This is a genomic window from Sphingobacterium multivorum (assembly GCF_039511225.1).
In the GTDB taxonomy this organism is placed as follows: domain Bacteria; phylum Bacteroidota; class Bacteroidia; order Sphingobacteriales; family Sphingobacteriaceae; genus Sphingobacterium.
This window is the reverse complement of the sequence record NZ_CP154261.1, coordinates 3,284,835-3,342,505: the sequence shown is the minus strand read 5'-3', so window position 1 is coordinate 3,342,505 and position 57,671 is coordinate 3,284,835. Positions and strand designations below refer to the sequence as shown.

At 39.6% G+C, this 57,671-nt stretch carries 47 protein-coding genes and 1 tRNA gene (2 of these 48 cut by a window edge); 18 read left to right on the top strand and 30 right to left on the bottom strand.

What is annotated here, in order from left to right; translation table 11 throughout:
• Positions 1-1,001, top strand: partial view of an RsmB/NOP family class I SAM-dependent RNA methyltransferase gene (locus AAH582_RS13945; protein ID WP_343318091.1) — the 3' portion only. Its footprint begins 175 nt before the window's first position; 1,001 of the gene's 1,176 nt are visible here — the last part of the coding sequence; the start codon falls outside the window, past its left edge; its stop codon occupies positions 999-1,001.
• 77 nt (positions 1,002-1,078) lie between these two features.
• On the opposite strand, the gene AAH582_RS13940 is transcribed toward AAH582_RS13945, so the two are convergent.
• The gene (locus tag AAH582_RS13940) at positions 1,079-1,552 is read right to left on the bottom strand and encodes a universal stress protein (protein WP_046672897.1); all 474 of its coding nucleotides are present in this window, start codon (positions 1,550-1,552) and stop codon (positions 1,079-1,081) included.
• Positions 1,553-1,625: 73 nt separating this feature from the next.
• On the opposite strand from AAH582_RS13940, the gene AAH582_RS13935 reads away from it, so the two are divergent.
• Complete coding sequence (locus tag AAH582_RS13935; RefSeq protein WP_343318089.1) at positions 1,626-2,399, top strand: C40 family peptidase; 774 nt, start codon at positions 1,626-1,628, stop codon at positions 2,397-2,399.
• Positions 2,400-2,467: 68 nt separating this feature from the next.
• Here AAH582_RS13935 and AAH582_RS13930 read toward each other — a convergent pair whose 3' ends face one another.
• From AAH582_RS13930 to AAH582_RS13905, 6 genes are all read right to left on the bottom strand, one after another.
• The gene (locus tag AAH582_RS13930; protein WP_115049011.1) at positions 2,468-3,055 is read right to left on the bottom strand and encodes an outer membrane beta-barrel protein; all 588 of its coding nucleotides are present in this window, start codon (positions 3,053-3,055) and stop codon (positions 2,468-2,470) included.
• 314 nt (positions 3,056-3,369) lie between these two features.
• Positions 3,370-4,524 (bottom strand): molecular chaperone DnaJ, encoded by a 1,155-nt coding sequence (dnaJ, locus tag AAH582_RS13925; RefSeq protein ID WP_046672894.1) that lies wholly within the window; start codon positions 4,522-4,524, stop codon positions 3,370-3,372.
• Positions 4,525-4,534: 10 nt separating this feature from the next.
• Positions 4,535-5,083 (bottom strand): nucleotide exchange factor GrpE, encoded by a 549-nt coding sequence (locus AAH582_RS13920; RefSeq protein WP_343318088.1) that lies wholly within the window; start codon positions 5,081-5,083, stop codon positions 4,535-4,537.
• Positions 5,084-5,234: 151 nt separating this feature from the next.
• A complete protein-coding gene (locus AAH582_RS13915) occupies positions 5,235-5,915 on the bottom strand; it encodes a cell division ATP-binding protein FtsE (RefSeq protein WP_046672892.1) in 681 nt (226 codons plus the stop codon).
• A 5-nt stretch (positions 5,916-5,920) separates the two neighbouring features.
• Positions 5,921-6,124: a hypothetical protein gene (locus tag AAH582_RS13910; protein WP_046672891.1), complete on the bottom strand. Its 204-nt coding sequence runs from the start codon at positions 6,122-6,124 to the stop codon at positions 5,921-5,923.
• 55 nt (positions 6,125-6,179) lie between these two features.
• Positions 6,180-7,193, bottom strand: a complete 1,014-nt coding sequence (locus AAH582_RS13905) for an acyl-CoA reductase (RefSeq protein WP_046672890.1) — start codon at positions 7,191-7,193, stop codon at positions 6,180-6,182.
• 156 nt (positions 7,194-7,349) lie between these two features.
• On the opposite strand from AAH582_RS13905, the gene AAH582_RS13900 reads away from it, so the two are divergent.
• Positions 7,350-7,700 carry a 4Fe-4S dicluster domain-containing protein gene (locus AAH582_RS13900; protein WP_046672889.1) on the top strand — a complete coding sequence of 117 codons (351 nt, stop codon included), beginning with the start codon at positions 7,350-7,352 and terminating at the stop codon, positions 7,698-7,700.
• Between the two features lie 186 nt (positions 7,701-7,886).
• Positions 7,887-9,323 carry a dicarboxylate/amino acid:cation symporter gene (locus AAH582_RS13895; protein ID WP_046672888.1) on the top strand — a complete coding sequence of 479 codons (1,437 nt, stop codon included), beginning with the start codon at positions 7,887-7,889 and terminating at the stop codon, positions 9,321-9,323.
• Positions 9,324-9,484: 161 nt separating this feature from the next.
• Here AAH582_RS13895 and AAH582_RS13890 read toward each other — a convergent pair whose 3' ends face one another.
• The 9 genes from AAH582_RS13890 to AAH582_RS13850 all read right to left on the bottom strand — a co-directional run bounded on the left by AAH582_RS13890 (position 9,485) and on the right by AAH582_RS13850 (position 19,287).
• The gene (locus tag AAH582_RS13890) at positions 9,485-9,904 is read right to left on the bottom strand and encodes a YchJ family protein (RefSeq protein WP_343318082.1); all 420 of its coding nucleotides are present in this window, start codon (positions 9,902-9,904) and stop codon (positions 9,485-9,487) included.
• Positions 9,882-10,694 (bottom strand): methionine ABC transporter substrate-binding lipoprotein MetQ, encoded by an 813-nt coding sequence (gene metQ, locus AAH582_RS13885; RefSeq protein WP_046672886.1) that lies wholly within the window; start codon positions 10,692-10,694, stop codon positions 9,882-9,884. Before metQ ends, AAH582_RS13890 begins: the two co-directional genes overlap by 23 nt.
• A gap of 15 nt (positions 10,695-10,709) precedes the next feature.
• Positions 10,710-11,363 carry a methionine ABC transporter permease MetI gene (metI, locus tag AAH582_RS13880; RefSeq protein ID WP_046672885.1) on the bottom strand — a complete coding sequence of 218 codons (654 nt, stop codon included), beginning with the start codon at positions 11,361-11,363 and terminating at the stop codon, positions 10,710-10,712.
• The gene (locus AAH582_RS13875; RefSeq protein WP_343318078.1) at positions 11,356-12,375 is read right to left on the bottom strand and encodes a methionine ABC transporter ATP-binding protein; all 1,020 of its coding nucleotides are present in this window, start codon (positions 12,373-12,375) and stop codon (positions 11,356-11,358) included. The genes metI and AAH582_RS13875 overlap by 8 nt, the downstream gene beginning before the upstream one ends.
• 149 nt (positions 12,376-12,524) lie before the next feature.
• On the bottom strand, positions 12,525-13,385 hold the full coding sequence (locus AAH582_RS13870) for a fumarylacetoacetate hydrolase family protein (protein ID WP_204991113.1): 861 nt from the start codon (positions 13,383-13,385) through the stop codon (positions 12,525-12,527).
• Between the two features lie 58 nt (positions 13,386-13,443).
• Positions 13,444-14,376, bottom strand: a complete 933-nt coding sequence (locus AAH582_RS13865) for a TIGR01777 family oxidoreductase (RefSeq protein WP_343318075.1) — start codon at positions 14,374-14,376, stop codon at positions 13,444-13,446.
• A gap of 176 nt (positions 14,377-14,552) precedes the next feature.
• Complete coding sequence (locus AAH582_RS13860; protein WP_343318073.1) at positions 14,553-15,389, bottom strand: DUF3347 domain-containing protein; 837 nt, start codon at positions 15,387-15,389, stop codon at positions 14,553-14,555.
• A 599-nt stretch (positions 15,390-15,988) separates the two neighbouring features.
• Positions 15,989-18,367 carry a hypothetical protein gene (locus AAH582_RS13855; RefSeq protein WP_343318072.1) on the bottom strand — a complete coding sequence of 793 codons (2,379 nt, stop codon included), beginning with the start codon at positions 18,365-18,367 and terminating at the stop codon, positions 15,989-15,991.
• 47 nt (positions 18,368-18,414) lie between these two features.
• Positions 18,415-19,287: an SH3 domain-containing protein gene (locus AAH582_RS13850; protein WP_343318069.1), complete on the bottom strand. Its 873-nt coding sequence runs from the start codon at positions 19,285-19,287 to the stop codon at positions 18,415-18,417.
• 485 nt (positions 19,288-19,772) lie between these two features.
• On the opposite strand from AAH582_RS13850, the gene AAH582_RS13845 reads away from it, so the two are divergent.
• Positions 19,773-20,642 (top strand): helix-turn-helix domain-containing protein, encoded by an 870-nt coding sequence (locus AAH582_RS13845; RefSeq protein WP_343318067.1) that lies wholly within the window; start codon positions 19,773-19,775, stop codon positions 20,640-20,642.
• Positions 20,643-20,691: 49 nt separating this feature from the next.
• Here the strand turns inward: AAH582_RS13845 and AAH582_RS13840 are convergent, their stop codons facing one another.
• The 3 genes from AAH582_RS13840 to AAH582_RS13830 all read right to left on the bottom strand — a co-directional run bounded on the left by AAH582_RS13840 (position 20,692) and on the right by AAH582_RS13830 (position 24,459).
• On the bottom strand, positions 20,692-21,579 hold the full coding sequence (locus AAH582_RS13840) for an MBL fold metallo-hydrolase (RefSeq protein WP_343318066.1): 888 nt from the start codon (positions 21,577-21,579) through the stop codon (positions 20,692-20,694).
• A 548-nt stretch (positions 21,580-22,127) separates the two neighbouring features.
• A tRNA-Ser gene (locus AAH582_RS13835) sits at positions 22,128-22,214 on the bottom strand.
• Between the two features lie 127 nt (positions 22,215-22,341).
• Complete coding sequence (locus tag AAH582_RS13830) at positions 22,342-24,459, bottom strand: HD family phosphohydrolase (RefSeq protein ID WP_046672874.1); 2,118 nt, start codon at positions 24,457-24,459, stop codon at positions 22,342-22,344.
• A 151-nt stretch (positions 24,460-24,610) separates the two neighbouring features.
• Between AAH582_RS13830 and rpe the strand changes: the two genes are divergently transcribed.
• The 4 genes from rpe (at position 24,611) to AAH582_RS13810 (ending at position 31,769) form a co-directional block, all read left to right on the top strand.
• Positions 24,611-25,291 carry a ribulose-phosphate 3-epimerase gene (gene rpe / locus AAH582_RS13825; RefSeq protein ID WP_046672873.1) on the top strand — a complete coding sequence of 227 codons (681 nt, stop codon included), beginning with the start codon at positions 24,611-24,613 and terminating at the stop codon, positions 25,289-25,291.
• Between the two features lie 358 nt (positions 25,292-25,649).
• Positions 25,650-28,412, top strand: a complete 2,763-nt coding sequence (locus tag AAH582_RS13820; protein ID WP_343318062.1) for a bifunctional aconitate hydratase 2/2-methylisocitrate dehydratase — start codon at positions 25,650-25,652, stop codon at positions 28,410-28,412.
• A gap of 49 nt (positions 28,413-28,461) precedes the next feature.
• On the top strand, positions 28,462-30,726 hold the full coding sequence (locus AAH582_RS13815; RefSeq protein WP_046672871.1) for an aconitate hydratase: 2,265 nt from the start codon (positions 28,462-28,464) through the stop codon (positions 30,724-30,726).
• A gap of 170 nt (positions 30,727-30,896) precedes the next feature.
• Entirely contained in the window at positions 30,897-31,769 is an 873-nt protein-coding gene (locus tag AAH582_RS13810) for a hypothetical protein (RefSeq protein WP_046672928.1), read from the top strand.
• Positions 31,770-31,859: 90 nt separating this feature from the next.
• Here AAH582_RS13810 and AAH582_RS13805 read toward each other — a convergent pair whose 3' ends face one another.
• Positions 31,860-32,696 (bottom strand): MBL fold metallo-hydrolase, encoded by an 837-nt coding sequence (locus tag AAH582_RS13805; RefSeq protein ID WP_046672870.1) that lies wholly within the window; start codon positions 32,694-32,696, stop codon positions 31,860-31,862.
• A gap of 281 nt (positions 32,697-32,977) precedes the next feature.
• Here AAH582_RS13805 and pckA point away from each other — a divergent pair, with 281 nt between their 5' ends.
• On the top strand, positions 32,978-34,597 hold the full coding sequence (gene pckA, locus AAH582_RS13800) for a phosphoenolpyruvate carboxykinase (ATP) (RefSeq protein ID WP_343318056.1): 1,620 nt from the start codon (positions 32,978-32,980) through the stop codon (positions 34,595-34,597).
• Between the two features lie 84 nt (positions 34,598-34,681).
• Here the strand turns inward: pckA and ppk2 are convergent, their stop codons facing one another.
• The 3 genes from ppk2 to AAH582_RS13785 form a co-directional block, all read right to left on the bottom strand.
• Complete coding sequence (gene ppk2, locus AAH582_RS13795; RefSeq protein ID WP_046672869.1) at positions 34,682-35,491, bottom strand: polyphosphate kinase 2; 810 nt, start codon at positions 35,489-35,491, stop codon at positions 34,682-34,684.
• Positions 35,492-36,365: 874 nt separating this feature from the next.
• Entirely contained in the window at positions 36,366-39,908 is a 3,543-nt protein-coding gene (gene smc, locus AAH582_RS13790; protein ID WP_343318054.1) for a chromosome segregation protein SMC, read from the bottom strand.
• Positions 39,909-39,977: 69 nt separating this feature from the next.
• The gene (locus AAH582_RS13785; RefSeq protein ID WP_046672866.1) at positions 39,978-40,682 is read right to left on the bottom strand and encodes a DsbA family oxidoreductase; all 705 of its coding nucleotides are present in this window, start codon (positions 40,680-40,682) and stop codon (positions 39,978-39,980) included.
• 110 nt (positions 40,683-40,792) lie between these two features.
• On the opposite strand from AAH582_RS13785, the gene AAH582_RS13780 reads away from it, so the two are divergent.
• Positions 40,793-41,608, top strand: a complete 816-nt coding sequence (locus AAH582_RS13780; protein ID WP_343318053.1) for a patatin-like phospholipase family protein — start codon at positions 40,793-40,795, stop codon at positions 41,606-41,608.
• A gap of 108 nt (positions 41,609-41,716) precedes the next feature.
• On the opposite strand, the gene AAH582_RS13775 is transcribed toward AAH582_RS13780, so the two are convergent.
• The gene (locus tag AAH582_RS13775; protein ID WP_046672864.1) at positions 41,717-42,631 is read right to left on the bottom strand and encodes a glycerophosphodiester phosphodiesterase family protein; all 915 of its coding nucleotides are present in this window, start codon (positions 42,629-42,631) and stop codon (positions 41,717-41,719) included.
• 378 nt (positions 42,632-43,009) lie between these two features.
• Between AAH582_RS13775 and topA the strand changes: the two genes are divergently transcribed.
• The 3 genes from topA to cmk are packed head-to-tail and all read left to right on the top strand — an operon-like array spanning position 43,010 to position 46,520.
• Positions 43,010-45,409, top strand: coding sequence for a type I DNA topoisomerase (topA, locus tag AAH582_RS13770; protein ID WP_046672863.1), 2,400 nt, complete (start codon positions 43,010-43,012; stop codon positions 45,407-45,409).
• Positions 45,410-45,411: 2 nt separating this feature from the next.
• The gene (locus AAH582_RS13765; RefSeq protein ID WP_046672862.1) at positions 45,412-45,825 is read left to right on the top strand and encodes a hypothetical protein; all 414 of its coding nucleotides are present in this window, start codon (positions 45,412-45,414) and stop codon (positions 45,823-45,825) included.
• The gene (gene cmk / locus AAH582_RS13760; RefSeq protein WP_046672861.1) at positions 45,825-46,520 is read left to right on the top strand and encodes a (d)CMP kinase; all 696 of its coding nucleotides are present in this window, start codon (positions 45,825-45,827) and stop codon (positions 46,518-46,520) included. Before AAH582_RS13765 ends, cmk begins: the two co-directional genes overlap by 1 nt.
• A gap of 52 nt (positions 46,521-46,572) precedes the next feature.
• Here cmk and AAH582_RS13755 read toward each other — a convergent pair whose 3' ends face one another.
• The 4 genes from AAH582_RS13755 to AAH582_RS13740 all read right to left on the bottom strand — a co-directional run bounded on the left by AAH582_RS13755 (position 46,573) and on the right by AAH582_RS13740 (position 49,764).
• Complete coding sequence (locus AAH582_RS13755; protein WP_046672860.1) at positions 46,573-46,866, bottom strand: hypothetical protein; 294 nt, start codon at positions 46,864-46,866, stop codon at positions 46,573-46,575.
• A 162-nt stretch (positions 46,867-47,028) separates the two neighbouring features.
• A complete protein-coding gene (locus tag AAH582_RS13750) occupies positions 47,029-48,228 on the bottom strand; it encodes a pyridoxal phosphate-dependent aminotransferase (RefSeq protein WP_343318048.1) in 1,200 nt (399 codons plus the stop codon).
• Between the two features lie 97 nt (positions 48,229-48,325).
• Positions 48,326-48,700, bottom strand: coding sequence for a DUF1573 domain-containing protein (locus AAH582_RS13745; protein WP_046672858.1), 375 nt, complete (start codon positions 48,698-48,700; stop codon positions 48,326-48,328).
• A gap of 98 nt (positions 48,701-48,798) precedes the next feature.
• Positions 48,799-49,764: a KpsF/GutQ family sugar-phosphate isomerase gene (locus AAH582_RS13740; protein WP_286843671.1), complete on the bottom strand. Its 966-nt coding sequence runs from the start codon at positions 49,762-49,764 to the stop codon at positions 48,799-48,801.
• A gap of 101 nt (positions 49,765-49,865) precedes the next feature.
• On the opposite strand from AAH582_RS13740, the gene recQ reads away from it, so the two are divergent.
• The 3 genes from recQ to AAH582_RS13725 all read left to right on the top strand — a co-directional run bounded on the left by recQ (position 49,866) and on the right by AAH582_RS13725 (position 54,065).
• Positions 49,866-52,055 carry a DNA helicase RecQ gene (gene recQ, locus AAH582_RS13735; protein WP_046672856.1) on the top strand — a complete coding sequence of 730 codons (2,190 nt, stop codon included), beginning with the start codon at positions 49,866-49,868 and terminating at the stop codon, positions 52,053-52,055.
• Between the two features lie 15 nt (positions 52,056-52,070).
• A complete protein-coding gene (gene kdsA / locus AAH582_RS13730) occupies positions 52,071-52,886 on the top strand; it encodes a 3-deoxy-8-phosphooctulonate synthase (RefSeq protein ID WP_046672855.1) in 816 nt (271 codons plus the stop codon).
• An 84-nt stretch (positions 52,887-52,970) separates the two neighbouring features.
• The gene (locus AAH582_RS13725) at positions 52,971-54,065 is read left to right on the top strand and encodes an SGNH/GDSL hydrolase family protein (RefSeq protein WP_343318044.1); all 1,095 of its coding nucleotides are present in this window, start codon (positions 52,971-52,973) and stop codon (positions 54,063-54,065) included.
• 140 nt (positions 54,066-54,205) lie between these two features.
• On the opposite strand, the gene AAH582_RS13720 is transcribed toward AAH582_RS13725, so the two are convergent.
• Both AAH582_RS13720 and AAH582_RS13715 read right to left on the bottom strand, forming a co-directional pair.
• On the bottom strand, positions 54,206-55,504 hold the full coding sequence (locus AAH582_RS13720) for a DEAD/DEAH box helicase (protein WP_343318042.1): 1,299 nt from the start codon (positions 55,502-55,504) through the stop codon (positions 54,206-54,208).
• Positions 55,505-55,557: 53 nt separating this feature from the next.
• On the bottom strand, positions 55,558-55,887 hold the full coding sequence (locus AAH582_RS13715; protein WP_343318041.1) for a DMT family transporter: 330 nt from the start codon (positions 55,885-55,887) through the stop codon (positions 55,558-55,560).
• A gap of 151 nt (positions 55,888-56,038) precedes the next feature.
• Here AAH582_RS13715 and AAH582_RS13710 point away from each other — a divergent pair, with 151 nt between their 5' ends.
• Positions 56,039-57,671, top strand: partial view of a tetratricopeptide repeat-containing sensor histidine kinase gene (locus AAH582_RS13710; RefSeq protein WP_343318039.1) — the 5' portion only. The gene runs 614 nt beyond the window's last position; only the first 1,633 of its 2,247 coding nucleotides appear in the window; its start codon is at positions 56,039-56,041; its stop codon lies off the right edge, out of view.

Here is a 57,671-nt window from a genome sequence, read left to right as displayed (position 1 = left end):
TTCGTCTGGGAACGGCAGCTTCACAGCTGTCACAACAGCGTAGATTGGTACTTGCAGAATTTCTATGTGAACAAGAAAGCCCTTTGGTAGCTCTTCTTGAGCCTTCGTATAGCGATAAGATCCAGCAACCACTGAAAGACAAAATTGCATTTCTGGAGTCAGAAGGTGTTTTTAAGCGGGAAGACCTCTTTCCATTTGCGGATCATATTTCTGATGAGATCGACATGGTACAATTTTTAGAGAGCCAGTTGATACAGCCTTATTTATATATTCGGGTGAAACGCGGAAAGACAAAAGTCGTGTGTGCTATTTTGGATAACAATCAGATTCCTTATTCCATGATTGGCGATCAGACTATTGCCTTGAATAATGGAACATCCTTGCAGCGATTTGATACGCTGGATGGAATGATAGAAGTGCAGGATCTTTCTTCACAGCGCACGTTGGATTATATGGATCCAGCTGACAAGGAATCCTGGTGGGATGCGTGCGCAGCTTCAGGTGGAAAATCTCTCTTATTGATGGACGCTTGTCCGACTGTCAATCTTTTGGTATCCGATGTTCGTATGAGTATTCTCCGAAATCTCGATGAACGTTTTGACCGTGCTGGAATTAAGCATTACCGAAAAAAAATACTCGATCTTACTAAGGATACCTTTGCGCTTCTTGGGAGCGAAAGATTTGATGGGGTGTTATTGGATGCGCCTTGTACAGGATCGGGGACTTGGGGGCGTACACCAGAAATGATTAGACAGTTTCGGGCTGCTAAGATTGGCGAATTCAATGCACTACAAAAAAATATTGCAAGTAATGTAGTAGGACATGTTAAAGTGGGCAAGCCTTTGATTTATATAACCTGCTCCATTTTTAAAGCGGAAAATGAAGATGTTGTCAATTACATTGTGGATAATTTTGGTTTTGAAATCGAACGCATGGACTATTTGAAAGGTTATGAAGAGAAAGCGGATAGTATGTTTGTGGCGCGATTGATTAAAAGGTAATTTTCAGAAGCAATAAAAGCAAAAGGCTATTTTTTCATTGGAAAAAATAGCCTTTTATATTTAGGGATCAATTAATATCAGTCACATTTACTGGGAATAACGAGCACAGGGCAAGTTGATTTGCGAATGACTGACTCGGATACGGAACCAGAAATGAAATGGTCAAAGCCAGTCCGTCCATTGGTCCCCATAATAATAAGATCGGCGGACCACTCATGGGATGCCGCCAGAATTTCTTCTTTAATGGATCCAATTCGATTAAAAAGATAAACTTCGCCTGCACCTGTAAACTCGCGGCTTATTTTCTCAAGGTATTTTTGTGCATTATCCTGTTCCATTTCCGATACTTCCGGAACAATGATAGGTTGCTGACCTAATAGTGGATCCGCGCCAAAGTTGGCCGGAGAAGTAGGGGGAACAACAGTGACAAGCGCTATAGAGGCTCCAAATACTGCGGCCATTTCTTTGGCATATAGTATCGCCTTCTCTGAGCATGGTTCGTCGTCGACAGCGACGAGTATCCTTTTGAATTTTGAGTTTGTATTGTCCATTTCTACTATAATTAATTTATCTTCGTCATATAATATATAATCACATTTTTGACGATTTTGTTTTGTTTAGCACATGAAATATGGTATTTGTACACTAGCTCTCGTTCCGTTACGTTCAGAACAGGCACACCGCAGTGAAATGGTTTCTCAGGTATTGTTTGGGGAACTTTTTGAGATCCTTGATGAACAGGCCGATTGGACATCAATACGTCTATTGAAAACCGACTATTTGGGTTGGATTCAAAACGGACAGTTTAAGGAACTAAACGACTTGGATAGGCAACATTATCTGAGTGGAAAACCTACTATCGTTGGACGGGAGGGGGGAGTTCTTTTTACCGATACGACACAATTTCAGCTCTGTCATGGTACCAAGCTTTATCTAAATACAGAGAATACCGTCAATTTATCGCCATTGACATTAACCTATCAAGGCAGTATCAATACCTTTACCAGAGAGCAATTTGAAACCGAGGTGGTGCGATTGGCCTTAAGCTATCAGGACGTTCCTTATCTATGGGGTGGACGTTCACAATGGGGAATTGATTGCTCCGGTTTCTCCCAATTGATTTATAGTTGCTTTGACCTTCCCTTACCTCGCGACGCTTACCAGCAGGCGGAGATGGGGCAGACAGTGGATTTTGTTTCGGAAATACGGGTAGGGGATTTGGCTTTTTTCGATAACGCCGAAGGAAGGATTACCCATGTAGGGATTATGCTGGATCGCGATACGATTATCCACGCTTCAGCGAAAGTGCGTGTCGATCGGATGGATACGGAAGGTATTTTTAATGCTGAACAGAACCGTTACACACACAAACTCCGGATTGTTAAACGGTATTATTGATAACAATTGACAGAAAAAAAAAGGCTATAAGTAATTATAGCCTTTCCTATTGTTAAATTCCGTACTGACTAGAAATGGAATTGTACACCTAAAGTTGGCGCTAATGAATTTGCGTCTAAACCAAATGTATTTGTTGCTCTATCAGCTGTTTTGTTATTGTTATAATTATAGTATAAACCTCTAACTTTTAATTCGATACCGACTTTGCTTGTTGGGAAATATGCCAAACCTGGAGCCAATTCGACACCGTAGTTCTCAAATTTTGATTCTGCTTTTACGTTATTGGTTTCAACGGTAGTTTTTCCCCAAGACATTGGTACGGATAGTTGTGCAAAAAATCTTAATGGACCATTAGCAGAGTATTTTCTAACGAATGGAGAAACTTGGAACGCGTCTCTTTTTGTGCTTAAGTCCATAACACTTTCATCTTTACTCCAGTTGTAACCGATACCTGTACCAATTGCCAAGTTGTCGCTTACAAAGTAACCAACTGTTGGGTTGATTGAGAATGAGTTATTTTTGAAGTCTGTGTCTTTAACTTTAGAAGTTTGGAAGCCAACTTGACCACCAACCATAATTTTTCCTTGTTCAGTTTGAGCTTGTGCTGCTATTGTTAAACCTGCAATGGCAGTCAATGTTAGTAAAACTTTTTTCATGTCTTTTTTATTTAAAATAGTTTGTTCTAATAAGCCAGTAAATACTTCCTGACTTTTTAAATTTGTTAGTCAAATATCGAAATCTTATTTTAATTTTTTGTCACTAGATTGTCTAGATGTTTTGCCATTATGGTAATTGATAGTGGTTCAATGAATTAAAATTTAGTGTATTTTTATTTTTATCGTTTCTATTTAACGATAATGATATTGTCCTGACTTTTTGTTTTTAATTGTCAATTTCAAGTAAGAAGATAAAAAAAAGCCATTTGTCAACAGCGGACAAATGGCTTTTTTTTGTATTTGAAAGACCGATTTTAATCGAAATATTCTTTGATTCGCTCGAAGAATGATTTTTCACTTTTACCTGGTTGAGGTTTAAAGTTTGGTGATTCTTTCAGTTTGTTCAATAATTCTTTTTCTTCGTTAGACACAGCTTTTGGTGTCCAGATATTAACGTATACAAGTTGGTCCCCTTTGTGATAAGAGTTGACTTCGGGAATACCTTTTCCTTTTAACCGTAAAATTTTACCGCCTTGTGTACCGGGCTCAATTTTGATCTTCGCTTTTCCATCTATTGTAGGAACTTCCACGCTAGTACCTAAGGTCGCATCTACGAAATTAATGTATAGATCATAGATTACATTTAGTCCGTCGCGTTTTAGACTTTCGTGTGGTACTTCTTCGATCAGGATAATTAAATCTCCTGGGACGCCGCCACGCGGAGCAGCATTTCCTTTTCCACTCATGGAAAGTTGCATGCCTTCACTTACACCCGCAGGAATATTGATCGCAATTGTTTCCTCACCGCGTTCGAGTCCTTCACCTCTACAAGTTGTACATTTTGCTGTGATTTCAACACCTTCACCATTACACGTAGGGCAAGTGCTTGTTGTTTGCATTTGTCCTAAGATGGTATTTGTTACTCTTCGAACTGATCCTGATCCGCCACAGGTTTTACAGGTATGGAACGAAGATTTATCTTTAGCACCAGATCCGTCACAAGAATGACAGACCACTTGTTTGTTGACCTTTACCTTTTTCTCGACGCCTTTGGCAATTTCTTCGAGTGTTAATTTAACTTTTATGCGTAAGTTGCTTCCACGAGCTACCCGACGGCCGCCACGTTGGCCACCGCCACCGCCAAAGAAACTTTCAAATGGATGTCCTCCACCAAAGATATCACCAAATTGGCTGAATATGTCTTCCATATTCATACCGCCGCCACCGCCAAAACCACCACTCGCTGAATTACCGGCATGGCCAAATTGGTCATAACGTTGACGTTTTTGTGGATTGCTCAAGATATCGTATGCCTCAGCAGCTTCCTTAAACTGTTCTTCAGCTTCATGATCACCAGGATTTTTATCCGGATGGTATTTTATCGCTAATTTGCGATATGCTGATTTAATCTCCTTCTCGTCCGCTGATCGCGAGACACCAAGTATATCGTAATAATCTCTTTTTGACATCGTCTTAATATTATTGACCTATAACTACCTTTGCGTGACGGATCACTTTGTCACCTAAGTAGTACCCCTTTTCGATCACGTCCACTACTTTATTCTTTAATTCTGCTGTGGGTGCAGGAATTGCTGTGATAGCTTCTTGTAATTCAGGATCGAAGGCTTGGCCTGTAGCTTCCATTTCCTTTAACCCCAATTGTGACAATGTTTGTCTGAATTTGTTGTTAACAATATCCATTCCTGTTTTTACAGATTCAACATCTGTCGCTGTTTCCATGGCTGTTAACGCTCTGTCAAAATCATCTAGTGTAGGTAATAGCTTACTGATGACATCTTTTCCTGCTGATTGAATCAATTCAACACGTTCTTTGCTTGTACGTTTTCTATAATTGTCAAATTCAGCAGAAAGACGAATGTATTTATCCTTTGCCTCTGCCAATTCTGCAGCCAATTTCTCTTCAGTAGACAGTTCTTCTGCTATATTATCAGCAGGCTGTTCCTGTTCAGAAGAATTTGTTTCTACTGGATCTTGACCTTCATCGTAATAATTATCTTGCTCATTCATATCTTCAATGCTAAAATTAGATTCAAAAATTTACTCTATGCTTCGTTTGTCAAAGTTTTTGCCAAACAATAAAATTCCGACAGCTTGTCAGATTTTATTAAAAAAGCCTAACAATTTGTCGGAATCTCATTTTTATATGTCAGTTTTCTGTCTAGATGCTGACATTGTCCTGCAATACGCCATCGGCAGTTTTGATGATGCGGGATGGCATATTACGGATAATGGTATAATCGTGTGTTGCCATTAAAATAGCCGTTCCCGAATTGGCAATGTCACGCAATAATAAAACGATCTCTTCTGATGTCGCAGGATCTAAGTTACCGGTAGGCTCATCTGCCAAAATAATTTCGGGATTATTTAGTAAAGCGCGGGCAATTACAATACGCTGTTGCTCACCACCGGAAAGCTCATGTGGCATTTTCTTAAGTTTGGAACGAAGCCCAACTTTTTCCAATACATCCAATATCCGGCTATCGATCATTTTCTTATCTTTCCAGCCTGTTGCTTTCAGTGCAAATTCGAGGTTTTTCTCGATGCTTCTATCGGATAAAAGATGAAAGTCCTGGAATACAATACCCAATTTTCTACGCAGGTAAGGAACATCATTTTCGTGCAGCTTTTTAAGATCAAAGCCCGCAATCATACCTTCACCATTGCCGATGTATAAATCGCCGTAAATGATTTTTAGTAAACTACTTTTTCCACTGCCGGACTGGCCGATAAGATATATAAACTCTCCTTTGCCAATGTTTAAATTGACATTGGACAATACCAAATGTTTTTGTTGGAAGATATCAACGTTTTTTAATGTAATGACTTTATTTTCAATCATGGAAGCTAAAATTCTAATTTTTTAATTTGCCCAAAAGGCATTTCTCTAACCAGTTGCATGATATATTCTGCCTTTTCTCCCAATCCAATCTTATCAAGCGACTTATCTGGGCGGTCGACTCTAAAATATGCCAGCAAGGTGAAGGCATCATCTCTTAATTGAACATAATCAGGGATTTTGGCGACACCTTTTACTTTAATGATATACATGATTTCAAAGTTAGTATTTTTAATGCAATTTATTTACTATGAATTTAAAGGAAGCTTATTGGTTTGCGAATAAAAAATCCAATGTATTCACGCCGTCAGCAAAATCATCCAAAGCAGGGCATTGGCTTTCTCCAAAACGAAATACTGGCGAGGGCACACTTAAAGCTATTTCTGATACAACACATTGGATATTTTCTTGCGCTAATTGGAGTTTATTTTCAACTTCAGCCAGTGTTTCGTATGTTTCATAATAAACTACAGCAAGGGGAGAAGCTGTGCGCTCATCTTCCTTTAGCAATAAAAATCCATTATCAAAATGCTTGTCGCCGTTGATCAGATAGATGGATTTGTTGTAGTCGTAATTGTTATTATATTTAAAATGTTCGGTCACGTTGTTAAACGCAGCAATACCTTCGAAGAAGTGTGCTATCGGATAATCTTTTGGAATGAATAACTTTGATACAGAGCGACAGCCTAACCCAAAATAATCAAAGATGTCATGTCCCAGTGATTCAAGCTGGTCAGGAGATTCTTGGCCACCGATGATGGCAACACTATTTCTATTGCGACGAATAATATGTGGTTTGGTTCCAAAATAATAGTCAAAATAACGCGAGCTATTGTTGGAGCCTGTTGCAATAACCAGATCGAAATCTTTTAGTTTGTCAACAATTTCAAAGGCATCGGTAAAGGACGGTTCAATTTGTTTAAGGAGACGGAGCACATAGCTGGTCAATCCTGCGTCGTCCGATGAGACTTTGATTTTGGCTCTAAAGCCACTGATCAGTACCGATAGCATATCATGGAAGCCAACCAAGGGGATATTGCCGGCCAGAATTAATCCTACAATTTTCGTTGAATTTAGATCTGGATAAGGAGCCAACCAGTGATTCAGCTTTTCTATTGTCAAATTGGCAGCAATGGCTTGAATGGCACGTTCAACATTTTGAGGCGTATACCAGGGGTTTTTATGTTGGGCGAATTGAATGATTTGAATCAAATCATCAGGTCGCTCTTGCAGCCGCTCGCCTAATTTTACAAATGCATTTATTCGTTGTTGCTTTGTCAAAATATTAAAATTTTAAAAGATGAATACACAAATTTGTATTATATTTGTGCTGTTAACATTAATCAACGTGAATCAACTAGCCTTATTGTTCAATCAGACTTTGTTTCATATTGATAATGCAAAAATAGTTTATTTATCATAATTGTGAGGTTATAAATGGCGATTAAAATTACAGACGAATGCATTAACTGTGGTGCTTGCGAACCGGAATGCCCAAATAATGCAATATACGATGCTGGTGTAACTTGGAAATTCTCAGATGGGACGGCTTTGGATGGGGTTATTGATTTTGGCGATGGTGTTACACTAGATGCCAACGAGTCTCAAGAAGCGATCTCTAATGAAGTCTATTATATTGTTTCAGATAAATGTACAGAATGTGTAGGTTTCCACGATGAGCCTCAATGTGCAGCGGTTTGCCCTGTAGATTGTTGTGTGGATGACGAAGATGTACGTGAATCAAACGATGAGCTATTAGCGAAAAAAGCTTGGTTACACGCGGAATAAATTTAGTGTTCCGTTAAAATATAAGGCAGGATAAGAAATTTTCCTGCCTTTTTTGTGCCTTTTTTGTGCCTTTCTATTTTGGCGAAATCGATATTTTGTTGCGAATCTTGGCTATTTGGAATAATAATATTTGCAAAAGCATAGTATTTTTTTATTTTTGTTCTTTTGACCATTAAAATCTTTTAAATGTTAAAAACCAAAATAGGGTTGATAACCCTAATCACAGTTACATTAGCTTGTATCATTGCTGTATTATACGAATTTGATGTTGTAGGCTTTTCGCATGAATTTCTAATGGCTGTCCGTTGGATAGTTGCTACCGTTTTGGTTGTAAATGCGCTCTTTAAGAAAAATTTGACCACTTGGATTTTGACCTGTATGATTATGGGGATATTTGTCGGGTTGGATTTTCCAAATCTAGCGATTTCCCTGCAACCTTTGAGTAAAGGTTTTATCAAGTTAGTCAAGACGATTGTGGGACCGATTCTCTTTGCTACGCTTGTATATGGAATTGCAGGGCATTCTGATTTGAAACAGGTGGGACGTATGGCATGGAAATCGATGCTTTATTTCTTTTGTGCAACGACATGTGCTATTTTTATTGGTTTAGGTGCTATAAACCTGACTCGGGCAGGAGTGGGTGTTGATGTTGCACATATGCCACATGAAGAGCTCCCTGCGCCGAAGGAAAGTATGGATGAGCATATCCTCAAAACACTTCCGGACCATGTGCATCCTGTATACAAGTTCACTTCTTTTATACGCGACTTGTTTCCTGAAAATATTGTCAAATCTGTAGCGGATAACCAAGTTTTACAGATTGTTGTATTTTCAATTTTGTTCGGGATTGGATTGGCAATGGTCGATGAGAAAAAGCGTAAACCCTTGGTTGATTTTACCGAAAGTATGTCTGAAACGATGTTTAAGTTTACGAACATGATTATGTACTTTGCGCCTATCGGCGTTGGTGCTGCCATGGCTTACACTGTGGGGCATCTCGGTGTCGATATCCTTAAGAATCTTTTCATGCTTTTAGCGACACTGTATTTTGCATTGATCTGCTTTTTATGTCTCGTATTGCTTCCTGTAGCCCTGTATCTAAAGATACCTGTAAAACGTTTTATAAATGCGATTAAGGAACCCGTTTCCATTGCATTTGCTACTACAAGTTCAGATGCTGCATTACCGAAGGCAATGAGCGCAATGGAGAAATTTGGTGTGCCACGTAAGATTGTTTCGTTTGTCATTCCGACAGGATATAGTTTTAACTTGGATGGCACTTCACTCTATTTATCATTGGCTGCGATCTTTGTCGCTCAGGCGGCTGGTATCCATTTGTCGTTTGGACATCAATTAATGATTGCATTTACATTGATGATCACCTCCAAAGGTGTTGCTGCTGTCCCAAGGGCTTCATTGATTATTTTGATTGCGACGGCGGATCAGTTTGGTTTACCAACATTTGTCATTGCAGCCATTTTAGGTATCGATGAACTCATGGATATGGCGCGTACCTCTGTCAATGTAATCGGAAATTGTTTGGCAACCGTTGTTGTTGCTAAATGGGAGGGTGAGTTTGATGAAGAAGCTCCTTATCGGGAAGATACTGAAGAAGCAATCTAATAGATAACTGACGAATATTCGTTGCAGAAAAGCAGTCTTGACATCCCCGTTGAGACTGCTTTTTTATGAGCAAAAATAAGGACTTAGTTGAAACCACATTTTATTTCATAGAAGAGAACTTTTATAGAACGAAAAGCTGCTTGCAAGCAAACTGTTTTATATCAGCGCCCGTCAACGTAGTACCATAAGTCACCTTGTTTTTTGAAGGTAGACTTTTCATGGTGAATATGAACTTCCATCTGTGGATCCAGATAATGTGCTTCAAACTCGACCGTGTGGAGTGTAGATTTCAGGACCGTGAGTTGCATCCATTTATTTTCCCGCGCCCATTGCCCAATAGCCTGTTTATTTTGGAACCGTCGTGTTGAGGGGTGAAATGTATCGTATAGGAAATCGATCTGTTGTGTCACAAAAGCACTATAACGTGCGCGCATCAATGCCTCTGCTGTGGTTGCTTTGGCATGGAAACGATGAATTTGTTGGCAGCATTCCCCATAGGTATTGCCAGAGCCACAGGGGCATAATTGATCTGATGCTATCACTTGTATTTTAAAAATTTTACCAGCCCTTAATGGCGCCATTCTTGAAGACTTTTTTTGCGGTAGCTTCCACTTCAGGCGACTGATACGCTTGAATAAACTGCTGCACCTTTTCATCGTTTTTGTTATCTGAGCGGGCAACAATTAGATTAACGTATGGTGATTCTTTGTCTTCTGTGAATAAGCCTTGTTTTTCGGGATCCAACCCCGCCTGAGCGGCGAAACTATTGTTGATGATGGCAATTGTAACCTGAGGATCATCCAGAACGCGAGGCAACTGTGGTGCCTCCATCTCTATGATTTTGACCTGCTTAGGGTTGCTTACTATATCTGTTACTTTAGGTTGGATACCTACATTTTCTTTTAAGCCGATAATGCCCTCGCGTTGCAGAAGTAAAAGTGAGCGGCCACCATTGGTAGGATCATTGGGGATGGCAATACTGGCGCCAGGCTGTAACTCGGTGATGGTTTTTATTTTTTTGGAATAGGCAACGATCGGAAATACAAATGTGTTTCCGACGATGGTTAACTTTGTAAAACCGCGTTGTTTGGATTGTTCCTGTAAATAAGGCTGATGCTGAAATACATTTACATCGATATCTCCTTGGTTTAGGGCTTCATTGGGCACAACATAATCGTTGAAAGCTACCAACTCCACATCAAGATTGAACTTTTCTTTTGCAACTTTCTTAGCCGTTTCCGCAAGCTCCTTTTCTGGTCCGGATACCACACCGACTTTAAGGATATTCTCTTTCTTTTCGCTGTTGTTGCATGCCACAATCGATACGAGACTGAAGGCTAAGATTGCAAATGCATAGTTCAATTTTTTCATATGATATAATTTATGTTAACGATGGTTTACTTTTTTTGAAATGTAATCTCCTGTATACTGTAACAGGAATACGATTAAAATTAATAAAATTAGAACAGAATTCATGATAAAAGTATCATATCCGACATAACCATACTGATAACCAATCTGTCCAAGTCCACCGGCACCTACAGCGCCACCCATCGCGGAGTATCCAACAAGTGTGATCAACGTAATTGTTGCATTGTTTACCAGCGAGGGGAGAGCCTCAGGAAGTAAAACTTTGAAAATTACCTGTTGGGCATTTGCTCCCATTGCTCTTGAGGCCTCAATCAGGCCATTTGGAATTTCTAGAAGACTATTTTCCACAAGTCTTGCAATAAAAGGAGCTGCACCTATACTCAAGGGAACCAATGCTGCGGCCATACCAATAGATGTTCCGACAAGGTTGCGTGTAAACGGAATCATCCATACGATAAGTATAATAAAGGGGATAGACCTAAACACATTCACCAGCAATGAAACAAGTTGGTGCATGGCTTTGTTTTCGAGCAGTTGATGTTTGCGGGTCAAGAACAGGTAAATCCCGAGTGGAAGACCCAGCACAAAACCAAAGAAACCTGATAAGAACGTCATGGTTAGGGTTTCTAAAGTACCCGATAGCAGAAGATTAAATACCTGATCAGACATAGCCTAAGATTTTAGTTTGTGAATGCTTTTCTTTTAAGAAAGATAGACTATGCATAACATTTTCTTTTTCACCCGATAGTTCGGCTAATATAACACCAAATTTCATTTCGCCAATATAATCTATTTGAGCGGTAATGATATTTGTCTTGACTTGAAATTGTTGTTCCAAATGTTGTATAAATGGGATGGATTCTTCATTTGAAGTTAGATAGATTTCTACGAGCGGGTTTCCAGCGCTTTTCAAGCGTTCCTGAAAACTTAGTGGAATTTCAACTTCAAGTGAAGACTGAATAAAGTTTTTGGTTGTTGTTTCCTGAGGATTGGCGAATATTGATTCTACCGGACCAGTTTCAATCAATTTTCCGTGGTCTAATACGGCAACCTGATCGCAAACACTTTTTATTACATCCATCTCGTGCGTAATCAATAATATCGTAAGGTCAAGCTGCTTATTGATTTTTTTTAGCAGTTTGAGGATAGATTTTGTGGTTGCTGGGTCTAAGGCACTCGTAGCCTCATCGCAAAGTAGAATGTAAGGATCATTGGCTAATGCACGCGCGATGGCAACGCGTTGTTTTTGGCCTCCGGAAAGATTTGCAGGGTACACGTCGGCTTTGTCTTCCAACCCAACCAAACGTAATAGCTCCAACACCTTTCCGCTGATAAATTCTTTCGATTTGCCCTCAAGTTCGAGCGGGAAGGATATGTTTCCATAAACTGTTCGTGATGACAGCAAGTTGAAGTGTTGGAAAATCATACCAATTTTCCGTCTTTTTAACATAAGATCACTGGCAGGCAGCGACATCAAGTCGTTATTTTCTATAATTACCTGACCACTGTCTGGCCTTTCCAAAAGGTTGACGCAACGGATCAAAGTACTTTTACCCGCTCCGGAAGCGCCTATTACACCAAAAATTTCACCTTTTGCAATAGACAGCGAGACGTCTTTTAAAGCATCAATACGTGTCGCTTTTACCGCAAAAGATTTGGATATGTTGTTTAGTTGAATCATTGACCCTGTAGGGATTTAGCAATTTTAGTTGGACAAATGGATGATGTTGATATAAATGTACACAAATGCCGGGGATAAAATAAAATCAAGTGAAAGAAAATGGGCTCTTTCAGACTGAAAAAGAATGAAAGAACCCAGATATCTATTTTTTATAAACCTTGATAAGCTGAAATCACTTGTTTTGCCGATCCAAGTCCATCAATACCATATTCGATGACATCACCATCTTTCAGGAATCTTTGTGGAGATTTGCCCATGCCAGATCCGGCAGGCGATCCTGTGGAAATGATATCGCCTGGAAGTAAGCTCATAAAGTGACTTAAATAAGAGATCAATTTGGGCACACGGTAGATAAAATCACTTGTATTGCCGTCTTGCATGATTTCACCATTGAGTTTGAGCCATATTCTTAAGTTATCGATATCTGTGATTTCATCTTTGGTTGCTATAAACGGACCAATAGGGGCGAAAGTGTCGCATCCTTTACCTTTGTCCCAGGTTCCGCCACGCTCGATTTGAAATTCACGCTCTGTCACATCGTTGTGTAGCACGTAGCCAAACACATGGTCCAAAGCTTCTTCTTCAGTAACATAAGAAGCTTTTTTTCCAATTACAATGGCAAATTCGGTTTCCCAATCAGATTTTACAGAGAACTTCGGAAGGGTAATTCCATCAAAAGGACCATTGAATGCAGATACAGATTTCATAAATACAATAGGCTCGGAAGCTTGTTGTAATTTGGTTTCTTTGACGTGATCATCGAAATTAAGTCCTACACAAAGTATTTTGGAAGGAGCTTCCAATGGTGTACCAATACGCTCGTCGTCGGCTATCTCTTTAAGCTTGTCGCCTTTTTCAATTATATATGCTTGAAGTCTTTCCAAATTTGCAATATCCGCAAAGAAATCGCGGTTATATTGAAAATTTCCTTCCGAAACATCATATTTCTTTTCGTTTAAAATGACTCCCGCTTTTTCGGAGCCCTTTGCGCCATATCTAAAAATCTTCATAAGCCGCAAATATACGGATTTTGTCCCAAAAAGGGCGGAAATTAACGCGAATTAACAATTAATCAATATGTAAGTTATCTATACAATTATTGTCCAAAAGGGGATATTTAAAAGGGAATTTCTCCTGAACAATCTTTTTATTGCTCACCCATGTCCCATTGAGTACCATTTCCTCTCCTTTTTTTCCGAGCATCAGCTTAATCATCAGTGATGGGACTGGGAGGGGGATGTAGAATGGACCGTATTGACGTTTCGCTATTCTTTTGGTAAACTCGGCAAGCGGAAGCGGTTCGGACGAGCAGGCATTATAAATCCCGGCTATGGTATTATTTTGTATACCAAATAACAGCATGCGGCAGAGATCATCCATATGGATCCAACTGAGCATCTGTTTGCCAGAACCCAATATCGGAACTGAACGGAAGGGTAGGAAGCGTCCGATTTCTTTTAGCATTCCCTGATCCTTACTGATAACGACTCCAAAACGGAAGACAACGAGTCTTTTTCCCAATGTTTCAATAGGTTTTACGCTTCCTTCCCAGAGGTTGCAAACCCAGGATAGAAAATTGCCCCCTTGAGGGTCTCCTTCTGTAAAAGGTCTTTTTTGGTAGGGATCGTCCGTTCCATACCAGCCTATAGCGGAGGCAGATATAACTGCTTTTACCCGATTAGGTAGTTGTTTAAGACTTTGGTAGAGCAGTTTCCCACTTTCGACCCGGCTGGCAATAATTTCTTGCTGATATGTTTTTGTCCAGCGTTTGGCATTGAGGTTTGCGCCTGCCAGGTTGATGATATAATCGGCCTCCTGAATTGATTTGGCGTCTATCTCTTGCTTATAGGGATCCCAGTGTACGTATCTGACATTCGGCTGCGCGGGATGGGATTTCGGATTTCTAGTAAAAATAATAACTTCATAGAAATTGGCAACCAATAGTTTTGTTAAATGAAGACCTATAGCTCCGGCACCACCTGTAATAATTACTTTTTCCATGAATTGAACCTTGTTTTATAATATACGCATGTTGTCATTTAAGCGAACCTATTTCTGCTGATATTAAATATACTATTTTGGTTTATAAAAAATCGATCATTGCGGCAGCAATTACAAAAAAAGGTTTATCTCCCGACGAGATAAACCTTTAAGAGTCGATTAACTGACGTTATTGGTTAAAGCGTTTGAACTGTGCTACCACAGGTCAGCATCTGTGCGCCATAGTAAGGGTTTTTGATTTCTTTATGACGGCTTAACCAAGTGGCACCTTTACCTTTGTTAAACATCGGGCACTTTTGATAATAAACAGCAGAAGATGGTTTTGAGTTTTTGGACAAACTATAGATATCTTCTGACAAAATTGCGAAGGCTTCTCGTTGTTTGCTGATATCCTTGGCCTGTTGTAGGCTCTTTACAATGGCTTTGAGTGATGCTGTTTTGGTTTTCCAGACGTCCTGTTCCGCTTGCGTTAGATCAGCAGTTTTGATTTTAGCAATGGCATCGGCGAGATCGTTTGCGAGGCCTGCAGCTTGTTTACTATCCGCTGCTATAAGCGCATCTTTAAGCAGAAAGTATTGGTCATAGATCTTTTGAAAATTGCTTGCATCGCTGATGTTATCTACTGAAGCTACCGGTGCAATGGTTGCGTCTTGGGGGGCGTCTGAAGCTGGAGGAGCTAAATTCCTTTCGTATTGACAGCAAGTGTGAAGCTTAGCATAGGTATCTTCGGCAGCAAGGTATTTTTCATTGTCGTAGCCTGCTCCGGCGATACTTTTCAATACAGCATCTAAGGACGTTTTCTTTGCGTCATAAGCTATTGTCGCTGTTTGGTTGTCTTCATTCCATTCAACTTTCGCCTGAGCGGCGGCTCCTGCATTTTCTATTGTTTTTTTACACATACCACAGTTCCCGGCAATTTTAACATTGTTGTTCACGGTGTTGTTGTCTTGTGCGTAGTTTGTCAAAGAGGATAGCACTAAAGCCCCTGTTATGATATAGTGTTGGATTTTCATATGATTGGATAAAAGAATATGTAAAAATAAGTAATCAAAAATGATTGATTAGTGATCAATACAAAGATTAACTTATTTTTGGCGGAACCCAGGGACAGAAATATCCTTCAGAAATAAATGTTGGCACTATGGGTTTATAATTTTTTTTGATGGCTATAGCGCAAAGCTCATGACCTTTTTCAAGAGGGTTGGAAATTGCCAAAATCGTACAACTATAAGCACATTGACAATTACAATTTTTACAGGCTTTATGATGTTTACAGAAAGCCTTTTTTTTGGAAGATTTAAATTTTGCGCAACAATGATCCTTTTTGTCAGTGGTAGCATCATCTTGGGTGTGACTGCTGTGTGCATTCATTTTATGGCAGGCAAAAGCGCCGGGTGCACTCAACAGGAAACCTAAGGTTAAAAAAAGTAGTATAAGTCGCTTAATTGCCATGTCAGTTCAAATATAGTTGTTTTGGGTAGAATCTGCTTCCTCTTTTAACGTTTTTTGACATTAAGGACTTTTTTATTCGCTCCATGTTATTTGGGGTCAGAGGGCCGAATAACATGGAGCGACGTTTGGAATTCTTTCTTTTTTTAAGCAAAAGAAGTACTTAAAATTTAAAGCCAGAGAAGAAGCCTGGCTTTTTCCAGGTACGTTTATATTCATCAGCCAAAGGGGAGTGATCCGAATAGGAAAGCACTTCATCCAGTAAGCTGTGTGCTTTTTTCAGATTCCCAGTTTTATGGTTCACATGTGCTTCTGCCAATTTAACCGATTCGACATCATCGTCATAACCCCAATCGTGTTGGGCATAAATACCGTTGAAAACGTTGACGTATTTATCTACTTCATTTATAGCTCCGTTTTCGGCCAAAAGTTCAATTCCGAATTTTAACCAAAGAACATAGTCATTAGGCTCCATGATCGATTGGACCCAATTATCATGCTTTTGGAATGTTTCCTTACCTTCACTAAATTCCTTAAGGTAGTAATGGCTTTTAATGATGAGATAGAGTGTCTTTGCCTTGTCGAAATTGTCGATAATAAATTCCGGTTTATTTTTAAGATATTTCTGCGCAGCGATGTTCATGGATTTGTAGTTGCTCTTTTCATTATATAGCTGCATCAACACATAGTGAGGCTGGGCCTCGTGTGGATATTGTTTAGCCATTTGTTCGTAATAAGAGATGCGTTGCGCTAAATTATCCTGTTCAGTTATCTGATAGATGATATGCTCGATCCCATTCTTTGACGCTTCAAAGTCACGGTAGTGATATTCGTCTAAATTGGGATGATCAATATAGAATTTGTAAATAAACTCGAGAAGCTGTTGCGCCCGGGATTGAATGTCCGCTGTACGACCCAGTTGATATTCGACGTCGATTTGATGCATAAGCATGCGGTAACAAGGAGGAAATATGGCAGACTCCGTTTCTTCGGTTTCTTCGTCTTCTTCCGAAGTAAATTCTTGCTGCGCAAGAGTGGCTTCCAACGAGATCTGATAGGTGTCAAAGTACTGTTGAAGTACTTGCTCGAGACGTACGTAATCTTCCAAGGCTGACAAGGTATCGGCTCGGGTGAAATGAAGTTCTTCAAAGTCGGAATAGCTTAATCCTTCGGTTGCGATAGCGTAACAGGTTTCCAATTCACCGGCTTCTTTATAAGCTAAAGCTAGATTATTGCAATTCATGGCCCTATTGTGACTGCCTCCAAAATAGTCACTTTCGTATTTATTTTGTTCAAAATAGTCCTTGAAGGCGTCGTAGGCTTGACGGTAAAGTCCGAGGACGAGCAATTGTAGTGCAGACTGATCGACTGCGGTTAAGTTGTCCAGGGAGTGAATGAAATCAGACAGCGTAACAGCTTCATTGTAACATTCACGGGGAAGGTCATTGAAAGTAGGGACCTGATCGTAAACTGTTCCATTGGCTTTAAAAGTGCATTCAACTAGACGTCGCCAGGATGTTGCATTCCATTTCCGTTCACCCACCATAGTCAGATATGGAATAGCAGCAGCATACTGTCCCTCGTCATAGAGATAGGCTGCCGCAAAATGGTAACCGACGTAAGAGTCAGGATAGGTGTCGATCAATTTGAGTGCATGGAGATAATAATAGTCAAGCGGGATTCCGATTTCTTCCGAGTAATTACGCTCAATGATAAGCTGATAGTAGAAGACTTCAGGGTGCTCGTACCCCTCGGCAATCAATTCTTCAAATCGAGTATGCCATTTAACCAGCTCCTGATGGATATGCACGGCTGAGTTTTCCCCTTTGATGAGCTTAAGTAAAATCTGCAATGCTAGGTCGATTGCTTTGTTTTCGTAAGCAATTTCAGCAAGATCCACATAATTCATTTCATTGCTGCTGATGAAATGCTTGAAATCTGCTTCCATTAAAGCTAAAATATTGGATGCATTGATCTGTTTTGTACGGTCGAGCAGATATATTTTCTTTATCCAAAAGAGGGAAAAATTATGATCAGAGGTTTCTCGCTCATCCTTGAATGTTTCTTTAACGAAATCAATACTCGCCTCCAAAGCTGGGAGCAACGCTGTATCATCCTGGAGCCCTTCGTAGATATTGGTTAAATAGTTGTGCCCATATCCGGACATATTTGGGGAAGCGATTAATTTTTTTGCATATTCGATAAATAAACCTTTGTTGTTTTCGGTAATATGGGATTTTGGTCGACCAATTTGCGCTAGTGTTGCTTGATTGTCTAAAACATAATTCAGTATATGATATAGGGTCGTTTCATGATCAGGTTCGATGGCCAATGCTTTTTGAAAATAGGGAATCATTTTTTCCTGAATCACATCGAAAATAGCTTCGTGGCCCTCATAAAATACCTGATCGTGGTAGGCGATGGCGAGGTGTGTCCAAAGCGTCACATCTTGATCGTTTTGTCGTAGTTGATTTTCTCCTTCAATAATAAAGAGGTCTAATTGTCCGCTATAGAACAAATCATATATATTCTTTTCTTCCATTTATTAATTCTTGTATGTATTCAGTATATTGAAATCTGTGGAAAATACTATTTAGCTTTCGAAAGCTTTTCAAATCCAATACCGTTCCATAGAAATTCTTCACTCTTTTTTGTGACCCTAAAATTTGGATTTTCCGCATTATCGTCGATAACTTCTCCCTCTTCAATGTATTTATAGATAATCTGATTATTTTTTCCGTGTTCGGAAGGGAAAAGAATCTTTTCATCGTAATAGAACACACCAGCATCACTAACCGAATATCGGCTAGGAAGATCAACCAGCTGCCGTCCCGTCCAGGCCACATAGCTATATTCAGAGGGTATGCCACAGGCTTCGCCTAGAAATTCAATGCGGATGATGTGTTTGACATTTTGCAGCCCCATTGCAGGCAGCAATTTACTTTGGGAGAAGCTTTGTTCTGAATAGGCGAAAGGGAAGGTGTGTTCAGCTAGAAAATTTCCATTTGCGTCGATAAGTTTTACACCGGTTGAAAAATGATCCTGTTCCTCTTCCTTGATACCTTTGGTAAAACGTTCAAAACCGTAAATATATTGCGAGCCGTCTGAAGCGGTCTGTTTTCCGAGCGCTAATAATCCAAGCCAAATAAATCCATTCTTTTTGCTGTTACCGTCGGAATAATTTATCTCATACCAAGGAGCATAAAAATTTTTTAGTGTATTTCCTTTGATGGGATTACTATTGATCGTAACGACATTTCCGACGGATAAAGAATCTACGATTGCTGCCTTTAGACTGGGTTGAGCACGGACATAAGCTTTGGCTGCAAAAACAGTTGCTGACTGGCCTTTCTGTATGTTCCATACGTTGAAATTATCGTCAAACTTTAGATTTTCCTGCGCTTTTAAGCAAAGTGGTCCGATACTTAAAATGACTAAATAGCATCCAATTAACTTTTTCATTTTTCACTCTTCTTTCCAGCAAAAATAGCTGAATTGGTCCATACCCCTTATCACTGGTTTCAGGTATTTTTTTGTAAAGTGCCAGAAATGATATTTATAACCGTAGATATGTTGCTCTTATTAGGGATCAAAAGAGCTATTTGTTCAGTAAGTATATCAGTTGAAAGAACGCTTGTATTACTAGTTCTATTTTTTGCGAATAGAGGCCTGTTTTATTCTAATTATTTCTTGTTGATAGTAGGTGAAATGGAAAAATCGTTTATAAAATTCATCAATATGCTTTATCAAATCATTCATTTCGCTGCCCATGTTTTGAGAATCGATAAATTCAATGTTATTTTAATTCAATGTTATTTTAATTCGATACTATGAGGGAGATTGATGAATTTCTTCACCAGATATGACAGGTTTCCTAGAATTATAGGGATGGCGTTTTGATCATTGTGAAAGATGTTGAAAATGTCATTTGCTACAAATGATTGGATATGATGAAAAACAAAAATTATGAAATAGAGCATTTTGCATATTTTCAAGAATTGAAGGGGACAAAAGAAGAGATTCTATATTTCAGGACTGAGCGGCAGATGTTTAGAAATGAGCCTGTCGGACTTGATTTTTTTTCGTTTTTGTTGTTTGAAAGAGGTGGTGGCACGCATATTATCGATGGGGTTGCTTATGAAATAAATTGTAAGCAGTTACACATGGTCTTTCCTGGCCAGATTCATAACTGGGATATTTGGGCAGGTACGAAATCACATACCGTATTTGTTTCCGGGCGGCTTTTTAAGACATTTGAGAACTTTTTTATTTATCCGATTGATTATTATAAAAATAATCCTGTGATGAAACTTTCGGCTAGGGTTTTTCGGGAAATGTTGAATGAGTTTAAGGGGATCGATCGGGAGTTAGTATTCAAACGGGGGATGAAGGAGATTATTTTTTCAAAATTCAGGATTATAGCATTAATGTTCAACCGAGAAGTTGTGGGGAAATTAAAACATAGGAAAAAAGGTAAACTTGAACCCCTTCTAACACGTTTTTCGTTATTACTTTTAGCATTTGGTCGGGAGCATCGTTCGGTCAAATATTATGCGGATAAATTAGGTGTCTCTGCAAATTACCTGAATGTGTTCTGCAGGAAGCACCTCGATATGAATGCCAATTCTTTTATCGCGAAAGAAGTTGTTAATGTTATTACGTCTGAATTGCTATGTGCAGGAAAATCGATCAAACAAGTTGCAGTAGATCTTAATTTCAATGATCTAGCGGGTTTTTCCAATTATTTTAAAAGGCATAATGGGGTATCTCCACGTCAGTTTTTGGAGCATTCAGGAATGCAGGAGGTTGAAGAATAGCGGTTCAAGCAAAATAGCTATCTGCTGTGTGTTTTTTTGAAAAGACATTTTAGTTAATGCTGTTTTTAGGAATCCACTCCAATTCTTTACCGTTGTTTTTTCTACCAATGAAGCCTATCCCTGGCCAAGGCATATGGGATGCGACCACAAGTGTCTGTTCTCGATAACAGCGATCAAGTATTTTTATCCGTGTATCGACAGCACGATGGAAGTCAATATCCCATTGAGTTCCCCAATGAGGCTGGGAAACTAGGATCGGTGAATGTATCAGATCGACAAGATTTGTAATTGCTCTGTTGTCGGATTTTATTGTATAGATGATATGGCCTGGGGTATGCCCAGCTGCTGATTCTGTATGAATGCAGGAAAATAGTTGATCGCCCGGTTCAAATAGCTGTAATTTGACCTCAATAGCAACGAGTGTTTTTCGTATTAAATCGATGCTAGCTTGAGCAATTTCTGGATTTTCGCTCTTGGAAAAATCAGGACGATCTGACATCCAGAACTCAAATTCGGGTTTAGCCATGTAGTAAGTTGCGTTTGGATAATTGGGTGAACCATCGGTATCTAATATGCCACCGATATGGTCGCGATGTGCGTGCGTAATGAGAATATCTGTTATTTTATTACGGTCAATATTCGCTAAAAGCAGACTTTCCGTTAAATTTCCGGCATTGTCGGTGTCATAATGTCCCTCACCAGTATCAATGAGTATGTATCGATTCTGTTGTTTAATCAGCATGATGATGATGGGCGCTTGGTAGATCTTTGTTGAAAGTGAAAGCCTTTGCAGTTCCGTTTCGACTAGTTGAGACGGTATTTTTGGGGCAAGGGTAGGCTGTAATGTTTCGAGTGTAAAATAACCATCTGTCAGGAGTACAAGTTCGAGCGTACCGAAGGGAATTTGTAGATGACCTGTTCTTTTAAGCTGTTTCATATTGCCAAAGTTGAACAAATTGCTTTTAACAATCTAATAGCGTTATGAAAATCAAACACAATGTAATAAATTGATAAAATATTTACAATACTTATTGGGGCCTAAAGATTGTACAACGATGTTCAGGAATGTAACTTGCCTTTTGTTCGTACCTGCTTCGTACCTTATTCGGATGCGATACAGATGTTGTACAGATGCTGACCTGATTCCGACCAGACCCTGTACAGGAATTATCTGGTCGGAATCAGGTCACTAATGGTCGCCAGATTGTTCATCTCCGAAGGTGGTACGAACACAATACGAACACAACCCGAGGACGTCAGCCCTAATTGGCTTGAGAATTTAAAACATTTTTTTCAATTGTTTTAAAAATTGTACGGATTAAGATTGATCGTGTGAAGAGTAGGATTCGATAGCTAAATTTTATAGGTGTTCTTGAACTGTCTTGTTCTCATGAACCGCTTTCTGCTGGATTTTAAACGAGGTGCTGTTTTTTCACCAGAAACAAAAAAAGCGCTTTCTGATTTCTCTGAAAGCGCTGTTGTCTGCGGAAGAGGCGGGATTCGAACCCGCGGTACCGTTTCCAGTACGACAGTTTAGCAAACTGTTCCTTTCGGCCACTCAGGCACCCTTCCTCGTTTTGACATTGCAAACATAAGGCAATTATTTGATTCTGCAAAGTCTAAATAATAAAAAAAATGCAAAAAAAATGTAACGTTGCAATAAGCGTTTGAAATTCAATTTGTTGTTTGACAATTAAAATTACATTGTTTTTTTGCTTAAATCGTAGTCTACCCGAACATGGTAGATACTTTTGAGCATTGCCTTAAAAATAACTGCCGATTCGGTGATATCTTTTAGCGTAATGTTACTATTATTGAACTGCCCCCGCATCAATTTATGTTCAATAATCTTATCGACAAGATTATTGATAGACTCTTCCGATGGTTCTTTTAACGCACGGGATGCGGCTTCGACCGAATCTGCCATCATGAGTACGGCTGTTTCCTTTGAAAAAGGAATAGGGCCGGGGTAGGTAAATAAAGACTCGTCCACCAGTTTGTCGGGGTTGTTCTTGACAAAAACGTTATAAAAGTAGTCAACACGTGTCGTTCCGTGGTGTGTGCGGATAAAATCAAGGATCACGTCAGGCAATTGATGTTTTTTGGCAATATCGACCCCTTTGATGACATGTGATATAATAATCTGCGCACTTTGTTCCGGCGAAAGCTCATCATGCGGATTTTTTTCTGTCTTCTGGTTCTCGATAAAAAATTGGGGGTTTGTCAATTTTCCGATATCGTGGTACAGGGCTCCGGCGCGAACCAGCAGCGGATTCCCGCCGATTTTGTAGATAGCGGCTTCCGCTAGATTAGCCACCTGTAGGGAGTGCTGAAAGGTTCCCGGAGCTTTAAAAGAAAGCTCCCGCAATAACTTGGAATTACTATTGGTAAGTTCCATGAGTGTGAGATCAGAGACAATACCAAACAACTTTTCGAATGCATAGATCATCGGATAAGCCAATAAGGTGATCATGACGCTTACGAAAAAGGGAAGAAGGTCAGACCAGTAAATAGTGTCTATTGATCCGTTTCTTGTGACGACCAAGCCGATATAAGCAATCCAATAGGTACCGAGGATGATAGCCGAGGAAATGAACAGCTGCTCCCGTTTGACCAATGTTTTAATACTATAGATCGCAACGATGCCCGCCATAAATTGCAGGAAGACAAACTCAAAACTATTTGGTACAAAAAGCCCCGCCAGCAGCACCATCAACAGATGGATGTTGAGTGCAACCCGCGTATCAAAAAGAATACGGATTATAATAGGGACAGCACAAAACGGCATATAGTAGAGATTCGGTATCTTGATTTTAATGGCCCAGGATAGGACGCCGAGCATGCCTATAATGACAATCATGATAATGACCAGCAATCTATTGTTGAAATAGATGTCCTTGCGGAAAAGAAAAAGGAATACCATTAGAATTGAAAGGGCGAGCGAGATAATCAGAAATTGCCCCAGGGTCACATAGTTTTGATTTCCGCTGATCTTGCCTTCATCTTCGTATACCTTACGGAGCGACTCGAGTTTCTGGTAAGTCTCATTGGAAATTATTTTTTCTTTTTCGGCGATCAGTTCGCCTTTTTGGACTACACCCCGTGTCGCTGAAATATTAGCAATGGCATTCTGTTCCAAGGCCTCCGTCTGCTGGTCGTTATAAATATAGTTAATGGTAATATAGTTTTTTAAAGTCTCCTCGAGCCAGCTCTTTTGTTTTATTTTGGTCAATTTGGGCATGATCTCATCCATGTAACCATAGGAGCTTTCGATGGTGTAACAGTCGGCCGTGTTTTTTTGACTGGCAACTTTGTCCTGGATCAGTGTGAAGTTGTAATGCTTGGAAGCTGGAGATTTGTCATTGCTGCGGTTCTGAAACCGATTGTTCAATGAAAGGATGCCTTTGCCATAGAGATGGCTTAAGATGGCATTGCCGGCATTTCTATAATCCGCAATATTCTCATGTGTTGTATCCAGCTTGCTGCTTTGCCATTTTTCGGCCAGATCGGTATTGAACTGATCAATTTGCTCTTTGCTTGTCGTCGTATTGGCGTTATAAATCGGTTGAATCGTGTTCAAGATACTTTTCTTGTCCGCATTCAATTCTTCCTGCGTTTTTAATATGGCGAAATTATAGGGTGATATCAGATTCTCATGATTCCATACTTTTCCTTTTTGGAATTCATAGCGAAAACGAGGCTGTTTGGGAAGGAATATACAGATCAGAATAATAGTGATAAGTATTAATCCAATTTTTCGGACGAGGTTCTCCGTTGTATTTAATTCTCTTTTGTACTTTATTTTTAGTCTTCCCACTGTGAGCTATATTTTTAATATAATGTTAATATACAAATGTAGTTATAATTTATTTTCTGCAGCTTCTGCCAATTGTCGTTTGTAGGTATTAAATCGGGTAAATGCTGTGATGAACAAAAAATACTTGTTATCTTTGCAAAAAAAATACAACATGTCAACAAAATCACATCTAATTGCACCATCCGTTCTTGCTGCAGACTTTGCAAAATTATACGATGATATCATCATGGTAAACAACAGTGAGGCAGATTGGTTTCATATTGATATTATGGACGGTGTTTTCGTTCCAAATATCTCTTTTGGATTTCCAGTTATGCAGGCTATTGCAAAACATGCTGCTAAACCTTTGGATGTACATTTGATGATTGTTGATCCCGATCGTTATCTGCAGGTATGTAAAGATTCGGGGGCTGAGATCATTACCGTGCACTACGAAGCATGTACACATTTGCATCGTACAATAGCTGCTATAAAAGAATTGGGATGTAAAGCTGGTGTCGCATTGAATCCACATACACCGGTTGCTCTATTAAAAGATGTTCTTGCAGATTTAGACTTGGTGTGTATCATGTCTGTTAATCCGGGATTCGGTGGTCAAAAATTTATTCCAAATACCTATGCCAAGGTGCAGGAACTAAGGGCGATGGCACAAGGCGTGAATGATGGACTGCTGATTGAAATCGATGGGGGAGTAACGACTGCGAATGCAGCACAATTATTGAAAGCGGGAGCAGATGTGCTGGTGGCAGGTTCATTTGTCTTCAACGCGACAGATCCTTTGGAAACTGTGAAAGCATTAAAAGACATTGATATAACTGTAGAAAGTATATAAAAGGAAAAGGTGATTTGATAATATAAATCACCTTTTTTTTTGAAAGAAATAAATGCAAAATAGTGGATTGCAAAGAAAGATGGCGGGATTGTATAAGTTCTGTTTAGAACAATTCCAAATTGATTTAAATAAATGGAATGCATGCGTTTAAAGTTGGATTTTCACTATTTTTGTAATTAGTCATACAAGTTGATTTACGACAAATGAATCAACTTCAAAACATGAAGTGGAAGGGTTAATTTGTGATTTGTTAGGGGGACCCGATAGATGGCGTATTAGCTTAATTATATTACAGACATGGTAGCATAGAAAGACAATGTGTTTTTAGGCTGCCCATAAAATAGAAAGATAGATATCTATGAGTATTTACAACGATTACGTACAAGAGGTTGTAGAACGAGAAGGCCAAGGATTACATCCTAAGCCTATTGACGGAGCAGAATTACTAAGTGAGGTAATTGCTCAGATTAAAGATTTAAACAATGAAAATAGAGCTGAATCTTTAAGATTGTTTATTTACAACACGTTGCCGGGCACTACGCCTGCAGCGGGTGTTAAAGCGCAATTTCTGAAGGAAATTATTTTGGGTAAATCAGTCGTTGCTGAAATTACACCTGATTTTGCTTTTGAATTGTTGTCACATATGAAGGGTGGTCCTTCAATCAAGGTCTTATTGGACCTGGCTTTGGGTACAGATCTAGCTATTGCAAAACAGGCGGCTGAGGTTCTTAAAACACAAGTTTTCTTATACGACGCAGATACCGCTCGTTTGAAAGAAGCTTTTGAGCAAGGCAATGAGGTAGCGAAAGATATTTTAGAAAGCTATGCAAAGGCAGAGTTTTTCACGAAACTGCCTGAGGTTGCTGAGGAAATTCAAGTGGTTACTTTTATCGCTGGTGAAGGTGATATCTCGACAGATTTATTGTCGCCAGGTAACCAGGCACACTCGCGTTCAGATCGTGAATTACATGGAAAATGTATGATCACACCTGAAGCACAGCAACAAATCGTTGAATTACAGGCGCAACACCCTGGTAAAAGCGTTATGTTAATTGCTGAAAAAGGAACAATGGGTGTGGGGTCATCTCGTATGTCGGGTGTAAACAACGTTGCACTATGGACCGGTAAACAAGCGAGCCCTTACGTTCCTTTTGTCAACATTGCGCCAATTGTTGGTGGTACGAATGGTATCTCACCGATTTTCTTGACAACAGTGGACGTGACCGGAGGTATCGGTATAGACCTTAAAAACTGGGTGAAGAAAGTGGATGAAAATGGTAACGTAATCCGTAATGAGAAAAACGAGCCAATTCTAGAAGAAGCTTATTCTGTTGCTACAGGTACTGTCTTAACAATTAATACCAAGACTAAAAAATTATATAACGGCGAGCAGGAGCTAATCGATATTTCGAAAGCTTTGACTCCTCAAAAAATGGAATTTATTAAAGCAGGTGGTTCTTATGCTATTGTCTTTGGTAAAAAGATCCAAACTTTTGCAGCGGAAACTTTAGGTATTCAAGCGCCAGCAGTATTTGCCCCTTCAAAAGAAATCACAATCGAAGGCCAGGGTCTAACAGCAGTGGAGAAAATCTTCAATAAAAATGCGGTAGGTGTAACGCCAGGTAAGGTATTACATGCTGGTTCTGACGTTCGTGTGAAGGTGAATATCGTTGGCTCGCAAGATACGACAGGTTTGATGACTGCGCAGGAGTTAGAAGCAATGGCTGCTACAGTAATTTCGCCTACAGTAGATGGGGCTTATCAATCAGGTTGTCATACTGCATCGGTATGGGATAAAAAAGCACAAGCCAATATTCCTAAATTGATGAAATTTATGAATGATTTTGGATTGATCACTGCACGCGACCCTCAAGGGGTGTACCATTCGATGACAGACGTTATTCATAAGGTATTAAATGATATTACCATCGATGAGTGGGCAATCATTATCGGAGGTGATTCACATACCCGTATGTCTAAAGGTGTTGCTTTTGGTGCTGACTCCGGTACGGTGGCGCTAGCTTTAGCGACAGGTGAGGCTTCTATGCCAATCCCTGAATCGGTCAAAGTTACGTTTAAAGGCAGTATGAAAGAACACATGGATTTCCGTGATGTGGTTCATGCGACACAGGCGCAGATGTTGCAGCAATTTGCTGGTGAAAATGTGTTCCAAGGTCGGATTATAGAGGTTCATATCGGTACGCTTTTAGCGGATCAGGCATTTACTTTTACAGACTGGACTGCAGAAATGAAGGCGAAAGCTTCTATTTGTATTTCCCAGGATAATACGCTGATCGAATCATTGGAAATCGCTAAAAACCGTATCCAGATTATGATCGATAAAGGCATGGAAAACAAAAACAATGTTTTGCAGGGCTTAATTGACAAAGCGAACAAACGTATTGAGGAAATTAAATCTGGTACTAAGCCTGCTTTAACTCCAGACACCAATGCGAAGTATTACGCTGAAGTTGTTATTGATCTGGATATTATCGAAGAACCGATGATCGCCGACCCGGATGTGAATAATGCAGATGTTTCGAAACGTTATACACACGATACAATTCGCGATCTTTCTTACTACGGTGGAAACAAAAAGGTGGACTTAGGTTTCGTCGGTTCTTGTATGGTTCACAAAGACGATTTGAAGATCGTATCGAAGATGTTGAAAAACATTGAACAGCAAAAAGGTGTTGTTACGTTTGAAGCGCCTCTGGTCGTTGCGGCGCCAACATACAATATCATTGATGAGCTAAAAGCGGAAGGCGATTGGGAATTCTTACAAAAGTACTCTGGATTTGAATTTAGCGATGCTTTACCAAAAAGTACTGCGCGTACTGAATACGAGAATATTATGTATTTGGAGCGTCCTGGTTGTAACCTTTGTATGGGTAACCAGGAGAAAGCAGCTAAAGGTGACACGGTAATGGCTACGTCAACCCGTTTATTCCAAGGACGTGTTGTTGAAGACAGAGATGGTAAAAAAGGGGAGTCTTTATTAGCATCAACTCCGGTTGTTGTTCTTTCAGCGATTTTGGGGCGGATTCCGAATATTGAAGAATATAAAGCTGCTGTGGAAGGCATTAACTTAACGAAGTTTGCGCCTATTCCAACAAAATAATTAGTGATAGGGTTTAGTAACTTAATTAAACAACATAAATTAGAGAGATATGGCTTTTGATATAGATATGATTAAAAAGGTCTATAGCCAATATGATGAGCGCATTTCTGCTGCTCGTCAGGTGGTTAACAAACCTTTGACTTTATCTGAGAAAATTTTGTATGCCCACCTTTGGGATGGCAATGCTACTGAGGATTACAAACGTGGCGTTTCTTACGTTGACTTTGCCCCAGATCGCGTTGCTATGCAGGATGCAACTGCACAGATGGCATTATTGCAATTTATGCAAGCTGGGCGTCCAAAGGTAGCGGTTCCTTCTACTGTACACTGTGATCACCTGATTCAGGCTAAAGAGGGTGCGGATAAAGATTTGGCTCGTGCTAAAAGTGAAAGTTCTGAAGTATTCAACTTTTTGAGTTCTGTATCCAATAAATATGGTATCGGTTTTTGGAAACCCGGAGCTGGTATTATTCACCAAGTCGTTTTGGAAAACTATGCGTTTCCAGGCGGTATGATGATCGGTACAGACTCGCATACGGTGAATGCCGGTGGTTTAGGTATGGTTGCGATCGGTGTGGGTGGTGCTGATGCGTGTGATGTGATGGCAGGTCTACCTTGGGAACTTAAATTCCCGAAACTGATCGGTGTAAAATTAACGGGTAAGTTGAGTGGATGGGCGGCAGCAAAAGATGTGATCCTCAAAGTCGCGGGTATTTTGACTGTAAAGGGTGGAACTGGTGCCATTGTAGAGTATTTTGGCGAAGGTGCGGAGTCTCTATCGTGTACAGGTAAGGGAACCATCTGTAACATGGGTGCTGAAATTGGTGCAACAACCTCAACTTTCGGTTATGACGAATCGATGGAACGTTATCTGCGTGCTACGGGGCGTGCCGAAGTAGCTGATGCGGCCAATGCTATAAAACAGCATTTGACTGCGGATGCTGAGGTCTATGCTGACCCAGAACAATATTTTGATCAGTTAATTGAAATCAATCTGTCTGAATTAGAGCCTTCTCTAAACGGTCCTTTTACACCAGATTTGTATACACCAGTTTCACGCATGCGTGAAGAAGCAACGAAAAATGGCTGGCCTCTGCAAGTTGAATGGGGATTGATCGGTTCATGTACAAACTCTTCCTATGAAGACTTGTCACGTGCGGCTTCTATTGCAAGACAGGCTGTTGATAAAGGGCTTATCACAAAAGCTGAATTCGGTATTAATCCAGGGTCAGAGCAAGTGCGTTTTACGGCTGATCGCGATGGTTTGCTGAAAACTTTTGAAGATCTCAATGCGACAATTTTTACAAATGCATGTGGTCCATGTATCGGTATGTGGGATCGTGTAGGGGCCGATAAACAAGAGAAAAATACAATCGTTCACTCTTTCAATCGTAACTTTGCAAAACGTGCAGATGGTAATCCAAATACCTATGCATTTGTTGCATCGCCAGAATTGGTAGCTGCGATTGCAATTTCTGGTGATTTGGGTTTCAATCCGGTAACTGATACCTTGACAAACAACAAGGGTGAACAAGTGAAGCTGGATCCACCTGTGGGGGATGAGTTGCCAACAAAGGGATTTGCGGTAGATGACCCAGGGTACCAAGCGCCAGCTGCTGATGGTAGTTCGGTGGTGGTTGATGTAGCGCCTACTTCAGATCGTCTTCAATTGTTGGAGCCTTTTGCTCCATGGGAAGGTACGGATCTGAAAGGGTTGAAACTATTGATTAAGGCGAAAGGTAAATGTACTACTGACCATATTTCTATGGCTGGTCCTTGGTTGAAATACCGTGGTCACTTGGATAATATCTCAAATAACATGTTGATTGGCGCTTTGAATTTCTTCAATGAGAAGACTGATAGCGTTAAAAATCAACTTACAGGCGAGTATGGTCCTGTTCCTGCAACACAGCGGGACTATAAAGCACACGGTATTGGTTCAATTGTAGTCGGCGATGAAAACTACGGTGAAGGTTCTTCCCGCGAGCATGCTGCGATGGAACCTCGTCATTTAGGTGTCCGTGCTGTTTTAGTGAAGTCTTTTGCGCGTATTCACGAAACAAACCTGAAAAAACAAGGGATGTTGGGATTAACGTTTGCGAACAAAGACGATTATAACAAGATTCAGGAGAATGATACCATTGATATTATCGGTCTGACAGAATTTGCTCCAGGTAAACCATTAACGCTTGTGTTACATCATGCTGATGGTACTTCGGAAGAGATTTTGGCGAATCATACCTACAATGCGCAACAAATCGAGTGGTTTAAAGCCGGTGGAGCTTTGAATATCATCCGCAAAAATCAAGGATAATAATTTTTTAGAAATAAAATGAAAAGCTGCTTTCCCGGAAAGCAGCTTTTTTTATTTCCTGAGCGGAATGACATTTCTGTGATCTTCGTCATATTTTACCAATTTCCATTGTTTTTATTTGCTTATAAAATAGAATGCCGGTACTTTTGCCCAACGTTTTTAGCACCGATATGAGAAAAATATTTTTAACAATTGGAGCACTTGCACTAAGTGTTTCTGCCTTATTTGCCCAAGAAAATCCTGAGATAGGAAAAAGCATTTTCAAACCGAAAAATTTGAGAACAGAAAGTAACAAGGGCAAATTCTTCTTCTTTTGGGGGTACAACTTCTCTTCTTACGCGAAATCAGATATTCATTTTACGGGACCTAATTATGACTTTATTCTGCATGATGTAAAAGCGGGTGACAGGCCAACTAAATTTGGTTCAACGTATTTTGACCCAAGCAGGCTGACTATTCCGCAATTTAATCTGCACTTTGGTTATTATATCAAGGATAATTATTCCATTTCATTGGGATGGGACCATATGAAATATGTGGTCGATATTCCACAACAGGTGAAAATTTCGGGTTTTATCGGTGAAGAGATTTCTAACCCTGGTATTCCGACAGGAAATCGCGCTGGTCAATATAACGGTGAATTGATTACTGTAGACTCGGCCATGCTGACATTTGAACACACCGACGGCTATAACTTTGCCTCAGTAGGCCTGGAACGTTATGACGACATCATCAATAACCGCAAGGGTCAACAGGTATTGACGATGGAATCGGGTGTGGATGTAGGCTTATTGATTCCTCGTTCCGACGTACATCTTTTTGGTGAAGGAGCCAACCATTTTTGGAACATTGCAGGGTATGGCGCTTCGGCAAAAGTTGGGTTGCACTACCGTTTTTATAAGGGACTCTACCTTCAGGGGAATTTCAAAACGGGCTGGACTGATTTAACAAACATTCGTACAACTGGAAGAAGAGGGGTAGATAAAGCCTCTCAACAAATATGGTTTTTTGAAAATTACTGGGCTTTGGGCTTTAGATTTTAAAATATATTCGTTACAAAAAAAGCTACTTTTAAAGTAGCTTTTTTTGTATATTCTTTTTATATCCTATTTCATCTTCTATAAACGTCTCAGCTAAATGTCGCTCAGTTTGAAAATATCCTTTACCCGAATACCTTTTTCAGTACGCTGAAGTGTACAGCATTCATGTATCGGATCGTGTTCGAAAAATAAGATGTATTCATTATCGACGATCTCATTCCAATAGCTGTTGCGTTCCTCCATGGTCACGAGAGGTCTAACATCATAGCTCATAACATAAGGAATAGGAATATGTCCCACCGATGGCAATAGATCCGCCATATAGAGGATCGTTTTGCCTTTATACAGTATCTGAGGCAGCATCATCGCTTCTGTATGACCGTGTGCATAACGGATAGCAATATTGCTTCCGAAAGGATTTTGGTGATCTTCGACAAATTTTAATTGCCCACTCTCTTGTATTGGTAAAATGTTCTCTTTTAAGAAAGAAGCTTTTTCGCGTGGATTAGGATCGGTAGCCCAAGACCAATGGTCGCTATTGCTCCAAAAATGAGCATTTTTAAAAGCCGGAACGAGTTGTTCACCTTCGCGGGCGATAGCGCCACCACAATGGTCGAAATGCAGGTGTGTAAGGATGACATCGGTGATATCACTTCTGTCAAACCCACTATTTTTTAATGATTTATCCAGTGTTGCATCGCCGTGAAGATAATAATAGCTGAAGAATTTTTCATTTTGTTTGTCTCCCAATCCTGTATCGACCAGCATTAATCGATTACTGTCCTCGATGAGGAGCAGGCGGTTTCCCCAGGTACACATATTGTTTGAGTCGGCTGGGTTTGTTTTGTTCCAGATACTCTTGGGGACAACGCCAAACATTGCACCGCCATCAAGTTTGAAAAATCCCGTTTCTATGGCATGTAATTTCATTCGCAGATGATATGTCTTTTAATGATCTGTTTTTACCTTATTAATATTTGTAAAGCTTGGAACAATTTACGAAAAATATGTGATATTTTTTGATGGTGATAAATTGATGTGCTAAAAAAATATGCTAAAAAGTTTAATTTTTTTTACCTCTATAAGTTGTTGTTAATGAGTGTTTTGTTTTTGTGTTTTTTGTACAATAAGCTTGATTTTTAGATAATTAAGTTTTGTTTTTAGCGAAAAATGCCGTTAAATTTGGGCACATTTTAAAACAAACAAAAAATATGAAAAAGGGTAACATTGGAAACGCGCCTGATTTGAAATATTTAAAAATTGATAGTACAAAAAATGTATTTTATCAATTGCCTGTTTCTGAATTGGTCGAACATGCCTTAGCAAATCACGAAGGTCGACTTTCTGATACGGGAGCGCTTGCTGCTGATACAGGGAAATTTACTGGAAGATCGCCAAAAGATCGGTTTCTGGTCGAAGATTCTTTAACTAAAGATAGCGTTTGGTGGGGAGAGATCAATCAACGAATGTCTCCGGCTAATTTTGAAGCACTATTTTCGAAAGTAGCGGCTCACTTAAGTGATAAAATCATCTATGTAAGAGATTGTGCTGCGGGGGCTGATCCAGCTTATCAAATAGATTTACGTGTTGTTACGGAGACAGCCTATCAAAGTATATTTGCCAATAACCTGTTTCTACGGCCGGAGCCAAATCCAGATGCCCAGCCAGCCTGGTCGATTTTAGCCGCCCCGACGCTGCTTATCGATGAGCCGCATCAATATGGCATTATCAACGAAAATTTTGTCGCGATTGACTTTACAAAAAAGATAGTATTGATTGCAGGGACTGGTTATACAGGGGAGATTAAAAAGAGCATTTTTTCAATATTGAACTTTATTTTGCCATTCCAGCATAATGTGCTTTCTATGCACTGCTCGGCGAACACGTCGAAAGCGGGGGAGACAGCATTATTTTTCGGACTTTCAGGTACAGGGAAAACGACGCTGTCGGCTGATAGAAACAGAAAGTTGATTGGTGATGACGAGCATGGATGGAGCGAAAGGGGAATATTCAATTTCGAAGGCGGCTGCTATGCCAAATGTGTAGGGCTGTCAGAAGACAAAGAACCTGAGATCTTTCACGCAATTCGTTTTGGGGCTCTCCTTGAAAATGTTGTGTTGGATGAATTTGATCGACCTGACTATAACGATATTAGCAAGACAGAGAATACGAGGGTATCCTATCCCATTGATTTTATGGAAAATGCCGAAATAAATGGAATTGGCAATGAACCCGAAAATATTTTTTTCCTGACAGCTGATGCTTTTGGAGTACTTCCTCCCATTTCATTGTTGACCATCGATCAGGCGGTATATCATTTTGTCAGTGGTTATACAGCAAAGGTTGCCGGTACAGAGGTCGGGATAAAGGAGCCTACAGCAGCATTTTCAACCTGTTTTGGACAGGCATTTTTACCGCTCCATCCTTCAAAATATGCGGCCTTGCTGCGTTCGAAACTAGAGCAAAATCGTAACATCAAAGTTTGGCTAGTGAATACAGGCTGGATTGCTGGTCCTTACGGAATAGGTAGACGTATTAAGCTGAATTATACACGATCGCTAATTCGCGCGGCCATGGACGGTTCGCTACTGGAATCTCAGTTTAATAAGCATGATATTTTTGGATTGGAATATCCAACGAGCTGTGGAGAGCATGTTCCTGCACAAATTTTAGATGCACGCGGCTTATGGAACAATGATGAGGCTTATGACATGCAAGCAAAACGCTTGGCGAAGCTGTTTATTTCGAATTTTGAAAAATTCAATAATGAAATGCCGGACTCGGTGCTGGCCGCAGGACCTAAAATCGAAACTACGGTACTTGTATCTTAATTCGTTTTAATATTATAAAAAAACAGGAGGAAATACTTTTCCTCCTGTTTTTTTATAATGATACCTTTCTAGACCGACAGTCATTTAGTCGTGTTTTGTAACGAAAGAATCTATTTTTTCCTGCTCACTTCCAACAAGCGCATTGATAATCAGTTTGAAGGACGCCAAGCGGGCCTTTTTCTTGTTATCTTTTGTAATTTCTAACCAAGGCGATTTTTTGGTGCTTGTCTTTTTAAATAAATCTTCAATATAACCCGTATAAACATCCCATTTCTCCTGCGCCTGCTCGTCCAGCACACCGATTTTCCATTGTTTTAGGATATCTTCTTTTCGCTCTTTTAATCTTTCGGCCTGCTCTTCTTTGCTGATATTCAGGAATAATTTGATAAGGATGATGCCATCGTCGATTAACTGCTTCTCAAATTCAGGAACTTGGTTCATAAACAGCTCGTGCTGTTCCTTGGTGCAAAATCCAAATACTGGTTCAACAACAGCTCTGTTATACCAGCTGCGGTCGAAAATCACAATTTCCCCAGCATTGGGGAGCTGTTTGATATATCGTTGAAAATACCATTGTCCGGCTTCCTCTTCGGTTGGCTTAGGCAATGCAACAACGCGCACCTTTTTTGGATTCAGGTATTGGGTTACACGGCCAATTGTACCGCCTTTACCCGCAGCGTCCCTGCCTTCAAAAATAATCAGGACCCGTTTTCCTTTTTCAATGATTTCATATTGAAGTTTTAAGAGCTTGACTTGGAGCTCGTAAAGCTCCTTTTCATAATCGTAAACATCATTGAATTTTTTTATCTCCAGAATGCCATGCTGTTCCAGATAGTTTAAAACATCTTTGTTTTCGTAGATCTTCTGAAGTTCATTTAAATCGTATTCTGCCATATGCTATTGATTTATACGTTCGTTTTCCTAAAGTTACTTATTGAATTGTTAAAAAACGTCAAATTTCATATAATTCCACATGGGATGTGTAATAATAAGCTCTTTACTTACGTTTAGAATTCTAAACAGCAAAAGAGGCTGTTTGCATAAATAAGACTTTTCATAAATTTAGGTTAATAATTGGTTAGGTTAGCTCGGAGTTCCCCACTTCGAGCTTTTTTGTTGAATGGGGGATCGCTTCAAGAGTACGGAAAAATACGATTCTGCTCCCGTTTAATTAAGTACATCCTAGTGTATTATAAATGTTAAAAAATGTTAAATGGCAACTATTCTTATAATGAATTCAAAAATGCGACGTTTTCATTACAAATACTTTTCATAAAATAGGTTAATATATGGCTAACAAAAGCTCAGAGTTCCCCACTCTGGGCTTTTTATTTTTCAGGTCCCATTTTCGACTTAAAGGCTTTTTTTGACTTGAGTCAATGTTTCGCTTTTTGATCCGTGGCATATTTGTACTCGAAATATAGTTGTGGGGGTGTGCTGGCTGTTAAAAAAGTTGCATTACAGATGTGTGGTACAGCACTTGGAGCTTGTGTTGCATTGGTGGATTTGCCTCTACGAATGGCAGGGGCATTGGCGGGATTAGTAGCGGGCCCGTTTGGTTATCAGTCGGTTTATTTATGGGGGGAATCAGCTGCCTGCTCTCCATCCTTATATTGATCTGCGACATGAAATAAGCTCAGAGGAATTCACTGTTTGTTGCAGTAAACAGTCTCATTAAAGTGGGGCGGAATTTAAATTGATATATATAAAATAAGACGGACCAGATGTACATCCGGTCCGTCTTATTTATTGTGTATTTTGTTACGCTCTAGGCAACTTCTCTTAGATCTACTGCTACTACACGGGATACACCTTGTTCCACCATGGTTACTCCATAGATGATGTCTGTACTTGCAATCGTTTTCTTATTGTGTGAGACCACGATAAATTGTGAATTTTTCGAAAAATCCCGGATAATATTGTTGAACTTATCAATATTTGTATCATCTAAAGGAGCGTCCACCTCATCGAAGATACAAAATGGTGCCGGTTTAGAAAGATAGAGTGAAAATAACAAAGCTGTTGAAGTCAAGGTCTTTTCACCACCCGAAAGCTGATTGATAGACAGCGGCCTTTTCCCTTTGGGCCTTGCAATAATGTCGATATCTGAATCCAGCGGATTGTTCGGGTCTGTGAGTACCAGGTCGCAGCTGTCTTCTTCGTTAAATAGGGAACGGAATACTTTAACGAAGTTATTCCTCACAGCATCAAATGTAAACATAAACTGAACCTGAGCGGTATCGTCAATTTCTTTTATTGTTGCCATCAAGGATCCTTTTGCTTCAATTAAATCAGCTTTCTCTTTATTAATGAAATCATAGCGTTCGTTCATCTCGTCAAAAGCCTCTTTTGCCATCAGATTGATCGTTCCAAATTCATCAAGCTGTTTCTTGAGTTTGCTGCATTTGGTTGCCAATGTCGCTTGATCTTCTGTGATCTCAGGCGCATCTTCACGGTCAATTAAGTCTTTCAATTCGATGTTGAATTCAACGGAAAGGCGTTCTTTTAAGGCATTGAGGTCGATCTGCAGACCTGTTTTTTTATCTTTGATCTCTGAAATAAGAAAGTCACTCTGCTCTTTTGAGCGACGCTGCTGTGTCAGGGCATCTTCGAGATTATTGATTTTCTGCTTATCTGCATAGTACTTGTCTTCCAATTCTTTAAGACCATCTTCTAAAGCAATCTTCTGCTCATACATGGCAATAAGATCCTGATCTTCTTCATCTTCAAATGGAATGGTTGTTCTTAACGCTTCTTGCACTTCAACTAATTCTGCGCTGTTTCGCTCCAGACGGAGTTCGTGGTCATCCTTCTGCGTCTCTCTAAATTCGAGATCTTTTGTGATATTGGAAACTTTGTTTAACTGTTGGTGGTAAGCGATATTCTCTTGATTGTATGCGGTCGATTTTTCGTTAAGTATTTCAGCTATTTCATGGAATTGATCCTGTAAAGTCGATAATTCGGCGATACTCTGTTCTTTTTCCTGGCGCAGCTCCTGAAGCTGTGGCTCGGCAATCCTTAAATCTGATTCTATACTTTCAATTTTCTCCTGAATATCTTTTTTACGGGCCTGGGAGTTATTGATGAAGGCTTGATATTGCTCTTGCTTTGTTTTGACAGTAATTAATTCATTATTCAGTCTATTGAGCTGAAAACGAAGCTCATCGATTAACTCTTTCTGCGAATTGCCGCGTAGTACATCCAAGCGAGCTGTTTCGGCCGTTATTTTATCTTCAAGTTTTGCTATTTCCTGATTTAAGGTTTTGATCTCTTGGGATAGCACTTCGAGGTTTTTCGCTCTTCCGATACGTTTGCCCTCAAATAATCCCACGGAACCACCAGAAAGACCCAAATGATGTTTCGAATAACGTCCATTTTTTTGGAGAATCACCTGCCCCAGAGCAGGTAGCTTTTCATCCAGTTCTTTTTCATTGTCATGTTTAAGGATAAAGACCTGCTGCAGGAGCATCGTACATAAAGCCTTGTACTTTTCGTCTACGGTAATCACATCCAACGCAGACATCAAATTGTCATTTGGTGCAGGGGTAGCGCTTGGCGAATGTGCTATGGCATCTAAAACAAAGAAATTAGCTCTTCCTTTTGCGGCATCGCTCAATAGCTGAATTGCTTGAACAGCATCTTGTTGTGTTTCGACAACATAGTGGTTCATAATAGGCTCTAGATAGTTCTCAATAGCCACGCGATAATCTTCCTGACAGAAAAGGACATCTGATAGGAGCGGAGGTTGCTTTTTCCATCCTGCATTTTTCTTGAGGAACCGAATGGAATCGGGGAAACCTTCTAAATTATCAACAAGAGATTTTGTGAGGTTGTATTCGTTTTGTTTGGCATCTACCAGACGGAGATCTTTGGCAAGCTGGGCCTTAAGTTCTTCTAGGTTTGCCTGGCACTGACTGATCTGTCCTTGGAGCTCTTCTTCCAGCTGGTTTGCAGAGTCATACTGTAGCTGCTGTGCTTCCACACGGCCTTCCAGTTCAGTAACAGCAGAATTAAACTGCTGCAATTCGGCTTCTTTTGCTTCTGTATCTACACTATTGCGAACAGATTCTTGGAGGAGGGCTTCTTTCTGAATGGTAAATACGGCAAGATCTTTTTCTAATTTGTAGATTTTTGCCTGTAATTCAGCATTACTCTTATTAAAAATATCAAGCTTTCCTTTTGCCGATTGTTGCTGTCCTCTCAGTTCGTCGACTTCGGATTTATCCGATTCAAGATTCGTTTTTAACGAATCGAGCTTATTTTGTTCATCAAACAATTCCTCATTCAGTCGTTTGATGGTGTAGAGTACATGATTAAGCTGTTGTTTATCGCTGTTGATATCGAGGTTCAACCGGTTCTCTTTATCTTGAAGATTTTTGACTTTTTCGTTTTTGATCTTCTTTTCCGATTCATAACCTCGGATTTTATTGACAAATTCCTGCGTTGTTTTTTGCTGTACCGAAAGGTTTTTTTCCTGTTCCAAATTTGTCTGGCGGAGTGATTGGAGTTCAGTTTCCGCATTCAGGATATTTTGATGTGCATTGGCAGCATCTTTCTGAATCTTGGATTCTTGTGTCTGAAGTCTTTCCAATTCAGTCGAGAAATCTGCTATTTTATAATAAGCCAAATCTATACTGCTCTGGCGGTATTCTGCTTTAAGTGAGGTATATTTTTCAGCTTTTTTAGCTTGATTTTCTAATGATTTGAGGTTCTTTGTGATTTCGTAAAGCAAGTCATCTACACGGCTAAGATCGGCCTCAGTATCTCTCAGCTTTGCTAAAGTCTGTTTTTTACGAACTTTATACTTAGAGATTCCAGATGCTTCTTCGAAGAGGTTGCGACGTGAATTATCTTTGTTGTTGATAATTTCATCGATCATTTTCAATTCGATAATCGAATAGCTGTCGGCCCCTACACCGGTATCCAGGAACAGATCTGTGATATCTTTTAAACGACATTTGACATCATTCAATCGATATTCACTATCGCCGTTGCGAAACAGCTTCCGCGTGACGGTCACTGTCGAGAATTCCGTTGGCAAAATATTATTGTTGTTGTTGAAGGTCAGCGAGACCTCTGCAAGGTTTGCCGGTTTTCTATTTTTCGTTCCATTGAAGATAATATTTTCCATCTTATCGGAGCGAAGCATCTTTGTGCTCTGCTCTCCCAGCACCCAGCGTATGGCGTCGACAACATTGGACTTCCCACATCCATTGGGGCCAACAATCGCTGTGACACCATCATTGAAGTTGATCGTGATCTTGTCTCCGAAACTTTTAAATCCTTTAATTTCTAGTTTGGTTAACTGCATTTATACCAAATTTGTTTGTCGTTATAAGCTTGCGAAAATAGTAAAATTAAACAATAATTTTTCCTTTCTTTATTCACATTTTCCTGTTTCAGGATCACATGAAGGGCCTTCTTCGCCTCTGCGTTCAAGCGGTGTGGGCTGACTGGCCAAGCATTCATTTATGGTGTTGTGAAAGACTTCCATGGGCTGTGCTCCGGGGATAGCATATTTTCTGTCAAATACAAAGAAAGGAACACCTCGGAGTCCTAAGCTGACACCTTCTTGAATATCCTGTGCAACATCATAAGCATATTCATCAGATTCCAATAAGTTTTTTACCTCCTGAGCGGAAAGATGCTCTTGCGCAGCAATCGTGCTGAGCACCTCGTTGTTATTTACATCAAGACCATCCGTAAAATGAGCTTTAAATAAGGCTTTCTTGATCTGAGTGCCTTTTTGTTGCGCTTGGGCAAAATGGATCAGACGATGTGCTTTTTTTGTATTTACAACGATTGCTTTTTCAAAGTTCAGATCAATACCCAGCTCTTTTCCTTGTGCACTGAGCTGTGAGGTCATCGCAACGACATCGTCCATACTCATGCCTTTCGTTTGAACGAGGTAATCGTAGGTTGGCATTGCCGGAGCATCTTGGGGATAATCGGGGTTAAGCTGATACGATTTCCAGATGATTTCAGCGGATGGCTTACTTGTGGACTCCTGAAGAGCTAGTTCAAGCTTTGTCAGGCCAATATAACAAAAAGGACAAATGATGTCCGACCAAATTTCTATTTTCATATTTCTTTTTTTACTGCGTATATTGTAATCAAAAATACATATAATAACGATGATTATCTGTTTACATTGTTGCTTGGATGTAAACAAGTGTTTCAAGTACTTGTAAAACTATGGTGGAGAATGCTTTTTTGAATCGTAAAGTTACCCTTGTTCTGGGCGGGGGTGGTGCAAGAGGCCTGGTGCATATTGGTATTATTCGACGTCTTGAAGAGCTGGGCTACGAAATCGATGAGGTGGTAGGTTGTTCAATAGGAGCGCTTGTCGGTGGTATCTATGCACAGGGGAAGATGGATGTTCTGGAAGAATGGATGCAGCGCCTGACGAAGAAATCGGTCTTTAATATGATGGATTTTAGTTGGAAGGGACTGGGGATGATGAAGGGGATCAAGGTGTTTAACGCCTTGAAATCTGTGATTCCGGATGCTAATATAGAGACTTTCCCTATTTTGTTTAAAGCCGTTGCGACAGATCTAAACTACGAAAAGGAGGTTGTGCTGGACTTTGGAAGTATGTATGATGCCATTCGCGCGTCGATTGCCATTCCCGCGGTGTTTACAGCTGTAGAAGACGACAACCATGTCTATGTTGATGGCGGGGTACTCAATCCATTGCCTATAAATCATGTCACCAAGAAAGAGAACCTAATCATAGCGGTTAATCTGGAATCTAAACCCGATAAACAATATTCTGTTATCAAAAAACTGGATACAAGGACTTCGAATTCGTTGGATATACTCCAAGCCTCATACTATGTGATGCGCAGGAAAATGAGCCGTATGATTGTTGATTTATACCGGCCCGATGTGTTGGTGGACATTCCCTATAATATCTGTAACCTTTGGGATTATCACCGGTCTGAATTTTTGGTCCAGAAGGGGCGGGAATATATTGACAAAGCATTAAAAAACAAAGCCAAAGCAAAGTAGTTTAGGACGATCAAGGGACTACTTTGCTTTGGCTGTACTTGGTTTCTCTGGCATTGAGTTACACTGAAACTGATATTTTTATTCTAAGCGAACCATGCGAAGTATTTGTTAAAACAAATTGGGGTAATCGCTAATAATGCCATCAACTTTCACGGCTTTTAGTTGCTCGATTTCTTCTTTCGTATTGACTGTCCAAGGAATGACCTTGATACCAGCTTTGTGACACTGCTTGACATAATCGCTTGTTACTATTTTATAATGCGGACTTATAATAAAAGGCGTGAAACCCAAAGCTGCAATTGTTTGCTCAACACTTTTTGTATGGTTTGCATCAATAAGATAAGAAACTTTGATTTGAGGATACGCTTTGTGCAGATAGTTAATAGCTCTGCTATCAAACGATTGAATAACGGTTCGCGCAGCAATTTTTTTATCGGTGATTACCTGTACCATAAGATCCACAAATTCTTCAACCCTTGGATGGAAAATGCCATCTTTATCTTCCTTACTTTTCACTTCGATATTGTAAAACATCGGCGCTTTCCTTTTTAGATTTGCGTAGGCTTCAGTACTATCAATAAGGTCTGCTAGTTTTGCTATACGTGTAACCTGTTTTTTTTGTTCAGGAAACTCTTTGTAAAATTTCGATCCGATATCGTACTTAACCAGATCTTTATAAAGCATATCGTAAATTCTCAACGGTTTGTCCTTGTCAGAAATTTCGGTGCCATTGGGTTTCAATACAAACTTCGGGTTAAGATAATCGTCGTGAAAGACAACAACTTTACGGTCTTTGGTAATATGACAATCCATTTCCAGTGTGGTCACCTTTGCAAAATCTATTGCATTTTTCATGGCTGCGATAGACTCTTCAGGGTATAGCCCGCGGCCACCGCGATGTGCTTCGAGGCTAAGTTTAGGGAAATTGTCTGAAGTTGATTTTGCTGAATCTTTCATAACTGAACAAGATGCAAATGGTAATAACGTGCCCCAAAAGGCAATTCTGAGAAGACTTCTTTTCATTATTAAAATATTTAAACAAAATAGCGGAGTTGTTATATATTGCCCTTTTGAATAAGCGAATATACATATATATTTTGCTTTTACGTATTTTAACTGTTTCGAATACCTGATTTTGCAACTTTATGAAGGTGAATTCGAAACCGAATAAAGTTAAATGAATTTGTTTTGGTCTGAAATTGAGGGATACAAAGTAATTTGATAGGCAAATTACCTTGATGTAACAGCGTTTCTGTGCCGACCAGGAGCCCGTTACGTGCTTCTTTGTCATGGGATAAATTTCTTAATTGTCGACATGAAATCTATTTTTTTTGTCTTTTTTGCAAGAAATTATTGTCATTCCTTTCAGAATTCCCTTTATTTGCACAAATCTCAAATTAGATGGCGAAAAATTTATTGATAGTTGAGTCTCCGGCGAAAGCGAAAACGATAGAAGGGTATTTAGGAAAGGATTTTTTGGTTAAGTCAAGTTATGGACATATTCGCGACTTGGTGAAAACCGATGATGCAATTGATACCGAAAAGAATTTTGAACAAAAGTATGAAGTTCCATCCGACAAAAAGGCGGTTGTAAGTGAACTAAAGAAATTGGCTAAAGCTGCAGAAACCGTTTGGTTAGCGTCCGATGAGGACCGCGAAGGAGAGGCTATTTCATGGCATTTATTTGAGACTTTGGGATTAAAAGATGAAAGCACAAAAAGAATTGTGTTTCATGAGATTACAAAGCCAGCTATTTTGAAGGCTATTGATAACCCGCGTAAAATAGATTATAACCTCGTAAATGCACAACAAGCGCGAAGGGTGTTAGATCGATTAGTCGGATTTGAATTGTCTCCGGTTCTATGGAAAAAGGTGAAACCTTCTTTATCTGCTGGGCGCGTGCAGTCTGTTGCGGTTCGTCTGATTGTAGATCGTGAACGTGAAATCAATAAATTTGAACCCGAAGCGGCTTTTAAGATCGTTGCTTTTTTTCATACGGGAAAAGTTAAAGATAGTTTTAAAGCCGAGCTTCCGCAGCGTTTTGCAACAGAGGCAGAGGCAACCAAATTTTTGGAGGATTGTAAAGCAGCGCTTTTTTCTGTAAAGAATCTCGAAACAAAACCTGCGAAGCGTTCACCGGCAGCGCCATTTACAACATCAACATTACAGCAGGAAGCAAGCCGGAAACTTGGATTTTCGGTTGCCCGCACCATGCAGGTGGCTCAAAGGCTGTATGAATCAGGACGAATCACCTATATGCGTACCGATTCTGTTAATTTGAGTGATACGGCGATTGAGGCTGCTGAAAAGGAAATCAAATCGGCTTATGGTAACCAGTATCATAAGGTCAGAAAATATAAAACAAAAACATCGGGTGCACAAGAGGCGCACGAAGCTATTCGTCCTACTTATTTCTCTGAGCACACCATCGATGGCGATGCATCCGAAAAAAGATTATACGAGCTTATTTGGAAAAGAGCAATTGCTTCTCAAATGAGTGAAGCGGAGTTTGAACGTACATTGGCAAAGATCGACATCTCAACCCGTACTGAAGATCTGAATGCTTCGGGAGAGGTGATGAAATTTGATGGATTCTTGAAAGTTTACATGGAATCCTTGGATGACGATCAAGACAACGCGATGGACGAGGATAGTGACAATGCTATTCTTCCACCATTAGCCGTTGGTATGCCATTAACGTTGAAAAACATGTCGGCGACAGAGCGTTTTACCCGACCTCCAGCACGTTATACGGAAGCTGCCTTGGTGAAAAAATTAGAGGAATTGGGTATTGGCCGTCCTTCAACCTACGCACCTACGATTTCAACCATTCAAAACCGCGGGTATGTCATCAAGGAAGAGCGTGAAGGTAAATCGCGCGATTACCGTGTACTAACATTAAAGGATACTGAAATAACAGCAGTAACAAAAACCGAAATCACTGGTGCCGAAAAAGGAAAAATGTTCCCTACAGATATTGGTGTTGTGGTGAATGATTTTTTGGTTGAACACTTCAACGGTATTGTGGATTTTCATTTTACTGCCAACGTAGAAAAAGAGTTTGACGATATCGCGCATGGACTGACCGAATGGACGAAAATGTTGCATGATTTCTATGGGCCTTTTCATTCTGAGGTAGAAGATACTTTAGTCAATGCAGATCGTGCGAATAATGAGCGTGAGCTCGGTGTCGATCCAGTATCTGGTAAGCCCGTTTCGGTTCGCATTGGTAAATTCGGTCCATTGGTACAGATTGGCTCTCCTGATGATGAAGAAAAGCCTCGTTTTGCTTCCTTGCGTAAGGGACAGATGATTGAAACCATTACTTTTGAGGATGCCATGGAATTGTTCAAATTACCGAAAAAAGTAGGTTTATTTGAAGATAAGGAAATGACGGTTGCAGTGGGACGATTTGGACCTTATATCCGTCACAATTCGGCCTTCTATTCACTACCAAAAGGTGTTGACCCATTGGATGTGACAGAAGAAGAGGCTGTACAGATTATCAAAGACAAACGTCAGAAAGATATCGAAAAAGTTATTCGGGTTTTTGATGAAAATCCGGATGCTCAGATTGAACAGGGACGCTGGGGACCGTTTATTCGTTTTGGCAAGCAAAATCTGAAAATCCCTAAAGGAACCGAGATTGAAAAAATCACATATGCGGATGTGCTGAAATGGGCTGAGGCGGATGCGCCAAAAGGAAAAGCAACTAAAGCAAAAACAACAGAAAAGAAAACTGTAGCAAAAAAAGCGACTGCAAAGAAGGCTCCAGCTAAAAAAACTACAAAGTCTAAATAAGGATGAAAGCAGATTTGCCTGAAAATATTGTCAAAGACATTATGATCGCCGTTGTTTTGGAAGGTGAGACGGTGGAGACAAAAAACTGGACTGTCTATGTTATCAACGACAAGAACATTGCTATTCAGAATGTACTGATCAGCTCAAAAGGTTATGGCGAAAAGGATGGCCGACAAGTAACAACAACGACTTTGCGTCATTTTATTGGTAATATAGAAGCTAAATCTTTTGATCGTGTTGAAGCGATTGATGAACAGGTATTCGGGCTCACAAATGAATATTGGCTGAGCTTTTATATTGATAACATTATTTACGATAAAAAATATATCTTTTTACCTGAAAGCATTGTGGATGGTAATCTGACTAAGGTCCCTTTGGTCAATCGTCCAGGTGTAATCATAGGAGGAAACGAATAATGAGTGGACGTCACAACTTTATTATCGCCATAGATGGTTTTTCCTCCTGCGGTAAAAGTACACTGGCAAAGGCTTTGGCTAAAAAACTGAAGTTTGCCTTTATTGATAGTGGAGCCATGTATAGGGCCGTCACACTCTATTTTATCCGGCATAAAATAGCGCTGGATGATCAAGAAGCGATCGAAAGCGCACTAAAAGATATCCATATTGATTTTATCCCAAATGCAATAAAGACGGAGATCCATCTAAATGATGAGGATATTTCGGAAGAGATCCGTCAGATGTATATTTCTGATAAAGTCAGTGATGTGAGTGCAATTAAAGCTGTCCGGGTTGCTATGGTTGCCCAGCAGCAAAAATTGGGTAGTAGACGAAATATTATTATGGATGGCCGTGATATCGGTACTACTGTTTTTCCAGATGCTGATCTGAAGATTTTTATGACGGCCGATCCTAAAGTACGTGCTGCGCGACGTTATCTGGAGTTGACGGAAAAAGGGGAGGATGTGACGCTGGAAGAAGTCGTGGAAAATCTTGCAACCCGTGACCGTATCGACAGTACCCGTGCGGAGAGTCCATTACGACAAGCGGAAGATGCGATTGTTTTGGATAATTCTAATCTGACACCAGAACAACAGCTCCATTTTGTTGAAGAAGAGTATTTAAAAGCTAAGGCTGCAAAAGCCCAATCATAAAACACAAAGAAGGCCGATTATTTAATCGGCCTTCTTTGTGTTTGCAATATCATTATTTTATACTGTTAATTTGTTGTTGTTCCAGTAATTTTCCAATATTGTTTTTTTCTCCAAACTCTGCTGTCTCATCTTGAAAAGATTCTAGAAGAGCTTTAATAGCATCTGAATTATCTGCTGTACGCTGGTAGATATCGGGAATTGTTTTTTCGATATTTTTATCGCCGAGTTCAATGTTATCAACCTCGATTTTGCCTATTTTTTCCAACACAGCTTGTTGGCTATTTCTGACATCTTCTAATTCTCTTGCTATTTTTTCCATTAATTGGAATTTCTTCAATTTATCCATATGAAATCGCTTTTGTTACTATTAGAAGAACAAGATGCTTCAAAACTTTGTTTTGTTTTTTTTTAAAAAGGGTAATAGAATAGGGGGTATGATAAGCAACGATGGAAAAGAAAAAGGCGGAACACGCATGTCCCGCCTTTCATAAGTGCTATTATTTTACTGTTAATTTGTGCGTCCCGGATACACTTGGAGTGCTTTCTCCAGGCAAACTAAAGCATTTTTAAGATCATCCTGATTCAGTACATAGGCCAGGCGGACTTCATTTACTCCAGCACCCTCCGTACTATAAAAGCCCGTAGCTGGAGCCATCATAACTGTTTCGTTATTGTAAGAGAACTCTTCCAACATCCATTGACAGAATTTATCTGCATTGTCAATGGGTAATTTGGCGACGACGTAAAATGCGCCACCCGGGTTAGGAGAGTAAACTCCTTCAATGGCATTGAGTCCTTTTACGAGGGTATCTCTTCTTGCTGTATATTCTTTGGATACCGCCTCGAAGTAACTGTCTGGTGTATCAACAGCAGCTTCACCCGCTATTTGTCCTTCTAAGGATGGACTTAAGCGCGCTTGTGCAAATTTCAGTGCTGTCTGATATAGTTCTTTATTTTTGGTAATGATACATCCAATACGCGCACCACAAGCGGAGTAGCGTTTTGATACTGTATCAAAAATAACGACATTATTTTCGAGACCTTCTAAATGCATTGGTGAGATAAACGCTCTGCCATCGTAACAAAACTCACGATAGGCCTCATCTGAGAAAAGGTAAAGATCATATTTTAGACAAAGTTCACGAAGAGCTTCGAGTTCTTCTTTGGAATAAAGATAACCCGTAGGGTTATTTGGATTACAGATGCAGATTGCTTTGGTTTTAGCGGTAATTACCTTTTCAAATTCGGCGATAGAAGGTAATGCAAATCCACTTTCAATATAGGACATGATTGGTTTGATTACCACATCGGAGGAACAAGCAAAACCATTGTAATTCGCATAAAATGGCTCTGGAATGATGATCTCTTCGCCTTCATTCAAACAGGCTTGCATAGCGATCATAATCGCTTCCGAACCACCATTTGTTACTAATATATCTGTCGGCTCGATATTATAATTTAGCTTATTATAATATTCTGCTAACTTGTTTCGGTAAGAGGCTGTACCTTCAGAAGGTGTGTAGGCCCACACTTTGAACTGTATATTTTTCAAAGCATTAAGCATCACTTCAGGTGTTTGGATATCAGGTTGTCCGATATTGAGGTGATATATCTTTTTACCTTCTTTTTTTGCTTGATCAGCATATGGCGTCAACTTTCTAATAGGCGACGCAGGCATATTTAGCCCTTTTTCTGATATTACTGGCATTATAGTTTTTTTAAAATTAGTAGTGCAAAGCTAACCAAAATAAAACGAAAAAAGCCACATCATCATGTGGCTTTTTTCGTTTTATCTACGGGAATTGTTATTCTACAATACCCTTAATGTATAGCGTTTTTACAGGAGTCTTAGTATTGGACTGCACCGTGAAGCTCTTTGTGAAGGGCGCTTTTGCTGCGGCATTGTAAGTCACTTTAATCGTACCACTGTCGCCTGGTTTAATTGGCGTTTTCGTAAATTCCGCTACAGAACATCCGCAGGTTGGTACAACATTGGAAATGATAATTGGCTCACTGCCTGTGTTTGAAAACTTAAAATTATACGAAACGGGTGTACCGGCCGGAATTTTGCCAAAATCATGTGTCTCTTTTTCGAATTTAAATTCCCCTTGTCCTGTTTGCATCGAAGAAAAACCAATAAAGGAAATGATCACTGCTAAGATTGTTATATACTTTTTCATGCTTCTAAAATATTACTTTACGATTAAAATAGTACAACTGATATGCCAAATTTAATATTTATTCCCGATTTATTGTAGATCTAACAACTTTATTACAGTTATATTATGCCTTCTTTCAGTAGGTCCTGTATGTGGATGACACCCGCGTAATTCCCTTTGTCGGAAACTAATAGTTGCGTAATGTTATTTTCACGCATAATATGGAGCGCATTGGCGGCCAATTCATTTTTATCGATAATTTTCGGAGATTTTCCCATGATATCGGCGGCAGTAATTGTCGCTAAATCCGTGTGTTTCTCCAGCATACGACGGATATCACCATCTGTAATGATACCGAGTATATGGTTATCATCCAACACGGCGACAGCGCCCAGTCTAAACTGTGTTATGGTGATGATAATATCACTTACAGTAGCTTGTTGTTTGACACTGGGTTTGCCGTTCTGATCGGATAGATCGCCGACTCTTAAGTAGAGTTTTTTGCCTAATGCTCCCCCTGGATGGTATTTTGCAAAATCTTGATCCGTAAAATCGCGGCACTCTTGTAATACGACGGCAAGGGCATCACCCATTGCTAACTGAGCAGTTGTACTTGAAGTTGGTGCAAGGTTGTTAGGACAAGCTTCTTTCTCAACAGTAGTATTTAAAATATAGTCTGCATTTTTAGCGAGGTAGGAATCTGTATTTCCAACCAAAGCAACCAACGTATTCTTTGTCTGTTTTAAAAAGGGAACAAGTACTTTAATCTCAGGTGTATTTCCACTTTTGGAGATGGCAATAATTAAATCATTTTGTTGGATGATACCAAGATCGCCATGAATGGCATCAGCTGCATGCATAAAGATCGATGGTGTGCCTGTCGAATTTAGTGTTGCAACTATTTTTTGAGCGATAATAGCACTTTTACCAATCCCGGTTACAATAACTCGGCCCTGCAGATTAAGAATACGATCGACAACGGTAACAAAATCATCATCAATATATTGAGCTAAAGCAGCTACTGCCTTGGCTTCTTCTTGAATAGCTTGAATAGCTATATTTTTTATTTCGTAGTTGTTTTTCACAAAAAATACTCTTACTTTTATGTATTAGAATAGATTGCAAAAATAGATTATTTTTCAAGATTATTTCTTCATTTATCTATCTTATTTTTGCCCAAGGCGCAATGGAAATAGAAAAATCACTTTTCGACAATTTACAAGATTTTTTTGGTTTTGATACTTTTAAGGGGGATCAAGAGGCAATTATAACCAGTATTCTTCAACGGAGAGACACGTTTGTAATTATGCCGACCGGAGGGGGGAAATCAATTTGCTATCAACTTCCTGCACTCATGAGTGAGGGGACTGCAATTGTTATTTCGCCGTTGATTGCTTTAATGAAAAACCAAGTAGATCAGCTTCGTGCATTCGGTGGCGAAGATAGTATCGCTCATTTTTTAAATTCGTCATTGAATAAGAGCGAAATTACGAAGGTTAAGGATGATGTAATCGCCGGGAAGACCAAATTGCTGTATGTCGCTCCAGAATCTCTGGCGAAGCAAGATAATTTGGAATTCTTACACCAAATCACCGTGTCGTTTGTGGCGGTTGACGAAGCACACTGTATTTCCGAATGGGGACACGATTTTAGACCAGAATATCGTAAAATACGCCAGGTCATTAATGAAATAGGGGCTGATATTCCCATTATTGCGCTTACTGCGACAGCAACGCCTAAAGTTCAGTCCGACATTCGTAAAAATTTGCAGATGACTGATGCTGTTTTATTTAAGTCTTCATTTAATCGTAGCAACTTATATTACGAGGTAAGACCTAAAAAGGATGTCGTAAAAGAAATTGTTCGTTTTATCAAAACCAAATCGGGTAAGACGGGCATTGTGTATTGTTTGAGCCGTAAAAAGGTAGAAGAAATCAGTGAGGTATTGAACCTAAATGGCATCAAAGCTTTACCTTACCACGCGGGTTTAGACGCCAAAACAAGAGCTGATACACAGGATAAATTTTTGATGGAGGATGTCGAAGTAATTGTGGCTACAATTGCTTTTGGTATGGGAATAGACAAACCTGATGTTCGCTACGTGATTCACCATGATATTCCTAAATCCATGGAGGGATACTATCAGGAAACTGGACGTGCGGGACGTGATGGGGGCGATGGTTATTGCTTGGCTTTTTATTCAGAAAAAGATGTCGAAAAGCTGACCAAGTTCATGAAAGATAAACCTGTGGCCGAACGTGAGATTGGTACACAGATTTTAAAAGAAGTTATTGATTATTCGGAGTCTGCAGTATGTCGTCGTAAACAGATCCTTCATTATTTTGGAGAAAATTTTGACGAGCAGGGCTGTAATAATATGTGCGATAACTGCCGTTCGGAAAAAGAATATTTTGAGGCCGAAGATGCATTAAAAGATGTATTGGGCTTTATTCAGGAGCAGGGTGAAAAATTTGATGACCACCACGTGATGAATGTTATGATCGGTCAGAATAACCAACCTGTATCCGCTTATAAACATGACGAACATCGTCTTTTCGGAAAGGGCAAAGATAAAGGTGTTATCTATTGGAAATCCTTGCTGAGGCAGGCAGTGCTTGATAACTTTATCGAAAAAGATATTGATCATTATGGCCTTTTAAAATTGACAGCTATTGGCCGCCATTATTTGGATAATCCTTATCAGCTAAAATTTGTGCTGAACCGTCCAATTGAAGGGGGAGATACCGCAAATTCGGAAGATACTGGCCACGGCACAGGAGCCTTAGATACCGTGTTGTTGGGTATGCTTAAAGATCTACGCAAGAAAATTGCAAAAAGCAAGTCGTTGCCACCGTTCGTCATTTTTCAAGATCCTTCGCTGGAGGAAATGTGTACACATTATCCAATTGCCATCGATGAATTAAAACAGATTCAAGGAGTAGGGAATGGGAAAGCGATTAAATTTGGCGCACCGTTTATTGCCTTGATTAAAGACTACGTTGAGGAAAACGAAATCGACAGACCTGTAGATCTTGTCATTAAAAGTACAGCTAATAAATCGGCATTAAAGGTATCTATTATTCAAAATATTGATCGTAAAATTGCCTTGGATGATATTGCTTCCGCTAAGGGGATAACTTATGAGGAAATATTGAAGGAAATCGAGACGATTGTAAACGCAGGTACAAAAATCAATATCAATTATTTTATTGACGAGATTATTGATGAAGATCGTCAGGATGAAGTATATGACTATTTTAAGACAGCTGAGACTGATTCAATTAATGATGCGCTTAAAGAACTTGGAGGAGATGATTATAGTTACGAAGATCTTCAATTGATGCGAATCAAATTTTTATCAGAGCTTGGTAATTAATTTTTTTATAATTATATGATTAATAAATACATTCCCGAAATAAAGAATGGGACATCGCAGAATTTCTTTTTAATGGCGGGGCCATGTGCAATTGAGGGAGAGGAAATCGCTTTGCGTATTGCTGAAAAGATTGTTACAATTACAGATAAACTAAATATTCCTTACATTTTCAAGGGATCCTACCGTAAGGCCAATAGATCCCGCCTAGATTCATTTATGGGAATAGGTGATGAGAAGGCGCTGAAGATTTTAGAGAAAGTTGGGAAAACTTTTGGTGTACCTACGGTGACGGATATCCATGAGAGCCATGAGGCGGAAATGGCAGCCGCATACGTTGACGTTCTTCAAATTCCGGCATTTTTGTGCAGACAGACTGACTTATTGGTTGCGGCGGCAAAAACAAACAAGGTGGTCAATGTAAAGAAAGGTCAGTTTTTGAGCGCCGGATCTATGAAATTTGCAGTGGATAAGATCGTGGAATCTGGAAATGAGAAGGTTTTTTTAACTGATCGTGGCAATACGTTCGGCTATCAGGATCTCATTGTAGATTATCGCGGGATCCCCGAAATGCGTTCTTTTAACGTGCCCACTGTGATGGACTGCACACATTCCCTGCAACAACCGAATCAAACTTCCGGCGTAACAGGAGGGAAACCAGCATTAATTGAAACAATAGCCAAAGCTGCAATCGCGGTGGGAGCCGACGGCCTGTTTATAGAAACACATCCTGATCCGGCAAATGCGAAATCTGATGGCGCCAATATGTTACATTTGGATTTACTTGAAGGCTTGATGGAAAAACTGGTCCGAGTTAGACAAGCTATTTTATAGTATAATAAATAAATCGCAATAGAAAGGAGCCAATAGGCTCCTTTTTTATAATCAATTCGATCAAACTTAAAGCTAAATTATTGTATGTTCTCAAAAGTTGCGTTGACAGCGTTTTTGCTGTTGTCTTTTTCTGCCATCAAAGCGCAGGAGAATTATAGTTGGTTTTCTCCACTAGAAGATAAGCATGTGGAAGGTAGGCTGGAGAATCAGAAGCTTTCAGCCTTCAACAGGCTTCCGGATGAACTGGAAAGTCAAGTACGTAAACCTGTGTGGGAACTGGGGAAGAATAGTGCGGGATTCTATATTGACTTTCAAACTACTTCGTCTGAGATTAAGGTTCAATACCAGGTTGCTGGCGGTTTAAATATGCCCCATATGCCTACAACAGGTGTCAGTGGGCTGGATCTTTATGCTTATGATACTGTAAACAAGGAATGGAAATGGGCTTATGGCAATTATGATTTTTCGGATACCATTTCTTATACATGGAAGAATATAGGGCGCAATGGAAAATTTAATTACCGCTTATATCTTCCGCTATACAATACGGTTAAGTGGTTAAAGATTGGTGTGCCAAATACCGCTAAATTAACGTATACCCATACCACAGCAGCCAAACCTATTGTTGTGTATGGAACCTCGATTGGACAGGGGGCCTGCACCAGTCGCCCAGGCTTAGCTTGGACCAACCAAGTGGGACGTGCGTTCGACCATGAAATGATCAACTTATGCTTTTCTGGTAACGGTCGATTGGAACAACCGATTTTGAATGTGATGAATAGTGTAGATGCTGCCTGTTATGTGTTGGATTGTATTCCTAATCTTGCTATTTCAAAGTCGCTAACAGAAAAGCAATTGGATTCACTGTTGGTCAATGCGGTGACATTTTTAAGAAAAGAACATCCGACGACACCCATTATTTTGACACAGCATAGTTCGGGGAGCATAGCCGAAGTCTTTAATGAAGATAAAAATGCGGAATACCAGCAAAGTAGCCGTGTGATGAAGGCGACTTTTGAAAAATTACAATCAAAAGGAATACGTCGGCTTTTCTTATTGTCGAGTCAAGACCTTAATCTGGATCTGAATTCGACCGTTGACTACGCTCATCCAAATGATCAAGGTATGGAAAGAATCGCAAATGCGTATATTAAATTGTTGAAGAAAATTCTCAAGTAAACTACAGTAAACAAGGACTTCACCGTAGCAGTATTTCGAATTTACCTCATCGAAGGGAAATTGTGTATGAAAGGGATTTGTTGATAAAATGATAACAGCATGCTGTTATTTAAAAAAGGGAAGTTTTAAACTTCCCTTTTTTATTTCTTTTTCATTTTCATGGTCATTTTTGCCTTTTCGCCACCGCCATAATTAAAGGTTTTGGCATTGCTTTCTTTCTTTTGGTGGAATGCGCCACCTCGGGAAAGATCTTCTTTATCTTCCTCCTTGCTCGACTTTTTCTTTTTGTCGGTGATGGGATTATAGATTACAAGATCCTCAGGCAGTTCCAAAACATCCATTCTTTTACCGACGGCCTGTTCTATTTTTTTAACCATGGGTAATTCCAGATCTGTTGTGAAAGTAAGGACGACAGTTTCTTCATTTTCCTCATTTTTAACAAGATGATTTAAGAATTCTTCCTTTTCATTCGGTAACTCAAATTGAAAAATGAATGGAACAGCGGAAAGGTCAACATCGTTTGTATTTTCCCGTGCAATTATTAAGACCCGAGATTGGATATTATCCTTGAAATCTTCCATCGTCTCATAGCCAAAATCATCGTAGAACAATGGATTGAGGATAGCAATTTCTTCTTTATTAGTAGCAAATAGACTGCCGGCGAGTTTTTGGGCTGTAAGTTTTGAGTTTACAAAGACGACTACTTTTTGAAATACCTCCTTATCTTGAAGTAGAAGATTCAATAGATTGATCTTTGTGGTGAAATTAGGTACATGATATAATAATAGATCTAGGGTGTCCACTTGGTCATTCTCAAGTTCATCAACCTCGATAACGGCATAATCTTCATTCATGTAATTGTCGACCATGTCGTAAAGTTTTTGATGTTCGACAGTACTAAATATTAAATGTTGTACTTTGCCACAGCTTTCTGCCAGTTCGCGTACAGGATTTTGCATACCCTGTTTGATAATCTCTTCGGCGTCGTCGATAATTAATGTCTGAATACGGTTGAGATTCAATGCCAACTTAAGGTAAATGGCTCTCGCGCGATTTGGCGTTGCCACAACAATGTCCTTGCCGTCAACTAGTTCTTCGATTTCCTCTTCCATGCTGCCTGAAGCCCGCAATCCGATGATACGAAGACCTTTATTTTTGCTTAATTGGTAGAATTTCTCAACAATTTCGTCGATACGTTCTTCATTTGGCGCCAAGATCAAAAACTTCGGAGCTTCATCTGTTGTGAATTTCAACTTCATCAAGGTAGATAACACATAAGTTGTGGTTTTACCAGCACCTTCCGGAGCGATGGCAATCACATCCTGTCCACCAAGAATTCTGGAAATGCATCTACTTTGAATTTCCTTTGGAGCCAGATAACCGAGTTCGGTCATCGTAGCAGTCAATCTTTTGCTAAGTTTTAGTTTCTCTAACGACACGTATCCTTTTATTTATGTAAGTTACAAAAATACAAATTTAGATCTTAGATCAGCTAATGTGCGCCCATTTTTGAAAAGAGATTAATAATAATGACGCCAACGACATTCAAAACCATGCCGATAATAGCTGCTGTATCGGGAACCTGTTTGAATAAGAACATACCAATCAGCGTAATGGCTACAATACCAACGCCAGACCAAATTGCATAGGATATTCCTACCGGCAGGTATTTAAGTGTGATACTTAAAAAATAGAAGGCAATGATATAACCGACAATACAGATCAGGGTAGGCTTTATAAGCGTAAAACCTGCAGATTTCTTTAGGAAAGTGGTTGCAAATATCTCAGCGGCTATGGCAAGAAAAAGATAGATGTACTTCATTGTTACAAAGGTACAATTTTTAATTTGATAAGTTTTGGTTAATGAGGTCAATAACAGCGAGAAGTTACGTTATCTTAGAGATAATGAATTGCGTATAAGGGTAAATTTATCTAAGTTTGGCCAATTCACATAGCTAGAGCATTTATCTTTTATGGGGCATATTCAAAATTTTTGGAGATCGGTACTGATATTTTTTATCTTTTTAAGCGCCTGTTGTACTGTTTTTGCCCAAGAACAACTGCAGGAGTTAAAAAAATCGTATTACAGTCTTCCATTAGGGAGCAGGGAGCGTTTTGTACTAACTGGAAAATATGCACAGGCTTTATATTTTAATAATGAGAAAGCGCTGGCTAGTCAATTGCTTAATGATAATATTCAGTTGGCCAGAAATTATCCTGACAAGCAATATTATGCCTATTTGAATTGTATTGCTGCCATGAACAGTTTTAACGATCATGCATTTGAAAAATCACGTTATTATTTAGAACATGCTAAATCTGTACTCCCCATAGTTAACGATAATGGAATAAAGGGGTATGTTCATTATTGTGATGGGTGGGTTATGACACGACAGAATAAAGAGGATGAGGCTGTTTCCCAATTCCATAAAGCAATTTCATTTTTGGAGAAGGCGCCACAGACTGAGGCAAATATCGCCCGAAAATTGGCTGTTTATAAGGAGCTTACAGCGATCTATGCAAACCAGCGTAACTATGATTTCCAGGAGAAGTATACAACACTTTTGCTGGAAACGGCTAAGGAAGGAAAAAATATCAATAGTTTATTTGATGCCTATATGCAAGCCGGTTATTTATTTGAGGAGGAGTATAGATCAAATAATACCGATCGCAATTTATTGAGTAAAGCCGAGCATCATTACCTTGAGGCCTATCATTTGGTTAAAGATAATGAGAAGAATTTGGTTAATCCGACTGATCTAGCGTATGTTTCTGTTAATTTAGCGAATCTGTACCATGAGTTTTATCCGGACAATAGCGGTAAAAAAGCAATATCATATGCGAAACAGGCCTTAGATATTGCAGCAGAAACGGGGCAATATGCTATTACTATACCTGCTTACGGTATCCTCGCTGATGAATCTTTCAAAGCGGGGCATCGAGAGGAAGGAAAAAAATATCTGCAACAGGCACTATACAATCTTCAAAGAGAGCCCCATTACGATTATCAAGTCGGGTTAAGCCTATTTAGCAGGCTGGCTGAAGTAAGCGTTGAAGAAGGTAAATATGAAGAGGCTTTCAATTATCAAAAAAGCTATATAGATGTATTTGAAAAAGCATTTAATTCGGATAAACTGGACAAGACCAAACAACTGGAGCTGAAGTTTGAGCGAGAATTACAAAACCAGAAATTAATGCGGCTTCGACTGGAGGGAGAAAAAAAGGAACAACAAATAAAGTTGATGAAAGCTTTGAACGATAGACAACATCAACTGGTGGAGAATTTGAAATTAAATGAACTCAATCGAACACAACAGCTCAAGGTACTCCAACTTGAACGGGATAAAAAGGAACAGGATTTGCAATTAAGCCAACTAGAAAATGAACAGCGCTTGCAAGAACTTGATGTGTCAAAAAAGCAAATTGCCTTTAAATCACGAATGAATTCAATTTATATCTGGTTGTTTGTCAGTTGTTTGGTTGTTATTGTTTTGCTGTTTTATGCATATTGGCAACGTTCAAAGGCCTTGAAACAGAAGGAGTATTTGCATGAGCTGGAGATGGAAAAGAATAATCAACAACATGCCATTAAAAACCTGACTGCAA

What these genes read in the sequence shown, in the direction of transcription:
- AAH582_RS13940 (WP_046672897.1), bottom strand. Translation starts at nt 1,552, where the DNA reads ATGGACAATACAAACTCAAAATTCAAAAGGATACTCGTCGCTGTCGAC.
- AAH582_RS13935 (WP_343318089.1), top strand. Translation starts at nt 1,626, where the DNA reads ATGAAATATGGTATTTGTACACTAGCTCTCGTTCCGTTACGTTCAGAA.
- AAH582_RS13930 (WP_115049011.1), bottom strand. Translation starts at nt 3,055, where the DNA reads ATGAAAAAAGTTTTACTAACATTGACTGCCATTGCAGGTTTAACAATA.
- dnaJ (WP_046672894.1), bottom strand. Translation starts at nt 4,524, where the DNA reads ATGTCAAAAAGAGATTATTACGATATACTTGGTGTCTCGCGATCAGCG.
- AAH582_RS13920 (WP_343318088.1), bottom strand. Translation starts at nt 5,083, where the DNA reads ATGAATGAGCAAGATAATTATTACGATGAAGGTCAAGATCCAGTAGAA.
- AAH582_RS13915 (WP_046672892.1), bottom strand. Translation starts at nt 5,915, where the DNA reads ATGATTGAAAATAAAGTCATTACATTAAAAAACGTTGATATCTTCCAA.
- AAH582_RS13910 (WP_046672891.1), bottom strand. Translation starts at nt 6,124, where the DNA reads ATGTATATCATTAAAGTAAAAGGTGTCGCCAAAATCCCTGATTATGTT.
- AAH582_RS13900 (WP_046672889.1), top strand. Translation starts at nt 7,350, where the DNA reads ATGGCGATTAAAATTACAGACGAATGCATTAACTGTGGTGCTTGCGAA.
- AAH582_RS13895 (WP_046672888.1), top strand. Translation starts at nt 7,887, where the DNA reads ATGTTAAAAACCAAAATAGGGTTGATAACCCTAATCACAGTTACATTA.
- AAH582_RS13890 (WP_343318082.1), bottom strand. Translation starts at nt 9,904, where the DNA reads ATGGCGCCATTAAGGGCTGGTAAAATTTTTAAAATACAAGTGATAGCA.
- metQ (WP_046672886.1), bottom strand. Translation starts at nt 10,694, where the DNA reads ATGAAAAAATTGAACTATGCATTTGCAATCTTAGCCTTCAGTCTCGTA.
- metI (WP_046672885.1), bottom strand. Translation starts at nt 11,363, where the DNA reads ATGTCTGATCAGGTATTTAATCTTCTGCTATCGGGTACTTTAGAAACC.
- AAH582_RS13875 (WP_343318078.1), bottom strand. Translation starts at nt 12,375, where the DNA reads ATGATTCAACTAAACAACATATCCAAATCTTTTGCGGTAAAAGCGACA.
- AAH582_RS13870 (WP_204991113.1), bottom strand. Translation starts at nt 13,385, where the DNA reads ATGAAGATTTTTAGATATGGCGCAAAGGGCTCCGAAAAAGCGGGAGTC.
- AAH582_RS13865 (WP_343318075.1), bottom strand. Translation starts at nt 14,376, where the DNA reads ATGGAAAAAGTAATTATTACAGGTGGTGCCGGAGCTATAGGTCTTCAT.
- AAH582_RS13860 (WP_343318073.1), bottom strand. Translation starts at nt 15,389, where the DNA reads ATGAAAATCCAACACTATATCATAACAGGGGCTTTAGTGCTATCCTCT.
- AAH582_RS13855 (WP_343318072.1), bottom strand. Translation starts at nt 18,367, where the DNA reads ATGGAAGAAAAGAATATATATGATTTGTTCTATAGCGGACAATTAGAC.
- AAH582_RS13850 (WP_343318069.1), bottom strand. Translation starts at nt 19,287, where the DNA reads ATGAAAAAGTTAATTGGATGCTATTTAGTCATTTTAAGTATCGGACCA.
- AAH582_RS13845 (WP_343318067.1), top strand. Translation starts at nt 19,773, where the DNA reads ATGATGAAAAACAAAAATTATGAAATAGAGCATTTTGCATATTTTCAA.
- AAH582_RS13840 (WP_343318066.1), bottom strand. Translation starts at nt 21,579, where the DNA reads ATGAAACAGCTTAAAAGAACAGGTCATCTACAAATTCCCTTCGGTACG.
- rpe (WP_046672873.1), top strand. Translation starts at nt 24,611, where the DNA reads ATGTCAACAAAATCACATCTAATTGCACCATCCGTTCTTGCTGCAGAC.
- AAH582_RS13820 (WP_343318062.1), top strand. Translation starts at nt 25,650, where the DNA reads ATGAGTATTTACAACGATTACGTACAAGAGGTTGTAGAACGAGAAGGC.
- AAH582_RS13815 (WP_046672871.1), top strand. Translation starts at nt 28,462, where the DNA reads ATGGCTTTTGATATAGATATGATTAAAAAGGTCTATAGCCAATATGAT.
- AAH582_RS13810 (WP_046672928.1), top strand. Translation starts at nt 30,897, where the DNA reads ATGAGAAAAATATTTTTAACAATTGGAGCACTTGCACTAAGTGTTTCT.
- AAH582_RS13805 (WP_046672870.1), bottom strand. Translation starts at nt 32,696, where the DNA reads ATGAAATTACATGCCATAGAAACGGGATTTTTCAAACTTGATGGCGGT.
- pckA (WP_343318056.1), top strand. Translation starts at nt 32,978, where the DNA reads ATGAAAAAGGGTAACATTGGAAACGCGCCTGATTTGAAATATTTAAAA.
- ppk2 (WP_046672869.1), bottom strand. Translation starts at nt 35,491, where the DNA reads ATGGCAGAATACGATTTAAATGAACTTCAGAAGATCTACGAAAACAAA.
- smc (WP_343318054.1), bottom strand. Translation starts at nt 39,908, where the DNA reads ATGCAGTTAACCAAACTAGAAATTAAAGGATTTAAAAGTTTCGGAGAC.
- AAH582_RS13785 (WP_046672866.1), bottom strand. Translation starts at nt 40,682, where the DNA reads ATGAAAATAGAAATTTGGTCGGACATCATTTGTCCTTTTTGTTATATT.
- AAH582_RS13780 (WP_343318053.1), top strand. Translation starts at nt 40,793, where the DNA reads ATGGTGGAGAATGCTTTTTTGAATCGTAAAGTTACCCTTGTTCTGGGC.
- AAH582_RS13775 (WP_046672864.1), bottom strand. Translation starts at nt 42,631, where the DNA reads ATGAAAAGAAGTCTTCTCAGAATTGCCTTTTGGGGCACGTTATTACCA.
- topA (WP_046672863.1), top strand. Translation starts at nt 43,010, where the DNA reads ATGGCGAAAAATTTATTGATAGTTGAGTCTCCGGCGAAAGCGAAAACG.
- AAH582_RS13765 (WP_046672862.1), top strand. Translation starts at nt 45,412, where the DNA reads ATGAAAGCAGATTTGCCTGAAAATATTGTCAAAGACATTATGATCGCC.
- cmk (WP_046672861.1), top strand. Translation starts at nt 45,825, where the DNA reads ATGAGTGGACGTCACAACTTTATTATCGCCATAGATGGTTTTTCCTCC.
- AAH582_RS13755 (WP_046672860.1), bottom strand. Translation starts at nt 46,866, where the DNA reads ATGGATAAATTGAAGAAATTCCAATTAATGGAAAAAATAGCAAGAGAA.
- AAH582_RS13750 (WP_343318048.1), bottom strand. Translation starts at nt 48,228, where the DNA reads ATGCCAGTAATATCAGAAAAAGGGCTAAATATGCCTGCGTCGCCTATT.
- AAH582_RS13745 (WP_046672858.1), bottom strand. Translation starts at nt 48,700, where the DNA reads ATGAAAAAGTATATAACAATCTTAGCAGTGATCATTTCCTTTATTGGT.
- recQ (WP_046672856.1), top strand. Translation starts at nt 49,866, where the DNA reads ATGGAAATAGAAAAATCACTTTTCGACAATTTACAAGATTTTTTTGGT.
- kdsA (WP_046672855.1), top strand. Translation starts at nt 52,071, where the DNA reads ATGATTAATAAATACATTCCCGAAATAAAGAATGGGACATCGCAGAAT.
- AAH582_RS13725 (WP_343318044.1), top strand. Translation starts at nt 52,971, where the DNA reads ATGTTCTCAAAAGTTGCGTTGACAGCGTTTTTGCTGTTGTCTTTTTCT.
- AAH582_RS13715 (WP_343318041.1), bottom strand. Translation starts at nt 55,887, where the DNA reads ATGAAGTACATCTATCTTTTTCTTGCCATAGCCGCTGAGATATTTGCA.